General features: G+C 51.6%; 55 protein-coding genes and 1 tRNA gene (1 of these 56 running past the window's edge). 34 read left to right on the top strand and 22 right to left on the bottom strand.

What is annotated here, in order from left to right; all coding sequences use genetic code 11:
- The 8 genes from uvrC to secG all read left to right on the top strand — a co-directional run.
- Positions 1 to 583 carry the final stretch of an excinuclease ABC subunit UvrC gene (uvrC, locus tag ACFR81_RS01680; protein WP_190616585.1) on the top strand. 1,478 nt of this gene lie to the left of the window's left edge, so the window shows 583 of its 2,061 coding nt (coding positions 1,479–2,061); the start codon falls outside the window, past its left edge; it ends in the stop codon at positions 581 to 583.
- A gap of 102 nt (positions 584 to 685) precedes the next feature.
- Complete coding sequence (rapZ, locus tag ACFR81_RS01675) at positions 686 to 1,585, top strand: RNase adapter RapZ (RefSeq protein ID WP_145174542.1); 900 nt, start codon at positions 686 to 688, stop codon at positions 1,583 to 1,585.
- A 9-nt stretch (positions 1,586 to 1,594) separates the two neighbouring features.
- On the top strand, positions 1,595 to 2,623 hold the full coding sequence (locus tag ACFR81_RS01670; RefSeq protein ID WP_083147362.1) for a gluconeogenesis factor YvcK family protein: 1,029 nt from the start codon (positions 1,595 to 1,597) through the stop codon (positions 2,621 to 2,623).
- Between the two features lie 92 nt (positions 2,624 to 2,715).
- Positions 2,716 to 3,687 (top strand): DNA-binding protein WhiA, encoded by a 972-nt coding sequence (gene whiA / locus ACFR81_RS01665; RefSeq protein WP_068172939.1) that lies wholly within the window; start codon positions 2,716 to 2,718, stop codon positions 3,685 to 3,687.
- Positions 3,688 to 3,985: 298 nt separating this feature from the next.
- Positions 3,986 to 4,990 carry a type I glyceraldehyde-3-phosphate dehydrogenase gene (gene gap / locus ACFR81_RS01660; protein WP_068172937.1) on the top strand — a complete coding sequence of 335 codons (1,005 nt, stop codon included), beginning with the start codon at positions 3,986 to 3,988 and terminating at the stop codon, positions 4,988 to 4,990.
- Positions 4,991 to 5,046: 56 nt separating this feature from the next.
- The gene (locus ACFR81_RS01655) at positions 5,047 to 6,270 is read left to right on the top strand and encodes a phosphoglycerate kinase (protein WP_151144992.1); all 1,224 of its coding nucleotides are present in this window, start codon (positions 5,047 to 5,049) and stop codon (positions 6,268 to 6,270) included.
- A 120-nt stretch (positions 6,271 to 6,390) separates the two neighbouring features.
- Positions 6,391 to 7,167, top strand: coding sequence for a triose-phosphate isomerase (tpiA, locus tag ACFR81_RS01650; protein WP_343873761.1), 777 nt, complete (start codon positions 6,391 to 6,393; stop codon positions 7,165 to 7,167).
- A gap of 189 nt (positions 7,168 to 7,356) precedes the next feature.
- On the top strand, positions 7,357 to 7,611 hold the full coding sequence (secG, locus tag ACFR81_RS01645; RefSeq protein WP_068168394.1) for a preprotein translocase subunit SecG: 255 nt from the start codon (positions 7,357 to 7,359) through the stop codon (positions 7,609 to 7,611).
- A 72-nt stretch (positions 7,612 to 7,683) separates the two neighbouring features.
- Here the strand turns inward: secG and pgl are convergent, their stop codons facing one another.
- The 5 genes from pgl to tkt all read right to left on the bottom strand — a co-directional run bounded on the left by pgl (position 7,684) and on the right by tkt (position 14,404).
- Positions 7,684 to 8,475 carry a 6-phosphogluconolactonase gene (gene pgl, locus ACFR81_RS01640; protein ID WP_190616580.1) on the bottom strand — a complete coding sequence of 264 codons (792 nt, stop codon included), beginning with the start codon at positions 8,473 to 8,475 and terminating at the stop codon, positions 7,684 to 7,686.
- Entirely contained in the window at positions 8,468 to 9,451 is a 984-nt protein-coding gene (locus ACFR81_RS01635; RefSeq protein WP_068168398.1) for a glucose-6-phosphate dehydrogenase assembly protein OpcA, read from the bottom strand. Before ACFR81_RS01635 ends, pgl begins: the two co-directional genes overlap by 8 nt.
- Positions 9,448 to 10,974, bottom strand: a complete 1,527-nt coding sequence (gene zwf, locus ACFR81_RS01630) for a glucose-6-phosphate dehydrogenase (protein WP_145174554.1) — start codon at positions 10,972 to 10,974, stop codon at positions 9,448 to 9,450. The genes ACFR81_RS01635 and zwf overlap by 4 nt, the downstream gene beginning before the upstream one ends.
- A 137-nt stretch (positions 10,975 to 11,111) precedes the next feature.
- Positions 11,112 to 12,215 carry a transaldolase gene (gene tal, locus ACFR81_RS01625; protein ID WP_068168403.1) on the bottom strand — a complete coding sequence of 368 codons (1,104 nt, stop codon included), beginning with the start codon at positions 12,213 to 12,215 and terminating at the stop codon, positions 11,112 to 11,114.
- Positions 12,216 to 12,289: 74 nt separating this feature from the next.
- Positions 12,290 to 14,404, bottom strand: coding sequence for a transketolase (gene tkt / locus ACFR81_RS01620; protein WP_343873751.1), 2,115 nt, complete (start codon positions 14,402 to 14,404; stop codon positions 12,290 to 12,292).
- Between the two features lie 332 nt (positions 14,405 to 14,736).
- Here tkt and ACFR81_RS01615 point away from each other — a divergent pair, with 332 nt between their 5' ends.
- Positions 14,737 to 15,684: a heme o synthase gene (locus tag ACFR81_RS01615; protein ID WP_068168454.1), complete on the top strand. Its 948-nt coding sequence runs from the start codon at positions 14,737 to 14,739 to the stop codon at positions 15,682 to 15,684.
- Between the two features lie 106 nt (positions 15,685 to 15,790).
- Here ACFR81_RS01615 and ACFR81_RS01610 read toward each other — a convergent pair whose 3' ends face one another.
- Genes ACFR81_RS01610 through ACFR81_RS01600 form a run of 3 tightly spaced genes read right to left on the bottom strand, consistent with a single transcriptional unit; the run spans position 15,791 to position 18,704 of the window.
- On the bottom strand, positions 15,791 to 16,888 hold the full coding sequence (locus ACFR81_RS01610; protein WP_068168410.1) for a COX15/CtaA family protein: 1,098 nt from the start codon (positions 16,886 to 16,888) through the stop codon (positions 15,791 to 15,793).
- A 20-nt stretch (positions 16,889 to 16,908) separates the two neighbouring features.
- The gene (locus tag ACFR81_RS01605) at positions 16,909 to 17,682 is read right to left on the bottom strand and encodes an ABC transporter permease (protein WP_343873746.1); all 774 of its coding nucleotides are present in this window, start codon (positions 17,680 to 17,682) and stop codon (positions 16,909 to 16,911) included.
- Positions 17,679 to 18,704 (bottom strand): ABC transporter ATP-binding protein, encoded by a 1,026-nt coding sequence (locus tag ACFR81_RS01600; protein ID WP_343873743.1) that lies wholly within the window; start codon positions 18,702 to 18,704, stop codon positions 17,679 to 17,681. Before ACFR81_RS01600 ends, ACFR81_RS01605 begins: the two co-directional genes overlap by 4 nt.
- Before the next feature lie 187 nt (positions 18,705 to 18,891).
- On the opposite strand from ACFR81_RS01600, the gene ACFR81_RS01595 reads away from it, so the two are divergent.
- Genes ACFR81_RS01595 through ACFR81_RS01575 form a run of 5 tightly spaced genes read left to right on the top strand, consistent with a single transcriptional unit; the run spans position 18,892 to position 23,531 of the window.
- Positions 18,892 to 19,638, top strand: a complete 747-nt coding sequence (locus tag ACFR81_RS01595) for a helix-turn-helix transcriptional regulator (RefSeq protein WP_343873740.1) — start codon at positions 18,892 to 18,894, stop codon at positions 19,636 to 19,638.
- Between the two features lie 51 nt (positions 19,639 to 19,689).
- Positions 19,690 to 21,147 (top strand): Fe-S cluster assembly protein SufB, encoded by a 1,458-nt coding sequence (sufB, locus tag ACFR81_RS01590; RefSeq protein WP_151144972.1) that lies wholly within the window; start codon positions 19,690 to 19,692, stop codon positions 21,145 to 21,147.
- Between the two features lie 2 nt (positions 21,148 to 21,149).
- Positions 21,150 to 22,382, top strand: coding sequence for a Fe-S cluster assembly protein SufD (gene sufD, locus ACFR81_RS01585; protein ID WP_068168420.1), 1,233 nt, complete (start codon positions 21,150 to 21,152; stop codon positions 22,380 to 22,382).
- Positions 22,383 to 22,415: 33 nt separating this feature from the next.
- Positions 22,416 to 23,171: a Fe-S cluster assembly ATPase SufC gene (gene sufC, locus ACFR81_RS01580; protein ID WP_068168423.1), complete on the top strand. Its 756-nt coding sequence runs from the start codon at positions 22,416 to 22,418 to the stop codon at positions 23,169 to 23,171.
- Positions 23,172 to 23,198: 27 nt separating this feature from the next.
- Positions 23,199 to 23,531 carry a metal-sulfur cluster assembly factor gene (locus tag ACFR81_RS01575; protein WP_343873732.1) on the top strand — a complete coding sequence of 111 codons (333 nt, stop codon included), beginning with the start codon at positions 23,199 to 23,201 and terminating at the stop codon, positions 23,529 to 23,531.
- 74 nt (positions 23,532 to 23,605) lie between these two features.
- Here the strand turns inward: ACFR81_RS01575 and ypfJ are convergent, their stop codons facing one another.
- The 4 genes from ypfJ to ACFR81_RS01555 are packed head-to-tail and all read right to left on the bottom strand — an operon-like array spanning position 23,606 to position 26,568.
- Positions 23,606 to 24,526 (bottom strand): KPN_02809 family neutral zinc metallopeptidase, encoded by a 921-nt coding sequence (gene ypfJ, locus ACFR81_RS01570; protein ID WP_343873729.1) that lies wholly within the window; start codon positions 24,524 to 24,526, stop codon positions 23,606 to 23,608.
- Between the two features lie 15 nt (positions 24,527 to 24,541).
- On the bottom strand, positions 24,542 to 25,165 hold the full coding sequence (locus ACFR81_RS01565; protein WP_151144969.1) for a CbiQ family ECF transporter T component: 624 nt from the start codon (positions 25,163 to 25,165) through the stop codon (positions 24,542 to 24,544).
- Complete coding sequence (locus ACFR81_RS01560; protein WP_343873723.1) at positions 25,158 to 25,958, bottom strand: energy-coupling factor ABC transporter ATP-binding protein; 801 nt, start codon at positions 25,956 to 25,958, stop codon at positions 25,158 to 25,160. Before ACFR81_RS01560 ends, ACFR81_RS01565 begins: the two co-directional genes overlap by 8 nt.
- 10 nt (positions 25,959 to 25,968) lie before the next feature.
- Complete coding sequence (locus tag ACFR81_RS01555; RefSeq protein WP_343873720.1) at positions 25,969 to 26,568, bottom strand: biotin transporter BioY; 600 nt, start codon at positions 26,566 to 26,568, stop codon at positions 25,969 to 25,971.
- 172 nt (positions 26,569 to 26,740) lie between these two features.
- On the opposite strand from ACFR81_RS01555, the gene ACFR81_RS01550 reads away from it, so the two are divergent.
- On the top strand, positions 26,741 to 28,339 hold the full coding sequence (locus ACFR81_RS01550; RefSeq protein ID WP_343873717.1) for an ABC-F family ATP-binding cassette domain-containing protein: 1,599 nt from the start codon (positions 26,741 to 26,743) through the stop codon (positions 28,337 to 28,339).
- On the opposite strand, the gene ACFR81_RS01545 is transcribed toward ACFR81_RS01550, so the two are convergent.
- The 4 genes from ACFR81_RS01545 to ACFR81_RS01530 form a co-directional block, all read right to left on the bottom strand.
- Positions 28,323 to 29,054, bottom strand: coding sequence for a metal-dependent hydrolase (locus ACFR81_RS01545; RefSeq protein WP_343873714.1), 732 nt, complete (start codon positions 29,052 to 29,054; stop codon positions 28,323 to 28,325). The genes ACFR81_RS01550 and ACFR81_RS01545 overlap by 17 nt on opposite strands.
- Positions 29,055 to 29,130: 76 nt before the next feature.
- Positions 29,131 to 30,087: an SURF1 family cytochrome oxidase biogenesis protein gene (locus tag ACFR81_RS01540; RefSeq protein WP_343873711.1), complete on the bottom strand. Its 957-nt coding sequence runs from the start codon at positions 30,085 to 30,087 to the stop codon at positions 29,131 to 29,133.
- Between the two features lie 105 nt (positions 30,088 to 30,192).
- Positions 30,193 to 30,453 (bottom strand): hypothetical protein, encoded by a 261-nt coding sequence (locus ACFR81_RS01535; protein ID WP_343873708.1) that lies wholly within the window; start codon positions 30,451 to 30,453, stop codon positions 30,193 to 30,195.
- Positions 30,454 to 30,478: 25 nt separating this feature from the next.
- Positions 30,479 to 30,943 (bottom strand): DUF3099 domain-containing protein, encoded by a 465-nt coding sequence (locus ACFR81_RS01530; protein WP_343873705.1) that lies wholly within the window; start codon positions 30,941 to 30,943, stop codon positions 30,479 to 30,481.
- Positions 30,944 to 31,124: 181 nt separating this feature from the next.
- Between ACFR81_RS01530 and ACFR81_RS01525 the strand changes: the two genes are divergently transcribed.
- Both ACFR81_RS01525 and ACFR81_RS01520 read left to right on the top strand, forming a co-directional pair.
- Positions 31,125 to 31,841 (top strand): beta-ketoacyl-ACP reductase, encoded by a 717-nt coding sequence (locus tag ACFR81_RS01525; protein ID WP_343873702.1) that lies wholly within the window; start codon positions 31,125 to 31,127, stop codon positions 31,839 to 31,841.
- A gap of 48 nt (positions 31,842 to 31,889) precedes the next feature.
- Positions 31,890 to 32,633, top strand: coding sequence for an SDR family oxidoreductase (locus ACFR81_RS01520; RefSeq protein WP_068170971.1), 744 nt, complete (start codon positions 31,890 to 31,892; stop codon positions 32,631 to 32,633).
- A 98-nt stretch (positions 32,634 to 32,731) separates the two neighbouring features.
- Here the strand turns inward: ACFR81_RS01520 and serB are convergent, their stop codons facing one another.
- Positions 32,732 to 33,664, bottom strand: a complete 933-nt coding sequence (serB, locus tag ACFR81_RS01515; RefSeq protein WP_343873697.1) for a phosphoserine phosphatase SerB — start codon at positions 33,662 to 33,664, stop codon at positions 32,732 to 32,734.
- 81 nt (positions 33,665 to 33,745) lie between these two features.
- Between serB and ACFR81_RS01510 the strand changes: the two genes are divergently transcribed.
- The 4 genes from ACFR81_RS01510 to ACFR81_RS01495 all read left to right on the top strand — a co-directional run bounded on the left by ACFR81_RS01510 (position 33,746) and on the right by ACFR81_RS01495 (position 37,162).
- The gene (locus tag ACFR81_RS01510) at positions 33,746 to 34,540 is read left to right on the top strand and encodes an ABC transporter ATP-binding protein (RefSeq protein WP_068170974.1); all 795 of its coding nucleotides are present in this window, start codon (positions 33,746 to 33,748) and stop codon (positions 34,538 to 34,540) included.
- 92 nt (positions 34,541 to 34,632) lie between these two features.
- Positions 34,633 to 35,436, top strand: a complete 804-nt coding sequence (locus ACFR81_RS01505) for a TrmH family RNA methyltransferase (RefSeq protein ID WP_377148616.1) — start codon at positions 34,633 to 34,635, stop codon at positions 35,434 to 35,436.
- A gap of 153 nt (positions 35,437 to 35,589) precedes the next feature.
- The gene (locus tag ACFR81_RS01500; protein ID WP_068170978.1) at positions 35,590 to 35,847 is read left to right on the top strand and encodes a type B 50S ribosomal protein L31; all 258 of its coding nucleotides are present in this window, start codon (positions 35,590 to 35,592) and stop codon (positions 35,845 to 35,847) included.
- Positions 35,848 to 35,998: 151 nt separating this feature from the next.
- The gene (locus ACFR81_RS01495; RefSeq protein ID WP_145174611.1) at positions 35,999 to 37,162 is read left to right on the top strand and encodes an LCP family glycopolymer transferase; all 1,164 of its coding nucleotides are present in this window, start codon (positions 35,999 to 36,001) and stop codon (positions 37,160 to 37,162) included.
- Positions 37,163 to 37,255: 93 nt separating this feature from the next.
- Here ACFR81_RS01495 and ACFR81_RS01490 read toward each other — a convergent pair whose 3' ends face one another.
- Positions 37,256 to 38,401, bottom strand: a complete 1,146-nt coding sequence (locus ACFR81_RS01490; protein ID WP_190616551.1) for a hypothetical protein — start codon at positions 38,399 to 38,401, stop codon at positions 37,256 to 37,258.
- 152 nt (positions 38,402 to 38,553) lie between these two features.
- Complete coding sequence (gene pepN / locus ACFR81_RS01485) at positions 38,554 to 41,199, bottom strand: aminopeptidase N (RefSeq protein WP_343873681.1); 2,646 nt, start codon at positions 41,197 to 41,199, stop codon at positions 38,554 to 38,556.
- A 191-nt stretch (positions 41,200 to 41,390) separates the two neighbouring features.
- Between pepN and ACFR81_RS01480 the strand changes: the two genes are divergently transcribed.
- Positions 41,391 to 41,477: transfer RNA gene (locus ACFR81_RS01480), tRNA-Leu, on the top strand.
- 126 nt (positions 41,478 to 41,603) lie between these two features.
- Here the strand turns inward: ACFR81_RS01480 and ACFR81_RS01475 are convergent.
- Entirely contained in the window at positions 41,604 to 43,229 is a 1,626-nt protein-coding gene (locus ACFR81_RS01475; RefSeq protein ID WP_343873678.1) for an L-lactate permease, read from the bottom strand.
- Between the two features lie 453 nt (positions 43,230 to 43,682).
- Here ACFR81_RS01475 and ACFR81_RS01470 point away from each other — a divergent pair, with 453 nt between their 5' ends.
- Positions 43,683 to 44,645, top strand: coding sequence for an L-lactate dehydrogenase (locus ACFR81_RS01470; RefSeq protein WP_068170992.1), 963 nt, complete (start codon positions 43,683 to 43,685; stop codon positions 44,643 to 44,645).
- Positions 44,646 to 44,765: 120 nt separating this feature from the next.
- Here ACFR81_RS01470 and ACFR81_RS01465 read toward each other — a convergent pair whose 3' ends face one another.
- Positions 44,766 to 45,008, bottom strand: coding sequence for a DUF5703 family protein (locus tag ACFR81_RS01465; protein WP_068170994.1), 243 nt, complete (start codon positions 45,006 to 45,008; stop codon positions 44,766 to 44,768).
- Positions 45,009 to 45,061: 53 nt separating this feature from the next.
- Here ACFR81_RS01465 and ACFR81_RS01460 point away from each other — a divergent pair, with 53 nt between their 5' ends.
- The 3 genes from ACFR81_RS01460 (at position 45,062) to mshC (ending at position 47,650) form a co-directional block, all read left to right on the top strand.
- Positions 45,062 to 45,343 carry a hypothetical protein gene (locus tag ACFR81_RS01460; RefSeq protein ID WP_068170997.1) on the top strand — a complete coding sequence of 94 codons (282 nt, stop codon included), beginning with the start codon at positions 45,062 to 45,064 and terminating at the stop codon, positions 45,341 to 45,343.
- Between the two features lie 99 nt (positions 45,344 to 45,442).
- Entirely contained in the window at positions 45,443 to 46,279 is an 837-nt protein-coding gene (locus ACFR81_RS01455; RefSeq protein WP_343873671.1) for an undecaprenyl-diphosphate phosphatase, read from the top strand.
- Between the two features lie 78 nt (positions 46,280 to 46,357).
- A complete protein-coding gene (gene mshC, locus ACFR81_RS01450) occupies positions 46,358 to 47,650 on the top strand; it encodes a cysteine--1-D-myo-inosityl 2-amino-2-deoxy-alpha-D-glucopyranoside ligase (protein ID WP_343873668.1) in 1,293 nt (430 codons plus the stop codon).
- A 69-nt stretch (positions 47,651 to 47,719) separates the two neighbouring features.
- Here mshC and ACFR81_RS01445 read toward each other — a convergent pair whose 3' ends face one another.
- Positions 47,720 to 48,595, bottom strand: coding sequence for a PAC2 family protein (locus tag ACFR81_RS01445; protein WP_083147244.1), 876 nt, complete (start codon positions 48,593 to 48,595; stop codon positions 47,720 to 47,722).
- 97 nt (positions 48,596 to 48,692) lie between these two features.
- Here ACFR81_RS01445 and ACFR81_RS01440 point away from each other — a divergent pair, with 97 nt between their 5' ends.
- The 8 genes from ACFR81_RS01440 to ACFR81_RS01405 all read left to right on the top strand — a co-directional run bounded on the left by ACFR81_RS01440 (position 48,693) and on the right by ACFR81_RS01405 (position 57,567).
- Positions 48,693 to 49,844: a site-2 protease family protein gene (locus ACFR81_RS01440; protein WP_343873664.1), complete on the top strand. Its 1,152-nt coding sequence runs from the start codon at positions 48,693 to 48,695 to the stop codon at positions 49,842 to 49,844.
- A 110-nt stretch (positions 49,845 to 49,954) separates the two neighbouring features.
- Complete coding sequence (locus ACFR81_RS01435; RefSeq protein WP_343873662.1) at positions 49,955 to 50,974, top strand: tRNA (adenine-N1)-methyltransferase; 1,020 nt, start codon at positions 49,955 to 49,957, stop codon at positions 50,972 to 50,974.
- Positions 50,975 to 51,013: 39 nt separating this feature from the next.
- Positions 51,014 to 52,711 carry a proteasome ATPase gene (arc, locus tag ACFR81_RS01430; protein ID WP_343873660.1) on the top strand — a complete coding sequence of 566 codons (1,698 nt, stop codon included), beginning with the start codon at positions 51,014 to 51,016 and terminating at the stop codon, positions 52,709 to 52,711.
- Complete coding sequence (dop, locus tag ACFR81_RS01425; RefSeq protein WP_343873658.1) at positions 52,711 to 54,300, top strand: depupylase/deamidase Dop; 1,590 nt, start codon at positions 52,711 to 52,713, stop codon at positions 54,298 to 54,300. The genes arc and dop overlap by 1 nt, the downstream gene beginning before the upstream one ends.
- 2 nt (positions 54,301 to 54,302) lie before the next feature.
- Positions 54,303 to 54,503, top strand: coding sequence for a ubiquitin-like protein Pup (locus ACFR81_RS01420; RefSeq protein WP_145174666.1), 201 nt, complete (start codon positions 54,303 to 54,305; stop codon positions 54,501 to 54,503).
- A gap of 42 nt (positions 54,504 to 54,545) precedes the next feature.
- A complete protein-coding gene (pafA, locus tag ACFR81_RS01415) occupies positions 54,546 to 55,985 on the top strand; it encodes a Pup--protein ligase (protein ID WP_343873654.1) in 1,440 nt (479 codons plus the stop codon).
- Between the two features lie 79 nt (positions 55,986 to 56,064).
- Positions 56,065 to 57,135, top strand: a complete 1,071-nt coding sequence (locus ACFR81_RS01410; RefSeq protein WP_238397911.1) for an FKBP-type peptidyl-prolyl cis-trans isomerase — start codon at positions 56,065 to 56,067, stop codon at positions 57,133 to 57,135.
- A gap of 33 nt (positions 57,136 to 57,168) precedes the next feature.
- Positions 57,169 to 57,567 (top strand): FKBP-type peptidyl-prolyl cis-trans isomerase, encoded by a 399-nt coding sequence (locus ACFR81_RS01405; protein ID WP_068171027.1) that lies wholly within the window; start codon positions 57,169 to 57,171, stop codon positions 57,565 to 57,567.
- Positions 57,568 to 57,671: the final 104 nt, after the last annotated feature.

The raw sequence follows: 57,671 nt of genomic DNA, 5'->3' as shown, positions 1-57,671 counted from the left end.
GATTTCTGGTGAACAAGCAGTAGAAAAAGAACCGCAAAAGTTCGCATATCCACCGAATTTGGTGGTGGTTGATGGCGGTAAGCCCCAGGTGAATGCAGCGCAACAAGCCCTTGACGATTTAGGAATTCATGATGTTCATGTGGCCGGTATTGCTAAGCGGCTGGAAGAATTATGGCTAGCAGATGATGACTTCCCGGTGATTATGCCGCGTTCATCAGATGCCCTCTTCTTAATTCAGCGAATCCGCGATGAGGCGCACCGCTTTGCAATTACCTTCCATCGCACTAAGCGTGGTAAGGCGATGGTTAAGTCTGCGCTAGACGGCGTCGATGGACTTGGGCCTGCCAAGCGGGAAGCGCTCATTAAACACTTTGGTTCGCTCAAACAGCTTGCGCAAGCAACTTCCGAGCAGCTTCAAGAAGTGAAGGGAGTTGGGCCTTCCATGGCAGATAAGATTTTGGAGCACTTTGACGCGCAAACGGATCCTACTGCTGGAACGCTTGAGCTGGATGGGACGGGTGAGACAAGTGAAATACCCGAAGGTGGTTTCAACCCTGTCACCGGTGAATTACTGGAATCGTAGGTAACAGCGTTTTTCGCTTCCTGGGTATTTTAATGGCGCAAAAAATTATTGCAGACTACCCTAGAATTAGTTGAGTTTTTAAAGGGGAGGGAGTATTTCACGATGCCTGAGGAGCAAAGCCTGCAGACCGATTTTCGCAAGCGACCTGAAATATTGGTGATTACCGGTATTTCGGGGGCGGGGCGTAGTACCGCCGCGAACACCTTAGAAGATGAGGGGTGGTACGTCGTCGATAACATTCCACCTCAGATGCTTGAGGCTTTAGCGGATCTGGTTACTCGTGCACCGGATTCTATGCCCAAGCTGGCTGTTGGTATTGATATTCGGTCCCGCGCCCTGTTCAATGACTTGCCCGCGGCAATTGATACTTTGCGTAAATCTGATGTTGAGTTCTCCATGCTTTTCATGGATGCAAAAGATAAAGATATTATCGCCCGTTATGAAGCACAGCGCCGTCCGCATCCTCTGCAGGGCGAGGGTCGCGTTTTGGATGGTATTGTGCGTGAGCGCAAACTGTTTTCAGAGCTTAAAGAAGCAGCTGACTCGGTGATTGATACTTCGGATATGAACGTGCATCAATTGGCCAAAACTATCCGGGAAATGTACTCGCAAAAGGGCCCCAAGCTCCTCAACCTCACTCTCATGAGTTTTGGATTCAAATATGGCGCACCTTCGGATGCCAACATGATGGTAGATATGCGTTTTATCCCTAATCCTCACTGGGTTCCCGAACTCCGTGCTCTGACTGGCAAGGATGCCGGTGTACGGGATTTCGTCTTCCAGAATCCGGGTACTTTGGAGTTTGTGGAGAACTATTTGCAGGCTCTCAGGCCCGTTATCACTGGGTACCGGCATGAGGGTAAGCACTATGCAACTATTGCTATTGGGTGCACCGGTGGTAAACATCGTTCGGTGGCTGTGACCGAAGAGCTCGCTCGGCGTCTGAGCGAAAATCCCGAGGTCCACGTGAACATTCAGCACCGTGATATCGGTAGGGAATAAGGAAAGAGTATGAATATTTCTCCTTCAAGTCCTGAACCCGGTGACATCGTGCGCACCCCTGAATTTGAAGTTCCAGCGCATCTCACACCGCGCGTCTGTGCTTTGGGCGGTGGGCATGGGCTGTATGGTTCTTTGTCCGCTCTGAAACACGTCACTACAGATTTGACGGCAGTGGTTACGGTTGCGGACGACGGCGGCTCATCTGGTCGGCTCCGCCAAGAATTCGGGGTGGTTCCTCCGGGAGATTTGCGCATGGCGCTCTCTGCTTTGTGCGACGATTCTAATTGGGGCAGAACATGGCGAGATGTCATGCAGCACCGGTTTACTTCAGATGCCCCAGATGCCGAAGGCGCTCTGAATCAACATGCCCTGGGGAATCTCTTGATTGTGACTCTGTGGCAATTGCTGGGAAACACCGTGGCTGGTCTTGATTGGGCGGGGGCTCTTTTGCATGCGCGCGGTCGAGTGCTCCCCATGTCTTGCACCCCGTTGGTCATTGAGGCGCAGAGTCGTACGCTCAATGCTCAAGGCGTTGAGACACGTGAACATATTGTCGGGCAGGTGAATGTTGCTCAAGCAACGGAAGTTTCTCATGTGACCCTTACTCCTGCGGACGCGGAAGCATGCCCGGAAGCAGTTCAGTCCATTCTGGATGCCGATTGGGTGATTTTGGGACCAGGCTCGTGGTATACCTCGGTTTTACCTCATTTGTTGTTGCCCGGTATCCGGGAGGCTCTGCTAAAGACTTCTGCCCAAATCTGTTTGGTCATGAATCTGGAGTTGGAAGACAAAGAAACAATGGGTCTTTCTGCTGCTGAGCATCTACAAATTTTGCGAAACTACGCTCCTGAATTTAGGCTTAACGCGGTCATTGCCGACAGCGATGGCATGGGCGAGCCCACCGAGCTTGAAGAAATCGCAGCTCAAATGGGCGCAGAAGTTTCGTGGGTTTCCGTGAGAAGCTCTCAGGATCGGAATGTTCATGATGCGCTGAGATTGGGAGCGGCGTACCAAGATCTATTTAGACGGCATATTTAAATAACGCACCTAGTCAACTCCCTGTACACTCGCTATAGCAACAAAAATGCTGTGTACTTTCGGCACGGCTTGGTAATTGGAGGCACTTCCGTATGGCCCTGACGGCTTCGGTTAAAGAAGAATTGGCTCGCTTTGAGACGACGAAATCGTCGGTTCGCAAAGCGGAGGTTTCCACGATTCTGCGTTTTACCAGTGGTCTGCACTTGGTATCGGGTCGTATTGTAATCGAATCTGAGGTGGATATAGAAGCCACCGCTCTACGCCTGCAATACAACATCGCTGAATTGTATGGACATGAATCCGAGATAACTTCTGTCTCTGGCGGCGGTCTGCGCCGCGGTGGTCGCTATATTTTGCGGGTTAATAATGGGGGAGAGGCATTAGCTCGGCAGACAGGACTGTTGGACGGACGGGGTCGCCCGGTTCGGGGACTACCTCCTGCAGTGGTCAATGGTTCGGTAGCTGATTCGGAGGCGGTCATGCGCGGTGCATTCTTAGCGCACGGTTCGCTCACCGAACCGGGGCGTTCTTCTGCGCTTGAATTTACGTGCCCCGGTTCAGAAGCTGCTCTTGCCTTGGTGGGTGCGGCTCGACGTCTGGATGTCATCGCAAAGGCGCGCGAAGTGCGCGGCGTAGACCGAGTGGTTGTACGAGATGGCGAAACCATTAGCGCACTTCTGGAACGAATGGGCGCTACCGAAACTCTGAATAATTGGCAGGAGAAGCGTGCTCGTAAAGAAGTGAGAGCGACTGCGAACCGCCTCGCAAATTTTGATGATGCCAACCTGCGCCGGTCTGCGCAGGCGGCAGTGGCTGCGGGCGCGCGAGTCGAAAGAGCACTTGAAATTTTGGGAGATCGGGTACCTGAGCATCTTCGGTATGCTGGACAACTGAGGGTTGCACATAAACAGGCCTCGCTGGATGAGTTGGGTCGTTTGGCTGATCCGCCGATGACGAAGGACGCTATTGCTGGGCGGATTCGCAGACTTTTGGCTATGGCGGACAAACGAGCGCAAGAAAACGGTTTACCCGGTACATCTAACGGGTCGGATTTTTACCTATAAGATTGCCTTCAAATAAGGGATGAGCAAAAAAGCTCATCCCTTATTGCTTTTAAGGGGCAAACGCAGATTGTGCACATGCAACCCCGCAAAACAACTCAAAACAACGTGATTTATCAACAATTAAGGACTTTTTAGGCATTTTGAATATGTATTTACCAATAAAAAACACAAATTCACACCCAAACTCACATAAACAGTGTAAAATTATGGATGAAAGAGAAGAGGAGAACATTCTCCTGAAGGAGCATTTCTTCGTTTCTCTTATAACAGTTCACTGATACTAAGGAGATTGATAACAGTGACTACTCGCGTAGCTATTAATGGTTTTGGACGCATCGGTCGTAACTTCCTTCGCGCAGCAAAGGAACACGGCGAAGGTTTTGAGATTGTTGCTATCAACGACCTCACCGATGTTAAGACTCTTGCTCACCTGCTGAAGTATGACTCCATCATGGGTCGCTTTAACGGTGAAGTAGAGGTTACTGAAAACGGTATCTCCGTAGACGGCAAGGAAATCAAGGTTCTGGCTGAGCGTAACCCCGCTGACCTACCCTGGAAGGACCTTGGGGTTGACATCGTTCTCGAATCCACCGGTTTCTTCACCGATGGTGAGAAGGCAAAGGCTCACATCGAAGCTGGCGCTAAGAAGGTTATCCTTTCTGCACCCGGCAAGAACATTGACGGCACCTTCGTCATGGGCGTCAACGATTCTGACTACGATTCAGAGTCAATGCACATCGTTTCTAACGCTTCTTGCACTACCAACTGCCTGGCTCCCATGGCAAAGGTTCTGAACGACAAGTTCGGTATCAAGAAGGGGCTCATGACCACCATCCACGCTTACACCGCTGATCAGCGTTTGCAGGATGCTCCTCACTCAGATCTTCGCCGCGCACGCGCAGCAGCTCTTAACATGGTTCCCACCTCAACCGGCGCAGCAGCTGCTGTCGGCTTGGTTCTTCCTGAACTCAAGGGTAAGCTAGACGGCTTCGCTGTTCGCGTTCCCACCCCCACCGGATCCATCACCGACCTCACTTTCGAGACCGAGAAGGATGTCACCGCTGAGGAAATCAACGCTGCAATGAAGGAAGCCGCTGAAGGTGACTTCAAGGGAATCATCAAGTACAACGAAGACCCCATCGTGTCTAAGGACATCGAAGGTGAAGCTATCTCCACCGTATTCGACGCTCCTCTGACCAAGGTTATTGGTAACCAGGTCAAGGTTATCGCTTGGTACGACAACGAATATGGCTACACTTCACGTCTTGTAATGTTCACCAACAAGGTTGTTTCAGCACTCTAATCTCTTAGAGTTGTTCTGTAAGCACTCATAGCTCATCAATATTGGAGTTGAACACCATGGCAAAATCTGTTGAAGATCTTCTTGCTGAGGGTGTATCTGGTCGTCACGTTCTGGTCCGCTCGGACTTGAACGTGCCTCTGGATGGCACCACCGTTACCGATGATGGCCGCGTCAAGGCATCACTTCCGGTTCTTACTAAGCTCGCTCAGGCTGGCGCTAAGGTGATCGTTATGGCTCACCTCGGTCGCCCCAAGGGCAAGGTTGATCCTCAGTTCAGCATTGCTCCTGCGGCTACCCGCCTGTCAGAACTTGCTGATTTCAGCGTCATCATTGCTGAAGATGTAGTAGGTCAGGACGCTCAGTCCAAGGCTGAATCATTGCAGGACGGCGAAGTTCTCGTGCTAGAGAACGTTCGTTTCGATGCGCGCGAAACTTCTAAGGACGACGCTGAGCGCGGAGAATTCGCAGATGAGTTAGTAAAGCTCACCGGTGAAAACGGTGCTTATGTTGATGATGCTTTTGGTGCTGTGCACCGCAAACACGCATCGGTGTACGATGTCGCCAAGCGTTTGCCGTCTTACCTGGGCGACCTGGTCAAGACCGAAGTTGATGTCTTGGCGAAGACACTGAACAATCCTGAGCGTCCGTTCGTGGTAATCATGGGTGGCGCTAAGGTGTCGGATAAGCTTGCGGTCATCGACAACTTGATTGGTAAAGCTGACACCATCCTGATTGGCGGCGGTATGGGTTACACCTTCGCTGCTGCGCAGGGTTACAAGGTAGGTAAGTCGATTCTTGAATCGGATCAGATTTCTACTGTGAAGCGTTACATTGAAGAAGCGCAATCAAAGGGCACCGAACTGGTGACTGCAGTTGATGTTGTTTGCGGCGATGACTTCTCCAATGATGCCAAGTTCGAAACCCGTCCCATTGACGATATGGAAGGTGGAGAGCTGGGCGCAGACGCTGACGGCCTGGATATTGGTCCTGAGACTCGTAAGCTCTTTGCAGAGAAAATTAAGTCTGCAAAGACTATCTTCTGGAATGGTCCTGTAGGCGTAGCGGAGTTTGAAAACACTGCTCAAGGTACCAAGGCAGTCGCTGAAGCTATCGTGCATTCAGATGCTTTCTCCATCATTGGTGGAGGCGATTCAGCAGCCGCTGTTCGCAAGCTTGGTTACACCGACGATCAGTTTGGTCATATCTCAACCGGCGGCGGTGCTTCCCTCGAATACATTGAGGGTAAGACCCTTCCTGGTTTGGACGCATTAGGAGCCTAAAGCTCTTGAATATGGCGGGTTGCCCTGGAGGGCGACCCGCCATATCACTATGAAGGCTTAGCAGTTTTTATACAATGGAGTAAAGAACACTACGGCGAGAGCCGAGATAAGGAAAACAACATGTCACGTACTCCCTTTATTGCTGGCAACTGGAAGATGAACCTTGATCACGCTCAGGCAGTGACCTTGGTACAGAAACTGGCTTGGACTTTGGACGACACCAACTTTGACTTTGACAAGGCAGAAGTTGTGGTCTTCCCTCCTTTTACTGACATTCGCTCGGTACAGACTCTCGTCGAGGGCGATAAGCTCAAACTTGCTTACGGCGGACAGGATCTCTCCGATCAGGACTCCGGTGCTTACACCGGCGATATCTCCGGTGAATTCCTGAAAAAATTGGGTGCCAAGTACGTTTTGGTAGGTCACTCTGAGCGCCGGACCATTCATGGTGAGTCCGATGCTGTATGTGCAGCGAAGGTACAGGCAGCTTACCGCAATGACCTCGTTCCTGTTTTGTGCGTGGGCGAAGGTCTGGAAACCCGTGAAGAGAACAAGCACGTAGAGTTCACTCTTGAGCAGCTTCGCGGTTCTTTGGACGGTCTTTCAGCCGAGCAGGCTGAGACTCTCGTGGTAGCTTACGAGCCTGTTTGGGCGATTGGTACCGGCAAAGTAGCAACTTCAGCAGATGCTCAGGAAATGTCTGCAGCTATCCGTGCTGAAATTGAAAAGCTTTACTCAGCTGATGTAGCCGAAAAGGTTCGCATTCTCTACGGTGGTTCGGTTAAGGCTGCATCCGCTCCTGAAATTATGGGCGAGAACGACGTCGACGGCGTACTCGTTGGCGGAGCTTCTTTGGACGCTTCTGAATTCGCTAACATTGCGCGTTTCGACGCATAAGTAAAGTCGCTTAATATAAGGGTCGGTGAATAACGCTCTGGCTTGTTCACCGACCTCTTCTGCAGGTATTGTTTGAGTTTCAATAGTGCCCATCGACTGCATTTGCTTTCAATCTGGCGTATAGTTTTATCTGCCCTGACTACTTAAGAGTAGGAGCGGGCAATCGTTTACTACTTGTGAAAGGCTCTCGTGGAGATTCTCAAAGTCACTCTGATGGTGATTATCGCTATTTCGAGCGTTATTACCGTTCTTTTGGTTCTACTCAACCGCGGTAAGGGTGGCGGTCTTTCAGATATGTTCGGTGGCGGCATGACCACTTCCTTGAACTCTTCAGGATCCGCCTCAAAGAACCTGGTTCGGTTGACGGTAACGGTAATCCTGATTTGGGTTATTTCGATTATTGCTTACGGTCTTATGCTTCGGTTTGAGACGGCATTGGTTTAATATCTCTTAGTTTTAATAAAAAGTGGCTCCCACCAAACGGTGGGAGCCACTTTTGACTGCAACCTCAGGTCTTTATCTAGCTTCTGCTGAGAACTTTAGATTGCCCTGTGCTGCAGCATCCGCCCAAATAATTGTTTTCTCAAGTCCTCTAGCTCCGGCGGCGGGAGTTTCGGTGAGGATATCTGCTGAGAGCTCTTCGTCCTTGACTGATGAAGCTTGCATGACACGCGTCAATGGGGCGTTCTTGTCTTCTCCCGATACCATGAACCAAATCTGCTGGGAATTGCAGATAACGGGTCGAGTCAGCGTTACTCGATGGGGTGGGGGTTTGGGTGAATCATGAACCGCTAGGGTGATTGCCTTTTCTTCATGAATCTCTGGGCGATGGGGAAAGAGCGATGCGATGTGTCCGTCAGGGCCCATACCCAACAAAGAAAGACCAAACGTAGGGTATTCTGCGCCCGTAGGAGCAAATTTCTTCAGTTCCTGCCGGTAAGCTTCTGCAGCTTTTTCTGCAGTGTCGAACTGGTCAGATGCGCCTATCACATGCAGATTTTCCGCGGGAATATCCAGTGATGCGAGGAGCGCATCAGCAGCCTGCTGGGAATTTCGGTCTTCGTGACCGGTGGGTACAAACCGCTCGTCGGACCACCAGAAGTGTACGCGGGACCAATCGATATCTTTGAGTGCACGCAATTCACCCGCTGTTTCCAGGATCTTGGAACCCATAGTTCCCCCGGTGAGAGAAACATGTACTAGCTCATTATCTGAGAGGTCCTGCTGTAGGGCGCTGAGAAAATGAGCGGCAAGTTCATCTGCCAAAGTTTTTTGGTCAGGAAAAGAAATAAAGCGTGGTTTAGGCATCGAAAACCTCCGTACAGTTGACGCCTTCAGTGACGTCCTCGTTATTGTTCAAATCAACGACGATGTTCCCAGAGTGAAGCGCCTTGGTTAGCACTTCACCGTAGACTTCATCGGGATCCAGACGCCGCAGTTCCTCTGCCAAACATTCGGCAAGAGTACGAACCGGTAGCGCTATCTGCTGGTCGGGAGCACCGGGATAGGAAAGCTTTGCGATATTCCAATCGGGGCGGTCGATGACAATCTTGCCGTCTTCACGTTCGAGCTCCACCCTGTACAAACCGCGTTCAAGATTGGTCGTGGAAAGGTGAACCTCTGCTTCAAGCTTGTAACCAAGCCACGCGCCGAGCAAGACCACCGATGGAGATTTAGAAGACCCAGAAACGGTAACTTTCTGAGTGGGAGAGTAGGGGATTTGGTCGAGTATAGCCGCTAATTGTATACGCCACAGTGTCAACCTAATCCACGCAAGGTCAGTATCGCCGTCTTGATAGGTTTTGGAGAGCTGGCTCAAAACGGTCATTGGATCATAAGCACGAGCAGAATCAGTAATACGACGCTGGGCAATTCGACCAATGGAAGTTTCAGCAGGAGCTTCAGGAACCGAGTGGGGCCACCACGCCACAATGGGCGAATCGGGCAACAACAGACCAGAAATCAAAGATTCGGTAGGTTCCGCTGCCCGACCCCAACCGCGCAGAACAATGAGCTCAGAAGCACCCGCTTCACCACCTACTTCAATCTGCGCATCCAACCGGTTTTCGGCATCGCGATCTTTTGCAATATGGATAATAATCCGGCAGGGATGTTCGTGCGATGCCGCCTGCGCAGCTTCCATCGCCAGCCGAGAATGCCCCGATTCGGCAAGCATAACCAGCGTCAGAACACGACCGGAAATCGTATTTCCCGTTTCATCCCGCAACCGAGAAATTTCTTTTTCAATTTTGATGGTATCTGTGTTTTCAAGGATGCTGATCACGGGCGTCTCCAAACGCGATTATCGCGAGCTAATAGGGTATTTGCGGATTCAGGTCCCCACGAGCCCGGGGCATACTCATCGGGCTTGATATTGTGCTGAGCCCAATATTTCTCAAAAGGATCAAGAATTTTCCAGGAAAGTTCCACTTCCTCCTGGCGGGGGAAAAGCGGCGGTTCGCCCAGGAGAACGTCCAAAATCAACCGTTCGTATGCTTCAGGGAGCTCTTCGGTGAAGCTATGACCATAGACGAAGTCCATGTTCACATCACGAATCGCCATCTGGGTTCCGGGAACCTTGGATGAGAAACGAATATTTAGACCCTCATCTGGCTGAACTCGAATCACGATAGCGTTCTGACCGGCGTCATTAGAATTGTTGAATAGCAGATTGGGCGATTTTTTCAAGACCAGTGCGATTTCAGTAACGCGACGCCCTAACCGCTTTCCGGTGCGCAGGTAAAAGGGAACGCCGTTCCAACGGCGCGTATTGATATTGACCTTGATCGCGGCAAACGTTTCAGTGCGGGAGGTAGAAGGAATATCTTTTTCATCAAAGAAACCATTGACCACTTCACCACCCTGGTAACCAGAGGTGTACTGCCCAATCGCAAAGGAGTTCGACAGATTCTCAGGGAGCGTGACCGCTTCAAGTACTTTTTCTTTCTCGGTTCTCAAATGATGAGCCTTGAAAGAAATAGGTTCTTCCATAGCAGTCAGTGCTAAGAGTTGCAGAAGGTGGTTCTGGATGACATCGCGGGCTGCACCTACTCCATCGTAATAACCAGCACGGGAGCCAATACCGAAAGGCTCAGCCATCGTAATCTGCACATGATCGATATGGTTTGAATTCCATAGAGGCTCAAAGATTTGATTGGCAAAACGCATGGCCAAAATATTTTGAACAGTCTCTTTACCCAGATAATGGTCGATGCGGAAAATAGCATCCGAAGGGAAAACATCCTCAACAATTTTGTTGAGGTCGCGTGCAGACTCTAGATCGTGGCCAAAGGGCTTCTCGATAATGACACGACGCCAGCCCTTGCCGTCTTTCTGCTGCGCTAATTCATGTTTAGCCAGCATCTGCAGAACGCTCTCAAAATCCTTGGGCGGAATTGAGAGATAAAACGCGTGATTACCTTGAGTGCCCCGGGATTCCTTGAGTTCTTCAAGAGTTTCATTCAGCCGGATAAATGAATCATCATCGTCAAAGGCACCTTGAACAAAACGTATTCCGGTGGCGAACTGATTCCATACGTCTTCACGGAACGTGGTGCGCGAATGAGCTTCCACTGATTCACGCACAAAATCCTTGAATTGGTCGTGGGACCATTCACGTCGTCCGAATCCAACCAGTCCAAAGCTAGGAGGCAAAAGTCCACGGTTCACCATGTCATATACTGCCGGAAGCAGTTTCTTCCGCGCGAGATCACCGGTTACTCCAAAAAATACCAGGCTACTGGGCCCAGCAACACGGGTGAGCCTGCGATCCCTGGGATCTCTCAGAGGGTTTGATACATGAGTCATAGACACAGAGTTCTGTCCTTAACTTTTACCTAATATTGTGGCGGTGCCCGCACATTGCGGGCACCGCCCTCATTATTTCACTCAATCGCTAAGACCGTAAATTTTTCTCAGCTTAACTCTTGAATAGGTGACCCATATTATGCAGAGACCAAAGCTTTCTTGACGGTTTCAAGAAGTTCAGCCCAGGAAGCGTCAAACTTTTCGATACCTTCGTCTTCAAGCTTTTTGACAACATCGTTGTAGGAAACACCCTGAGCTTCGATGTCGTTGAGTACCTTATTGGACTCGTCGTACGTACCTGAGATGGTATCTCCTACGACTTCACCGTGTTCAGCGAAGTAGTCAAGGGTCTTCGCAGGAACGGTGTTGACGGTGTTGGGTGCAACCAACTGGCTGACGTAGAGATCTGCAGGATATGCAGGGTCCTTGGTGCCGGTAGATGCCCACAGCGGACGCTGCACGTTGGCGCCTGCGGCTGCCAGACGTTCCCAGCGCTCGGAAGAGAAGGTCTCTTCAAATGCTTGGTATGCCAGGCGAGCGTTCGCCAAACCTGCTTTACCCTTGAGAGCTTTCGCTTCTTCGGTACCAATGGCATCGAGCTGAGCATCGATCTCAGAATCAACGCGGGAGATAAAGAAGGAAGCTACCGAATGAATCTTTGAAAGGTTCTTACCGTTCTCCAATGCCTTTTCCAGACCGATCATGTATGCATTCATGACGGCGCGGTAGCGCTCGAGAGAGAAGATAAGGGTGACGTTCACCGAGATACCCTCAGCCAACGTTTTAGCGATAGGCTCCAGACCCTGCTCTGTGGCGGGAATCTTAATCATCAGGTTCTCACGGTTGACCTTTTCCGCCAGAGACTTTGCCATCTCAGCAGTGCCATCGCTATCGCGAGCCAAACCGGGATCAACTTCTAGGGACACCCGACCATCACGACCCTGGGTGGAGTTGTAGATGGGTGCGAAGACATCGCATGCCTTCTGTACGTCGTCCGCCATGATGGTGAAAACTGCGTCTTCCAGGGAAGTATCAGCAGCCGCCAGTTCTTTAACCTGCTCAGCGTAGGACTCACCGTTAGAGAGCGCGCCGGCAAAGATGGTGGGGTTAGTGGTAATTCCCACAACGTTCTTGGTATCAATCAGCTCCTGCAAGTTACCAGTGGTAATGCGTTCGCGGGAGAGGTCATCGAACCAGAGGGAAACTCCGGCGTCGGAAATTTTTTGAGTTGAAGTAGTCATTGTTAAAACCTTTCGTCCAGAATCTTGAAGAAAATGGAGGGTGCTCTCTCGGTGAGAAAAGCACCCTCTGTGAACTATTTCTGAGTAGCCGCGATGGATTCTTCGGCAGCCTTTACAACTGCTTCAGAGGTAATACCGAATTCTTCGTACAGCTTCTCACCTGCGGCGGAAGCACCAAAGTGTTCCAGAGAAACTGCGCGGCCGGCATCGCCGAGCAAGTCATACCAGCTCATGGCAAGACCGGCTTCAACGGTGACTCGCGCCTTCACCTCGGTAGGAATAACCGATGCACGGTATTCTTCGGATTCAGCAGCGAACCATTCACGTGATGGCATGGAAACTACCCGGGCAGCCACGTTCTTCTCAGCCAGCTTCTGGCGCGCATCCAAAGCAATTTCAACTTCGGAACCGCTAGCAATCAGAATGACATCGGGGGTGCCTTCGGTATCTGCTAGTACGTAGCCACCGCGAGCTGCTCCTTCAGCTGAGGCAAACTTTTCCCCCTCTGCATCGGGGTGCAAATCTTCGCGAGCAACGTTGGTGAGGTTCTGGCGGGAAAGAACCAACCCGGCCGGATGATCCTTGATTTCCAGAATCTTGCGCCAGGCAACGGCCGTTTCGTTACCATCTGCAGGACGAACGACGTCGAGACCGGGGATTGCACGCATTGCAGTGAGGTGCTCTACCGGCTGGTGGGTGGGGCCATCTTCACCCAAACCAATCGAGTCGTGCGTCCATACAAAGATGTTGGGAATGCCCATCACTGCAGCCAGGCGAACTGCTGCGCGCTGGTAGTCGGTAAAGACGAAGAAGGTACCGTTGAAGGGGCGGGTGGGAGACGCTAGAACAATACCGTTGGTAATAGCTGCCGCAGCGTGCTCGCGAATACCGAAGTGCAGTACTCGCCCGTAGGGGCTTGCGCTCCAGCTGGCGGTGCTACGGTGTTCGGGGTTGAACGATTTATCAGTGTCGATGGTGGTGTTATTGGAGCTTGCCAAGTCAGCAGAGCCACCCCAAAGCTCGGGCATGACTGGAGCCAGAGCATTGATAACCTTGCCTGATGCTGCACGGGTAGCGATGGAAGAACCAGCTTCAAATACTGGCAGGGATTCGTTCAGGTTTTCCGGAAGCTTTCCTGCTTCTAGGCGAGCATACAGCTTTGCTTCCTCGGGGTGCTCAGATTTCCAAGCCTCAAAAGACTTCTCCCACTCAGCACGTTCTGCTGCATTGCGCTCCTTAACTTCGCGCGTGTAGTTGAGGATTTCATCATCAATGAAGAAATGCTCATCGGGGTTGAAGCCCAGGTATTCCTTGGTAGCAATAACTTCTTCTGTGCCCAACTTTGCACCGTGAACGCCGCCGGTGTTCTTTTTATTGGGGGAGGGCCAACCGATGACGGTGCGCAACTCAATGATTGAAGGCTTATCGGTAACCTTCTTGGCAGCCACGATGGCGTCGTAGAGAGCCTGAACGTCTTCTTTGTATTCGCCGGTTTCAGTCCAGTCAATACGGGTGGTATCCCAGCCATATGCTTCATAGCGTTTCAAAACGTCTTCGGTGAAAGCGACGTCAGTGTCGTCTTCAATGGAAATGTGGTTGCGGTCGAAGATGACGACGAGGTTGCCCAGTTCCTGGTGACCAGCGAGTGAGCTTGCCTCAGAAGTGACGCCTTCTTGAATATCGCCTTCAGAGGCAATAGTGAAGATGGTGTGGTCGAAAGGTGATTCACCAGCAGGTGCCTCGGGATCAAAGAGACCGCGCATGCGGCGCTGAGCGTATGCAAAACCTACGGCAGAAGCTAGACCCTGGCCGAGGGGGCCGGTGGTGATTTCCACACCCTTGGTGTGCTTGTATTCGGGGTGACCAGGAGTCAACGAACCCCAGGTGCGGAGCGCCTTCAAATCATCCATCTCAAGACCGTAGCCATTGAGGAACAGCTGAAGGTAGAGGGTGAGCGATGTGTGACCGGGGGAGAGGATGAAACGATCTCGTCCCATCCACTTGTCGTCGCTAGGATCGTGACGCATCACCTTCTGGAATAGCAGGTGTGCAACGGGAGCCAAGCTCATTGCGGTACCGGGGTGACCGGAGCCAACTTTTTCGACGGCATCTGCAGCAAGGACACGTACGGTGTCCACTGCTCGCTGGTCTTTTTCATTCCACACAAGTTTATTGTTGAGATCAGGCACAGGAAGTCCTTTCTGTGGTGGAGGATTCCCACCGTATTTTCCCTACTATGTAAATCTTTATCTAGTCATCTAGCCCGCCACAAGGGGAGCTAGGGCGATTACTTCCAGAATAGTAGAAAGCACTCCATAAATTCAGGCTCGCTCAAAAAGCTGAACACCCGTGCGTTTTAGGGGAACCTTTTGAGAGCATTCGGAGTGAGGTATAGTTTATATTTGACTATCTGTTACTTTGCCGTGCTCAAAATACTTGCAGACGCCGCAAAGGGGCAGATTATTGCACGCATTCTTGGGTAGGGAGCCAAATTTTGGTGAAGGTCGATAGCACTCCGAGCATTTCTACTGCTCCACGAGAGAGCAGTGCACCTGGAGAGCAAAAAATCGGTTTTGTTCGTAAAGCAAAGGCGTACCTGCACTTGACCAAGCCTCAGGTGATTGAACTATTGTTGGTCACCACCGCTCCAACCATGATGTTTGCCGCCGGCGGTATGCCCAATCTTTGGCTCATTTTGAACACCATGATTGGTGGGGCTATGGCTGCCGGTGCTTCGGGCGCATTTAACTGCTATATCGACCGTGAAGCTGACCGTAAGATGAAACGTACCGAAAAGCGACCTCTGGTCACCGGTGAGTTGACAGATAAAGAAGCACTTGTCTTCGCGTGGATTCTCGCGGTTATCTCCATCGTATATCTCTTCTTCCTGGTCAATCCTTTGGCAAGTGCCTTAGGCGTGGTGGCGATTTTGCTCTACGTGGTCTTCTACTCGCTAATACTCAAGCGTAGAACTACTCAAAATATCGTCTGGGGTGGACTCGCCGGTTGTATGCCCGTCTTTATTGCTTGGGCTGCAGTTGAAAACCGCATTACCTGGGCAGCTGTTGTGCTGTTCCTGGTAATTTTCTTATGGACGCCACCGCATTACTGGCCCCTCTCTATGAAGTATGCCGAAGACTATCAGCGCGCTGGAATCCCTATGCTCGGTGCGATTGCTAGCGCTAAGAGCGTATCCGTTCAGGTAGTGCTCTACGCATGGGCAATGATTGTTTGCTCTTTGCTTCTTATCCCCTTGGGCGGTGCTGGTTGGGTTTACACCATTACCGCTATCGCCGCAGGCGTTTGGTTCCTTTTTCACTGCCATAAGTTGCATCATTTGGCGTTAGAAGAACGCGCTACCAGCCGCACTGCAATGACCGTTTTCCACGGATCTATCACCTACCTCACCGTGCTGTTCATCGCCCTGGCAATCGATCCTTTCGTAGGGGATGCAGTGCTGAGTCTCTAATACTGACTTGCTTGCGAGACATTTCCAAAAGGATTGACTCACGCACTAGAAAGAATAAAAAAGGGCCCGAGAACACTTATGTTCTCGGGCCCTTCTTCCATTGTGTTTAGCGGGAAATGACGGGTGCTTGATAAATCCGGCGAGCTGTTTTTTGCCGCTCTGATGCAGAGCCGATGACCAACTGCTTTTCAATGAGCGATACTGCAGCCCAGATGAAAAGTCCTGAACCGAGCAGGTGCAGTTCTACTAACCAGATAGGAAGTCCGTTGAAGTATTGGGTATAACCTACTACCGCCTGGTAAACCAAGACCAGCAAGACCAGCGTGATTCCCTTCTTGAGGGAGACAGGCCAGTTGTTCTTCCGTTGAAGAAGCAGTACAAAAATGACGGTGGCGCAGTAAGCCCATACCCCCAGTGAGTGCATGCGTGTCACGATGACAGGATTAAAAGCGTGACGGTGCGCCTGGGGATCACCTGCGTGAGGACCGGTGCCCGTTACAACGGTGCCCATGAAGACAAGGTAAGCAACCAATGCCAACCCGATCCAACCCAAAATCCGCATTTCCTTGGACTGAGCAGGGAGGGTTTCCTCCAACACTCGTTCAGAGGCAGAAGAAGTTTTCTCAAAATAGCGCAGAACACGGTTGAGGTAGATAGCGGCAATGCCAATCATGATGCCGGTGAGGTAGAAATGCGCTGTAATCATCCAGGGGTTCAGTTTGAGCCACACCGAGATGCCGCCCACAATTGCCTGCAAGGGAATGCCCCAGAGCAGTAGCAAAGAAAGATTGAAAATATCTGAGTAGCGGTTCTGTGCAGAGCGAAGTCCAGTAAACAGAAGAGGGAAGACGTCTTTGAACCCCCGCGCATGAGGTAGGACGATGCGCACGATAGAGAGAAAAGCAAGAACGGTGACCGCCATCAACACGAAAGTGAGCATGCGGTTACCAAACTCAACAATGCCGTGGATGCCCATCTCAGGCGTCGTCGTCCAGGAGCCTTCGGTAGTACAGCGGGGCCACGTATCACAGCCCAAACCTGACCCGGTGAGTCGGACGATTCCGCCAGAAACAATCAGGAAGATATTGGCGAGGACTACCGCGTACGCCATTGTTTTGACCCAGGGGGTGTATTCGGTAGGGAGTAGTTTCTCGCGAAGGGAAACGAGCCTATCGCGCTTTTGAGGCGCGGTGTTGACAGACATAAGAACCTAACTAACGCTATTTACGCTGACCATTTGAAAAATTTGGCGGCAAGGGAGCCACAAAGTATTGCCCATACCAGCATGACGAGGTGGGGTAGGAAAAGAAACTCCTGGTGCAAATATTCTCCACGAAGAGCTGATCCGAGCGCTCCCGACGGAAGAATATTGACAATCCACCCGAGAATTCCGGGGAAATGATGCGTGGGAATGAGCGTTCCACCACCAATGGCTAGGATTGCCCACGCCATGTTCACAATTGCCAAGGTAGCTTCTGCACGGACGGTACCCGCAATGAGCATCCCCAGCGCGGTGAAAGCTGCTGCCCCACAGAGCAGGGTAGGAATAGAGAGCAAAATGGGGATGAGATGCGGGCGGAACCCTAGGAGAACCGCCACCAGCAGCACAATGAGATACTGCACGACAATGACGGTGAGAACCGCCAAAATTTTACCCATCATCAAACCGGTTTTGCCCAAAGGGGTAGTGGAGAGAAAACGGAGAACACCGTAGCGGCGGTCAAACCCAGTTGCAATACCTTGACCTGAGAGCGCCGTGGAAATGACACACAGAGCTAACACTCCTGGCACCGCAATATCTAGACGGGTTACGCCTAACTGCTGGGCATAAGAATCGAGGAAGCCGGTATACCGTAGACCCACCAAAGCGAATAGAGGGAATGCTATGTTGAGCAGAAGTTGCTCGCCATTTTTAAGCATGGCGAGCGTTTCATATTTTCCCTGCGCCAGGATACGTTGTGGAAAGCTTGCAGCAGAGGAAGCAACTTGCTGGCTCATTGAATATCACGTCCTGAGATTTCTAAAAATACGTCTTCCAACGTGCGCTGAGAAAGTTCGAGCGAAACCGGCATAAGATTTTGCTGCTCTAGTTCAGCACCGAGTTGAGCAATGACGCCGGGGGAGAGTTGCCCCTCCAACGCATAGTGGTGGTCGGAGAGGTGAATCAACGTGACATCAGAGCGCAAACGGTCTGTGAGGCGTTGAGTATTGAGCTTGTCCGCCAGAGTGAAAGTGAGTCTTTTATGGTTGCTGTCTTCCCCCGCCAGAAGCTCCTGGACGCTTCCATGCCGAACTACAGTACCGGCATCAACGATATACACATCATCAGCAAGCCGCTGGGCATCGTCAAGAAGGTGGGTAGTGAGAATAATGCCCACACCTTTTTCTTTTTGTTCGCGGATAATTTCAAAGACGACATTGCGGGATTGGGGATCAAGTCCGGCGGAGGGCTCGTCAAGGAAAAGTACTTCGGGCCTGCCCATCAGAGCTGCGGCGAGCGCAACACGTTGTTTTTGGCCGCCGGAGAGCCTGCGGATAGTGGTCCCGTTAAAGGAATGGATACCCAACCGCTCTGCAATTTCATCCACTTTCAGGGGATTCTGGTACATGGAAGAAATGTGCTTCAGCAAGGGGATGGGTCGCATTGCCTGAGGTAAGCCGCCGTCTTGCAACATAATTCCCACGCGAGCGCGTAATTCTGGAGAAGCTCCCCACGGGTTTTCACCGAGCAATTGAACCGTGCCTGAGGTGGGTTTTTGAAGCCCCTGGGCGCATGCAAGCGTGGTTGTTTTCCCCGCACCATTTGCCCCCAATAGCACACAGACTTCCCCGCGGTGGGCGGTGAGTGAGAGTCCATTGATAGCGCTGACGGTGCCGCGTTCGTTGATTTTCTCTGGATGTTTCTGCGCAAAATCACGCGATGGCTTAAATTCTTTAACCAGAGAAACTATCTGAACTGCAGCGAGGGCAGAGGTGTTGCCCAGCTGAAAATGCGGGTGTGAGGAGTTCAGGTTTTGCACTACTCTAGCTTACGCTGTGGCGAATAAAGTCTCATCTCCGGCAGGTGTATTTGGTCAAACTATCAGAGCAATCCCAGGGTGTACCTTAGCGAGGGGATGAAGTAGTAGGTGAATCGAGTGTGCGCTGAGAGCAAAGAAAGGTTTGCCTTACTAGATTTGAACCCACGAATTAGGTCATACTTTATTTGTGTATTCCGTGAATCAAGACTCCGCAAAGAAGCCTACTGGTGCGCGCAATACAGAAACAGAGGAAAGAACACGCGACCGTGTTCTGACCGGAGTACTCACTCAGGGCCCTGTTTCTGCGGCCAGTCTCGGTGAAGAACTCAATCTCACCCCCGCCGCGGTGCGCCGACATCTCGATGTCCTCGAACACGACGGGCTCATTATTGTCGCACCTCTTAAACAGCACGGAGCAGGCGCCGGACGACCCGCGCGTCGTTACGTCATAGCCCCTCAGGGGCATTCTCAGATTGGAAATGATTATCTGGGAATAGCAAAAGACGCTCTGCACCTGCTTGAGGAGAAGGTCGGCAAACAGGCTTTGCAGGCTTTCGTTGCAGCGCGTTCGGCAGAGATGGAAGACCGCTACCGACCTTTAGTTGAAGCGGCCGGCAACGACATTATGGCGCGGGCAAATGCACTCGCTTTGGCGATGTCGCAAGATGGTTTTGTTGCATCGGCTCAAGTAATGGACCCGCCAGCCGGGCGAAAACTACCCCAACATCTTCTAGCGAGTATTCAGCTATGCCAGGGGCACTGCCCAGTGCGTGATTTGGCTGAAGATTTTCATATTTTCTGTGACGAAGAAACCAAAATAATTGCGGATCTTCTCGGTGTCGACGTTCGACGGCTCTCCACTATGGCAGATGGTGCGCACGTGTGCACCACCCATATTCCACTGGAGCGGTTGAATGTGACCGAGCCACAGTAGAAAAGACTTTGCGGCGCATGCCGCTAAAGAACCCCACAAAGAAAGGCCAAAATGACTGAGCAAGTTGAGCGCAATGCCAACAACACCGTCATTTCAGAGATTCTGGAGGCTAACCCCGAGCTCGAGGGCATTGGTACCTACGAGTACGGTTGGGCCGACTCTGATATTGCAGGTCAGACCGCAAAACGCGGTTTGAATGAGGATGTTGTTCGTGATATCTCCTCGAAGAAGAACGAGCCCGAGTGGATGCTGAATATGCGTCTGAAGGCTCTGAAGTTCTTCGATCGCAAGCCCATGCCCACCTGGGGTGCGGATCTTTCGGAAATTGATTTCGATAACATCAAGTACTTTGTGCGCTCCACCGAGGGCCAGGCAAAGACTTGGGAAGATCTTCCCGAAGATATTCGCAATACCTACGAAAAACTGGGTATACCCGAGGCTGAGCGCGAGCGCTTGGTTGCTGGCGTTGCAGCGCAGTATGAATCTGAGGTCGTGTACCACCAGATTCGTGAAGACCTTGAGCAGCAGGGTGTAATCTTCGTTGATACCGATACTGCGCTCAAAGAGCATGAAGAGATTTTCCGCGAATACTTTGGCACCGTTATTCCTACCGGTGATAACAAGTTTGCAGCGTTGAACACCGCCGTATGGTCTGGTGGCTCATTTATCTATGTGCCCAAGGGTGTCCACGTTGATATTCCGTTGCAGGCTTACTTCCGTATCAATACGGAGAACATGGGTCAGTTCGAGCGCACTTTGATTATTGCTGATGAAGGTTCCTACGTTCATTACATCGAAGGTTGCACCGCACCTATTTACAAGTCCGATTCTCTGCACTCGGCAGTGGTTGAAATCGTGGTGAAGAAGAACGCCCGCGTTCGCTACACCACTATTCAGAACTGGTCGAACAACGTGTACAACCTGGTGACCAAGCGTACTCTCTGCGAAGAGGGCGGCACCATGGAATGGGTCGACGGCAATATCGGTTCTAAGGTGACCCAGAAGTACCCTGCTGTGTACATGGTAGGCGAGCACGCTAAGGGCGAGACTCTCTCCATTGCCTTCGCCGGTGAAGGCCAGCATCAGGATACCGGTTCGAAGATGGTTCATATTGCACCTCATACGTCTTCTTCGATTGTCTCCAAGTCAATTGCTCGTAACGGCGGACGCGCGGCATACCGCGGGCTCGTGCAGGTTCGAGAAGGCGCTCACCACTCGAAGTCTTCGGTGGTCTGTGACGCTCTCTTGGTAGATACCGTTTCCCGCTCGGATACCTACCCCTATGTGGATGTTCGCGAGGACGACGTCACCATGGGGCACGAGGCAACCGTCTCTCGCGTATCTGAAGAGCAGCTCTTCTACCTCATGCAGCGCGGTCTGACTGAAGAAGAAGCGATGGCAATGATAGTTCGCGGCTTCGTTGAACCTATTGCGCGTGAACTTCCGATGGAATACGCACTTGAATTGAATCGTCTGATTGAACTTCAGATGGAAGGATCTGTGGGCTAAATATGTCAAACATTGAAAATAAAAGCCATAACTCTCCTGCGATTCCAGGTATGACCGACGAAGGCGAGAAGCTAGCTACTGAGCAGGTTCAGGACGACACGATTCGTGTTGAAAAGAAGACTGTAGATACTTCCCGTGCTGGTCGCCCTACCTCTTATAAGGTGGAGGACTTTGCTGAACTGACCGGGCGTGAAGAGGACTGGCGTTTCACTCCTCTGAAGCGTTTGGGTGGTTTGCACACCGATGCGCTGACAGGTCAGGGCGTTGATATTTCAGTTTCAGCGCCCGATTCGGTCTCCGTAGAAACGGTCAATCGTGATGATTCGCGTATTGGTTCTGCGGGTATTCCCGAAGACCGTGTTGCTGCAAATGCTTGGTCAAGTTTCAGCGAAGCTACCGTGATTACGGTGGGTCAGGAAGATGAGCTGGATCAGCACATTGCGTTGCAGATTCAAGGTACTTCGATGGAACCTACCGCTCAGCATATTGTGGTGGAAACCAAGCCCTTCTCTAAGGCAGTGGTGGTTTTGCGTCATGCCGGTTCCGCCGTGGTTTCCCAGAACGTTGAATTCAAGGTGGGGGATTCATCATCTTTGACCGTGGTTTCGGTTCAGGAGTGGAACGATGACGCCATCCACGCTTCTGCCCAGTACGCCAAGTTGGGTCGCGACGCTCGTTTCAAGCACATCAACATCTCGTTGGGCGGCAATCTGGTACGAGTTACTCCTTCCACCAAGTTCAGCGCTCCCGGTGCAGAAACCGAAATGTACGGTCTTTACTTCGTGGATGCCGGTCAGCATATTGAGTCTCGTTTGTTCGTGGATCATTCTGTGCCTAACTGCAAGTCCCGCGTTACCTACAAGGGTGCTCTGCAGGGGCGCAACGCACACTCGGTATGGGTGGGTGACGTTCTGATTGGTAAGGATGCCGAAGGCACTGACACCTACGAGCTCAACCGTAACTTGATACTTGAGGATGGCCCTCGGGCTGACTCTGTACCTAACCTTGAGATTGAAACCGGTCTCATTGACGGTGCAGGTCACGCTTCGACCACCGGCCAGCTAGATGATGAACACCTCTGGTACCTGCAGGCACGCGGTATCCCCGAGGCAGAAGCACGCCGCCTGGTAGTGCGCGGATTCCTCAATGAAATCATCCAGCAGATTCACATTCCTGAGCTCGAAGAAAAGCTCATGGATGCACTTGAAGAAGAACTGGCTCTCAGCAATAACTAGCGCAGGCGCGCTCCACAAATTTTTAGGAGAAACATGTCAACTCTAGAAATCAAGGATCTTCACGTCTCCGTCATTTTGGACGACGAGAACTCCAAGCCCATCCTCAAGGGCGTAAACCTCACCATTAACTCCGGTGAAATCCACGCAATTATGGGCCCTAACGGTTCCGGTAAGTCCACTTTGGCTTCTACCATTGCCGGTCACCCCAAGTACCGCGTTGATTCCGGTGAAATCCTGCTGGATGGCGAAGACGTCACCGAGATGTCTGTGGACGAGCGTGCTCGTGCCGGCTTGTTCCTGGCAATGCAGTACCCCGTAGAAATCCCCGGCGTCACCATGTCCAACTTCCTGCGCTCCGCAAAGACCGCCATCGACGGCGAAGCACCTTCGTTGCGTACCTGGACCAAGGACGTCAAAGAAGCTATGGGTGAGCTGAAGATCGACCCCGACTTCATTGCTCGTAACGTCAACGAAGGTTTCTCCGGTGGCGAGAAGAAGCGCCACGAAATCCTTCAGCTAGAACTGCTCAAGCCTAAGTTTGGTATCCTCGATGAGACCGACTCCGGTCTTGACGTCGACGCTTTGAAGATTGTTTCCGAAGGCGTCAACCGCGCTCACCAGAACAATGACATGGGTGTTCTGCTCATTACTCACTACACCCGTATCTTGCGTTACATCAAGCCTGAATTCGTGCACGTTTTCGTAGATGGGCACATGGTCGATCAAGGCGGCCCCGAGCTGGCTGACCGCCTTGAAGAAGAGGGCTACGTTTCCTACATCGGAAAGTAAGCTTTCATCGCTACCAAAGGAGTACAGATGAGTGAAGCAACCACTGCTGCACGCCCATCGAAAGAAGAGCTCGAAGACGTTTTGAGAAACGTCATCGACCCTGAACTCGGTGTGAACATAGTAGACCTGGGTTTGCTGTACGGCATGCGTTGGAGCGACGAGGGTGCTCTTATCCTCGATATGACTCTCACCACCGCTGCCTGCCCGTTGCAGGACGTCATCGAGGAGCAGGTCAAGCAAAATCTTGAGCTACTGGTCGATGATTGGCATGTGAACTGGGTGTGGATGCCCCCGTGGGGTCCTGAGCGTATTACCGACGATGGACGGGACATGATGCGCGCCCTCGGATTCAACATCTAGGGTCATCAGAAGATACTGGAAGTCCCTCTCCCACTGCGGTGGGAGAGGGACTTTTCTATAAGATATCTGTTATTTTATGCTGCTGGATTATTGAGGTCGCGAGACTCAAAAGTATTGCACTTATTGATATCACCGCTATTGTAGCCAGACATAAACCACGCAGTACGCTGGGCACTCGTGCCGTGCGTATAGGTTGAAGAATCCGTAGTGCCGCGGGAAGTCATCTGAATATGATCATCGCCAATGACTTCGGTGGCATTGACAATGCGATCGACTTCGTCCTGAGTAAAGGGTTTAACCTGTACGTCACTGGTGGTGTCATCGGAGGCATGACGAGCCCACAGGCCTGCGTAGCAATCTGCCTGCAATTCCACCCGCACCGCACCGGAGTTCTTACCTTGAGGGTCTCGCTGTGAATATTCCAAATCGCCTAGCTGATTCTGGATGTGGTGACCGAATTCGTGAGCCAGAACGTACTGCTCAGCCGACTGGCCGCCTTCAGCGCCCAGTTGCGTCTTCATGTCATTGAAGAAAGTGGTGTCCACGTAAGCAACCTGATCTACAGGGCAGTAGAAAGGCCCAACAGCACTGGTTGCGTGTCCACAACCAGTATTTTGCTGCTGGGAAAATAGGTTCAAGCCGGGCTGAACATATTCCACTCCCTTGGTCTCAGGAAGGTAGGAGGACCAAAAGTTATCTAGCGAGTTGGCGGTGCCTACCATGTTGCATTCTGAATTTGAGTTGGCATCTGCGCCATCTTGGCAGTCCTGCTCGAGTTGTTTATTGCCGTCTTCACTCTGAACATTGTCATAAGAATAACCTGTTCCACCAGTGACCTGATTCAGCGTATCTATTCCATCTTGTCCGAAGAAGACGCCAACAATCAGCATGAGTACAGCGCCGCCAATGCCGCCGCCTACTGCGACTCCGCGTCCCCCACCGGAAGATTTTGTAACGCGACTGGTATCCAGCCGTGAATTTTCTTTGAAAGCCATGGCAAAAGCATACAACTAATCATGCTTATTTTTGGGTGAATCAAGCCCTCTGGCTACTATTGCATCACCTGTTTCGTGGGCGTAAGCAACAGTCGTCATGACTAGAGGGGTGAAAAGATGCGCCGCAGACAGTTTAATTCCCCGCGCTTTCACAGCGGTTTGTAGAATTACCCAGCGATCCATAATCACAGGGATAGATCTCAGCATCAACGCTATGGCTAAACCCACGAGTTCAGGCGATACCCCCAGCCCGCGCAAGGGCTTGCACCCGCGCACAAAACCATCGATCAGCGAAGTCATCGGGGTAGTGAACAACAGTACCTTGGTGGCAAAAATCAGGGTGAGCAAGGTGAGTAGTACATCTGCACCCAGCGCCAGCTTGTCAAAAAAAAGGTAGTAGAGACTCATCGCCAGTAACAACCACTTCACGCTCCATAGCGCAGCCCCGAGCTCATGCAAACTCAACCGAGCCATCAGCGCCAATACCAGCACCAACATCAATGCGAGCGCAGGTACCCACCACGTGTGCGTCATGGCGCAGGCCAAGGTAATTCCAAAAATAACTAGCCACTTACTCCACAGGGGTGCCCGGTGAATCGGTGAGGATTTTGGAGAGTATGCCCCCATAAGATTATTCATGCCCACCTCGCCGCTCGTCCTCTGCGGGAAAACCTTGAGCACAATAATTCCGATAAATATCTATGATGTCGAGTGCCGGCCCCTGGTCAATCAGCTTTCCCTCATGAATAATAATCGCCTCATCACACCGAGCAGCTAACTCTAAATCATGGGTAGAAATCACCATCTGCTGGGGAAGCTGTTCAAGGAGCTCCATCAGGCGCAAGGCATTGCGTAAATCAAGTAAGGTCGTAGGTTCATCCAATAACAACACCGTCGGTTCCACCGCAAGAACAGCAGTCAGAGCAACGAGTTGGCGCTCTCCGCCAGAGAGCTGATAGATACTGTGGTGCGCTCGATGCTCTAATCCCCTCTGGGTGAGCAATTCAAGAGCGCGTTGTCTGCGGCGGGCCGAATTTAGGTTGAGGCGCTGGAGGGAAAGCTCAACATCCTCGGTGGGGGTGGGCATAATCAGTTGTGCCTGGGGGTCAGAGAACAGCAGTCCGGCGGTTCGACGCACATCAGGGGTGTGCTCTTGGACGTTGACCCCGTGAACATTCACCGTGCCAGCTGAGCAATGAGTAAGTCCGTTGAAGAGTTTCAGGAAGGTTGATTTTCCGCTGCCATTGAGACCCAGTACAGCGGTTTTGGGTTGCCGAAGACTCACTGTGATTTCGTGCAGAATCGTAGATGTGCCTTCGGGGGTTTCTCCAGTAACGCTGACGTTCTGAAGTTCTAGGCCCGCAGCCGGCGAAAAGACTACGGGCCTAGAGGTGGTGTTGGTGCTTAAGGTGCGGCGATTAAAAAAAGGCATACCGATGAGTTTAGCGGCGGGCAAGTGTGGGGAATGCTCGGTGTACGGGCAAGGCGACGGCAATGGCTACGGCGCTTTTGATGAGATCCCCGGGAACGTAAAGAAGTGCTGCGGTGAACGCAGCGGGCCAGGAAATACCTGCGTTGATGACCATGCCAGCGATACCTGCCGCCGTCATCAGCACGAAGCCTGCTAGTACGGCTCCGGTTAAACGGAGTATAGGGGATTTGCCGGGTCTTGTGCTCAGCGTGCTGTATGCGAGAGCTCCTGTAAGTGCGGCGGCGGGAGCAAAGGCGAGGAGATACCCTGCTGAAGGTCCTGCCAAGGCTGCAATGCCGCCGGATCCACCGGCGAATACCGGTAGCCCAAGTAGGCCAACGATCACATAAAGTAGGACTGCTAGAAACCCTCGTTTGCCGCCTAGTACCAGCGCAGTGAGGTAGATACCTAAGGTCTGAAAGGTGATGGGAACGCCGGCGGGGCCAACGGGGAAGGCTGGAAGGAGCGCGCAGACGGCAATGAAAGCTGCGAAGACGGCAATCAGCGCGACGTCGCGACCGGTGTTATGCGGTGCGGTGGCTGTAGGTGAGGTATGAGTTGAATGCGACATAAGTTTGAATATAACCGATTTTTGAACACTGTTCAAAAAAGTTAGACAGGGGTGAGGTGTGGAATCCTCTATGAGTTTAGACATGAATTGTTCTGTTGGGATACCGGGGCGTACTTTGGGGCATTAGACTGGGATTTTGCGCCCCTAGCATTTTGAAACCGAAAGGCATTCCTTGATTACTGTAACCAATCTTGAACTTCGCGCCGGAGCACGTTTGCTCATGGATGAGGTCAATTTCCGCATTGACAAGGGAGACAAGATTGGGTTGGTCGGTCGCAATGGTGCGGGTAAGACCACTATGACCAAGGTACTTGCAGGGCAAACTCTTCCTGCTGATGGACAAGTCACCAGAAACGGTAAGGTGGGCTACCTTCCCCAGGATCCTAAGGTGGACGATATGTCTCAGTTGGCGAAGGACCGCATTTTTTCGGCGCGTGGTCTTGATGGTGTGGCGCGGAAGATGCGTGAGACGCAGGAGCAGATGGCCAGTGAAGATAGCGCGGTTCAGGCTAAAGCTATGCGCCGCTATGATCGCTTGGAAGCTGAATTTATTGCCGGCGGTGGTTATGCTGCGGAGTCAGAAGCGGCAACAATTACCCACAACCTTGCTCTGCCTGAGCGTCTGTTAGAGCAGCCGCTTTCTACGCTCTCTGGTGGTCAGCGCCGTCGTGTGGAGTTGGCTCGTATTCTGTTTTCCGATGCCGATACCATGCTCTTGGATGAGCCCACCAACCACTTGGATCATGATTCGGTGGTGTGGTTGCGCGAATTCTTGAAGAACTTCCAGGGTGGTCTGCTGGTCATCAGCCACGACGTTGAGCTGATGGAGCTGGTAGTCAATAAAGTGCTCTATCTAGATGCCAACCGGTGCGTCATCGATGTCTACAACATGAGCTGGAAGAACTATCTGATGCAGCGTGAGCAGGACGACGCCCGCCGTAAACGCGAGCGCGCTAATGCTGAGAAGAAGGCTGGCGCTTTGATGGCGCAGGCGGAGAAGATGCGTGCGAAGGCTACGAAGGCGGTAGCGGCACAGCAGATGATTAAGCGTGCTGAGCGGTTAATGCGCGGGCTTGAAGCTGAACAGGTCAAGGATAAGGTGGCGGCTATTCGTTTCCCCGAGCCTGCTCCGTGCGGTAAGACTCCGCTTTCTGCTGAGGGTCTGTCTAAGTCGTATGGCTCACTGGAGATTTTCACCAATGTTGACCTGGCGATTGACCGTGGTTCGCGCGTGGTGATTTTGGGTCTGAATGGTGCGGGTAAGACGACTCTTTTGCGGATGCTTGCCGGGGTGACTCAGCCCGATACTGGCGAAGTAATTTTTGGTCATGGTGCTAAAGTGGGTTATTTCGCTCAGGAACACGAGATTCTCGACGGTGAGCGGTCGGTGCTTGAAAATATGCGCACCGCAGCACCAGATTTGGATGCCACTCGGGTGCGAACTATTTTGGGTTCGTTCCTGTTCTCCGGAGATGATGTGGAGAAGCCTGCGGCTGTACTCTCTGGCGGTGAGAAGACCCGGTTGTCGTTGGCTACGCTGGTGGCCTCGCAGGCGAACGTCTTGCTTCTGGATGAGCCGACCAACAACTTGGATCCTGCCTCCCGTGAAGAAATTCTCAATGCGCTGCAGCAGTATGAGGGTGCCATTGTGATGGTGTCCCACGATGAAGGCGCGGTGGAGGCGCTTGATCCTGAGCGCGTCCTCATGCTTCCTGATGCCATTGAAGATTTGTGGACCAAGGAATATCAGGATCTTATTTCGCTGGCGTAAGCAGGTGTTCCCAGCTGGCGGCGGGGTAGTCGACTATCCCGCCCAAGGCTAGGGCGAACCAGAAAATGTAGAGCGAGAGCGCGCTGGTGAGAACCATTTCGCGCTTGGATCCGGCATCACCTAGGAGCGGTAGGGCGAAGTAGCCTGATTTTTTCCAGAACCTACTCGAAGTGGGTGCCTTCAATGTCAGTGGCCAGACAGGGTTGACGCCGCGCGTCGTGAGAAAATCGCCGACGACGTGTACGGTAGCGCCGACGCCGATGGCTAGGGGAGTCATAGCCAACGAATCAGTGTGCCAGGCTAGAAAGCCTAGCCCAATAGCTCCGAGCCAGCCGCCAGGTGCGCCAAAGGTGCGCAGAGCTAACCCGCCCATGTAAGCGGTAATGAGCAAAGAAGCCCAGGGGATGCCCTGGTAAGTGAGGCGCTCAGCCAAAATAGCAACTGCCCAGAAAAAGATGAGCCCCACTAGGGAATGGGTTCCTTTGCGATGCCCACCGCTGAGGGAACTTACCACCGCTGAGACAATTGAGGACACTGGCGGTATGGAATGTGCAATAGTGCCGTTTTTGTGGTCGATATCTGGAAGCATGCCCGCCCCAGCGCACGTCAACGCAGTGACCAGCAAAATCTGGGGTGATTGAACGGGGATGATATCGGTTTCAACAAGTGCCAACCAGGCTGCGGCAGCGCTCACCGAATGGGAATAACCCATCATGTAAATCTAGGCTCCTTGGGGAACTGGGGTAAAGCCCAAATTTAACATATATCGAATATATATTCGAATCAGGTTCCTAGGGCATGCGATCTACAATCGCGTCTTCCTCTTCCTCATCGGAAGGACGAGCGCGCTTCTTTGAATAACGAGGACGCACAATCGATTTCATATGCGAGGGCATATCGTCGACCATCTCCATCTTGCGCTGCACAACCGCCTCGTCCTCCTCACCAATATAGTTACCCTCTTCATCGTAGAAACGAGCGTAATACGCCTCTAACTCAGCAACGACCTGCGCATCCAACTCATCGTTGCGCACCTTCTGCCGCGCTAGCCAGAAATAGGCAAAGTAGCACATCAACGCAAAAACAGCCCACTGCACCGAGTACGAAAGATTGGGGCCGGTATCCAGTTCAGGCTCAACTGCCTTTGCCGGCGCTACCGCAGGAGCAGGATCTTCCTCAGCCAAAAGACCGTAAGCACCGGTGCCTATATCAACTCCGGTTTCATCCTTGATTTCAGGAAGATTCAATGAGGCAACCTGCCCCTCGGGAGCACCCTTACCATTGGATCCCTCACCCGGGTGAATACGCGCTTCAACCTTCACCTCACCGGCAGGTGGCGCAGGAATATCAACACCCGGCTGAGAAGCATCAAGTTCATCGGCGGGAATCCAACCACGATCAATCAAAACCACTGCCCCATTATTGGATTCAAAAGGGACAACGACGTCGTAACCGTTGAGACCCTCATAGGGGCGATTACGCACCAACAACTGATGATCCCTTAGATAATGCCCTTCCATCGCCACCGGCGTCCATTGAGTATCCGGATCAAAATCAGAGAACAAATCAGGACGCTGATCCAGCGAAAGAGGCGCAGCATGATAATTCGTAGTAATCAACGAATTCTTATGATCGAGCGCCTCTTTACGGTCCCACTGCCACGTACCTAAATAAAGGCACAGCAAGGACGCCAAAACGCAAATGATAAAACCAGCAATCCACTTGCCGGTCAAAAGAAATCGGTACACTCACACGCCTCGAAACTGAATCAAAATCAACTAGCTCACACTCTAGCCATTGTACAAATTAGTTATCCTACACAGGCAGCCTGAACACTTCCTGCCCGCACCAACCTACTCAGCAGAAGAAATCTCCTCCGTCGCCTTCCAAAACCCACGCGAGGAAAGAAAAGACTCCAAAAACTCCCGATGCTCATCACACGCCAGCCACACCTTGCGCCGCAGAGGCGTATGAATATTCGGGTTATTCCACAACAACTTCCACAGCGCTACCTCAGTACATCCCTTACGAGAGCACACCAACACCTCTTCGACATCGCCAGACTCTCGCCCCATACCAGAGGCACCCAAAGAACCTAAAAGATCCACTTCCACACACCCTCTCTGCACACACAACTCATCAACGCCCAGAATCCTCTACCACTTCACCATCAATCACCTCAACAACATCACTCCTATCCCCAGCCCCGTCCTCACCGGAGACAGACGGCTCAGGCGCCCCCGAGAAACCCCGCTCACCCTCAGCAGACCCAGCCCCCTTCACCCGACCCAAAGCAAGCTGCTGATCCACCGACAAAAACGCCGAAAAATCCTCAGAACGCGCCCGATCCTCACCATTAGCAAAAACAACAGCCACCCACGGCAACACACCAGCGGCAACAATACACGCCCACATCACCCAACCATCAGTAAACAACGCAGCAACAATACACACCACACGCAAAAACATCTTCAACGCATACGAACGAAAACGCGCATCCACACTCTCAGAATGACGCCCCTGCGCACTAGTAATCGAATGCACCTCAGGATCCGACGCCAAACCATACTGGCGCAAATCCTCCTCAGTCCAAATCTTCGACACCACGCAACCTCCACCCCATCGAAAACGAGCCGCTCCTCAGACTCACCGGTGTAACTCAACACCCCCACCAGTCTAAAACTAAACTGCAAATCCACAACTAAACACCTCACAGAAAACAAACCACCACCCCACCACCACCAGTAAGATAACTGAAGAACCCAAAAACACCGGAAGGAACCCCATGCCAGAAAACACACCCCAAACCGTCCTCGTCACCGGCGGAAACCGCGGCATCGGACACGCCATCGCCACCGCCTTCAAAGAAGCCGGACACAACGTCTGCATCACCTACCGCTCAGGCGAAGCCCCCACCGACTTCTTCGCCGTCAAAGCAGACGTCCGCGATTCCGCATCCATCGACGCCGCCTACAAAGAAATCGAAGCAAAATTCGGCCCCGTCGAAATACTCGTAGCCAACGCAGGCATCACCAAAGACATGCTCCTCATGCGCATGAAAGAAACAGACTTCACCGACGTCATCGACACCAACCTCACAGGAGCCTTCCGCGTCATCCAACGCGCCACCAAAGGAATGCTCAAACTCAAACGAGGCCGCATCATCCTCATCTCCTCCGTCGTCGGACTCTACGGCAGCCCCGGCCAAGTCAACTACTCCTCCTCCAAAGCAGCACTCGTCGGCATGGCACGCTCCATCACCCGCGAACTCGGCGCTCGCAACATCACCGCCAACGTGGTAGCCCCCGGTTTCATCAACACCGAAATGACCGCAGTACTGCCCGAAGAAACCCAGGCAAAGTACAAAGAATCCATCCCTGCCGGTAGATTCGCAGAACCCGAAGAAATCGCCAACGTCGTCACATGGCTCGCCAGCGACCAAGCGGTGTATATCTCCGGCGCTGTCATCCCCGTCGACGGCGGCCTCGGCATGGGCCACTAACTCAGAGCCCTCCTACAATAATCCCCATCTCAACGCAAAGGAAAAAACATGTCAGAACTACACGGCAAAACAATCATCATCACCGGCTCATCTCGTGGCGTTGGCGCAGACACAGCACAAATTCTCGCTGAACAGGGTGCAAACATCGTCATTAACTACCGTTCCAAAGCACCCCGCGCAGAAAAGATTGTTGCAGCAATCGAAGAAAAGGGCGGCAAAGCAATTGCCGTCGGTGCAGATATCACCAATGAAGACGACGCCCGCAACCTCGTAGACACCGCCGTCCAAGAATTCGGGGGAGTCGACTACCTCATCCTCAACGCCTCAGGCGGCATGGAAAAAGGAATGGTCGAAGATTACGCGATGATTCTCAACCGCGACTCCCAGCTACGCTTAGCACGCCTGACTGCAGAACACATGCCAGAGGGGTCCCGCATCGTTTTCGTCACGAGCCATCAAGCACACTTCATTCGCGAAGTGGAAACCATGGAGGAATACACCCCCGTCGCGCTTTCTAAGCGCGCTGGTGAAGATGCGCTCCTCGAAGAAATCCCGGCTCTGCAAGAAAAAGGCATCTCCCTGGTCGTTATCTCAGCAGACATGATTGAAGGCACCGTTACCGCCTCGCTCCTCAACCGCCTCCACCCCGGCGCTCTTGAAGCACGCCGCGAAGAAGCGGGCAAACTCTACACCGTCAACGAATTCGCTCACGAAGTCGCAAAGATGGTAACCGCCGATGTCGAAACCGGCCACACCGAACTCGTCGGCGGCGGAACCGGCTTCATCAAATAAACAAATCACCGCAGACTAAAGGGGCTGTCCACGCCACCGTGTGTACAGCCCCTTTGCGTTTAATGCAGGAGTGAAAACCCAACGAGCCTCTACTGACGCTACAGCCCCAAAAAATGACGAACCGCGTCCAGCCGATACACATTCACCTGCGCATCAGCGACCTCCCGCAGAGCCGGCTTAGCATTAAACGCAATACCAAATGCAGCCTCGCCCAGCATCAGTTCATCATTGGCACCGTCACCAACCGCCACCACATGCTGCTTCGAAACACCGGACTCCTTCGCCCACTCCTTCAACGCAGCACGTTTAGCACCAGCATCGATAACCTCACCAGCCAACTTTCCAGTCAGCACACCATCAGAAATCTCCAACCGATTCGCCCGCGCAAAATCCAAATCAATCCGCTCAGCCAACGGACGCAAAATCTCAATAAACCCACCAGAAACAGCACCCACTACATGCCCCCGATTATGCAAAGCACGCACCAGCGCAAAAGCACCAGCAGTAAACGTCAACGAATCGGCCACTTCAGAAAGTAACGACTCAGGCTGACCCTCCAAAACTGCCACACGATCTCGCAATGATCTCTCAAAATCAATCTCACCACGCATCGCAGCATCAGTAATAGCCGCCACCGCATCACCCCGACCGGCCCCAGTAGCTAACTGATCAATAACTTCCTGAGACACCAACGTTGAATCAACATCTAACAACACCAATAACTTCTCACCCGAAGTAATCGCTTCAGGAACAACAGCAAAATCAAGCCCAGCAGTCTCCGTCACCGGCAAAGAACGCAAATGATCCCGCAAGCTCTCCACCGAACCGCTGTAAGACGCAGAAGCCACATACGCCGAATACCCGGCGCTCTCAACTTCGCCCTCCACAGCAGATTCAGGAACAACCAACTCCATTCCCGCCTCAACCTCAAGACCATCAATACCACTCAATGCAGCATACAAAAGCTCCTCATCAACAACTGCATGAATCGAACCATTGGAAACGCCAACCAAGCTAAATTTCTTTGTCATAGCCACAGTCTACTGACAACCACCTCACAACACACCCACCGCATTTTCCACCCGCACCTTCACACCGCTAAAGTTAGATGCATGACCTCAGTACTAGAATTTAGCCAAGTCACCGTCACCCGCGGCACACAAAACCTCATCCATAACATCAATTGGACCGTCAACGACGGCGAACGGTGGGTCATCCTCGGCCCCAACGGTGCCGGAAAATCAACCCTCCTCTCCATTGCGGGCGCGCGTTTGCACCCCACGCGCGGCACCGTAGATATTCTGGACGAAATTCTGGGGGCAGTAGACGTCTTTGAACTCCGCCCCCGTATCGGTCTAACTTCCGCTGCTATTGCCCACACCATCCCTGAGCACGAGAAGGTCCAGGATGTCATTGTTACTGCAGCTTACGGAATTTCCGGCCGTTGGAATGAAGAATATGACGGCTTTGATACTGAGCGCGCTAACGAACTGCTAGCTGCCTGGGGCATCCAAGATCTTGCCCAGCGTACTTTCGGTAGCCTCTCCGACGGCGAGAAAAAGCGCACTCTCATCGCTCGCGCTCTGATGACCGACCCTGAACTCCTCTTGTTGGACGAGCCCGCCGCAGGCATGGACATCGCTGGTCGCGAAGATCTGGTTACCCGTCTCACCGACCTTGCACAAGATACCACGGCACCTGCGATCGTCCTTATTTCCCACCACCTCGAAGAAATTCCTCCGGGATTCACCCACGCGCTGCTATTGCGCAACGGCGAAGCGGTGGCTTCCGGCCCTATCCCAGAAACCATCACTGCAGAGAACCTTGAAAAAACGTACGGTATGGCTTTCGACCTCTCCTCAACTCCTCATGGTCGCTTCACGGCCTTCGCCCGCAACGCTCAATAAGATTCTGAAAATCAGCACTCGTGTCTAAAAAACAACTCTCTGCAGAAGATCTTGTGGAGCGCTCACAGCGTATTCAGAACATTCCTTCTGTCATGCCCCTTGATGAGATGCCTGAAGAAACCGCCCGGTATTTTCAGCAGCTTACCGACGTCAAACTCCGGTCCTTGCGCGAACCCCAATGGGGTATTTACATCGCCGAATCTTCCAAAGTTATTCGACGGGCGCTAGATACCGGTCACACACCCCATGCCTTTCTCATGAGCGAGAAATGGGCAGATGATCTTTCGGATGTTTTGTACGCTCACCCGAACACTCCCGCTTATGTGGGTTCCGAAGATAAATTGGAGCGTGTTACCGGTTTCCACCTTCATCGAGGGGCGCTGGCGGCGATGATTCGCCCGGAACCGGTCTCGGTCAAGGGTTTGGTGCAGGACGCGCAGCGTGTAGCTATCTTGGAAGATATTGTGGACCACACCAATGTGGGGGCTATTTTTCGTTCGGCAGCAGCATTGAACGTTGATGCAGTTTTGGTGACCCCGCGCTGCGCTGATCCTTTGTATCGTCGTTCTATTCGAGTTTCGATGGGCACTGTCTTTCAAGTGCCTTGGGCACGGATGGAGCAGTGGCCGGACGCATTGGATATTCTCCACGAGCAAGGGTTTACGACCGCCGCATTAGCTCTGGAAGAAGATTCGCTTACTCTGACGGACTTAGCCCGACGGCACCCCGAGCGTCTTGCATTGGTCTTGGGTACTGAGGGGCACGGTCTGCACCCACGTACTTTGCAGAAAACTTCCCACACCGTCATGATTCCTATGTCCAACGGTGTTGATTCGCTGAATGTTGCCGCTGCTTCGGCGGTAGCTTTCTGGGAGACTCGTCCTGAGTCAGCATGATTTTGGTGATATTCACGGTCAAATCGTGCTGGGGGAGTACGAGCGGTGTTATTGTAGAGAGCTGGTTAGTTTAACCGGCACATTCAATGAGATAACATCTCAACCCGTTTCAAAAGTTCCTGGCAAAATCCAGGGATAGAAGAAGGTATTACTATGAAGTCAGAAATCCATCCTGATTACCACGCGGTACTATTCCGCGACCTTGCATCAGGCAAGACCATCCTCACCAAGTCCACCATGACCTCAAATAAGACTGAGACTTGGGAAGACGGCAACGAGTACCCCCTCGTCGAGGTTGAAATTTCCTCCGAGTCACACCCGTTCTACACCGGTAAGCAGCGCATCATGGACTCTGCTGGTCGCGTGGAGCGCTTCAACGCTCGTTTCAAGAACTTCGGTAAGTCCGCTTAAGTTTCTTTCTAACCTTGAGTTAGAGCTACACCCCACACCCGTGAAACATCACAGGTTGTGGGGTGTTTTATATCTAAGCCACTACAATAGGGGACAAAGGGCGTCGTGCCCGAATCCGCTTCATTGGTTTAACGTACAAGGGAATTTCACTATGTCTCATACCGGTTCAGAGGCAACCGCACCCCGCAAAAAACGGGGGAAACTTATAGCTGGCATCATCCTGGCGATTGTGTTGCTTCTAGGTATTGGTGGATGCGCCTATATCGCATCCATCGGAGCTGCTTGGAACAATGGCACAGAGAAATTCTCTGGTAGCGAGTTCCCGTCTGATGACGGGAATGCCGCGAAAGTGGATGAATTCACCAAAAAGGTTCAGGCTGATAAAGATGCTCTTTCTAAAGACGCCACCGTTACAAACGACGCCGGAAAAAACAACGCTACCGAGAACGACAAAAACGGTAATGGCATTGCGGACAGCGTTGAAAACGGCAAAGTGACCGCGCGTCCTGCAGAAACGGGTGCTACCGATATTCTGTTGCTAGGCAGCGACTCGCGTGCCGGTTCTGCCGAGGCAGCTACTGTGAGCGGACAGCGCGCCGATACCATCATGCTATTGCACGTACCCAAAGACGGCTCAGATGCATATCTCATTTCGATTATGCGCGATACCTGGGTGAATATTCCTGGGTACGGTTCTGCAAAGATTAATGCCGGACTCAACTACGGCGGTCTTGACCTTCAGGTAGCCACCATTGAACAGCTCTTGGGTACTCGAATCGATCATATCGCCGAAATTGATTTCGCCGGATTTAAGGGTCTCACAGATGAGCTGGGTGGCGTGACCGTGCAGGTTCCGTTGAACTTCCAAACCGATGACTACACCTTTACCCAGGGTCCTATGCACTTGAACGGCGATCAGGCTCTTCAATTCGTTCGTCAGCGCTATCAGTTTAGCGACGGCGATTACCAGCGCGTCCGTAACCAGCGAATCTATATGAATGGGTTGCTTGATACCATCAAGAGCAAGGGCGCCTTCGAAAATGCAACTCAGTTCAAGTCAATGGTTGAAACTATTTCTCCCTATGTCACGGTCGATTCCGGTTTATCGGCCGGTGAAATCGCTAAGATTGCGGCTCCCTATATTGGCAGCGGAGGAGTAAATCTTCATATGATGACTCTTCCCAACGCTGGCACAGGCTGGTCAGCAGATGGTCAGTCCATCGTGGTGCTAGACCAAGCAGCTACCTCTGATCTCAGCCAATCTCTTACCAACGGTACGATGAGCGATTACATTTCTCGTTACGGGGAAGACTAACGATGAAGTAGCTCAGAATTTCTGAGTGCTCACACAGGAAAGGGGCTGTTCACTGAGGTGAACAGCCCCTTTCCTGTATGGGATATCTGACAGTTACTGGTCAGAGGTAGCCTCCATAGGGGGTCGTCCCATGAAAAGACCGAGGAAAACAATGGAAGCTCCTAGCACTATTGCCAAGATGCCCAACATCGGTTCTGCGAAGACCACGAACACACCGCCGATCAGGATGAGCGCCCCTACAATGCCCAGGAGCAAGGCAATACGACGATTGGGGTTTTCTACACCAGCACCGCTCTTCACCTCCACTGAACCGGGGCTATCAGAGGCTGTGCCTCCTCCTACTGAGAACGATCCCACCAAACCGCGTTTTTTCTTTGATAGATTCTGGCGATTTAGTTCACCCTCTGTTGGTTCGTATGACTCCGGAACCTTAAAATTTTCGGTTTCAGGCAGAAGCTCAGGAACATTGTTGGGCAATTCTTCGAACCATTCGGCAGGAAGTTCTGAGGCTCTAACCGCTTGAACGGTCAGCGAAAGTTCAAAGGCATTGCCTCGGATAGTTCCCCACGCACTGGTGAGCTTGTTGCGCTCAAACGCATAACGAATGACAGGGGCAAGTTGCTCAGACATCTGGGTGCTTAGCCTGCCCACTTTCTTGCGATCGTGGAAGACTTCGACAGAGTCAATAAAACTGCCATCAGGCTGACGAAGTGCGTTGACTTCTAGAGAGAGGATAACCCGGCCTTCGCCGCTGGGCGGCAAAATGCTGTGAAGGTACTCCGCGTAATCCTTCTCATCCAGGACCTTCATAGATGGACCTTGCGGGAGCAAAGTAGCCTGCGTGGGTGCCTGATTCAAGGGAAAGAGGGAATGGGCAGGGCTGAGAGATAGTAGCCCCTCGCTCTCAATGAAGCTTTCTCCGTCGCGTCGTCGCAGGACGGCAGAAAGCTGCAGGTGCGCGATAGCGTCGTAACCTGATGCCACGACTCGAGTAATGGGTTTCCAGTACTCGGCAGAATCGGCAGGGGAGAGACGTCCAATTTTGATGTCGTCTATATAGACGGCAATGCTATTGGGTTCATAGGGATTGTTAGGTTCAGGAATAAGTCGTGCTTCACCGTTCCACACCTTTTCTCGATCAATTTGGAGCTCCTCAAAGACCTGAAGAATCTCGGCATCGTAGTAATCATCGGTAATAACCCTGAGGGTTCCGCGATCTCCGAGTGAGTAATCGGTCAAGGCATGCTCCTTCTTTTCATCGCATTTTCTCAAGTTATAGCTTCTCACGAAAAAGCCGGTTTGACAGTGCTTATCATGTCAAACCGGCTCTTATCTTTACTTTTTCTCAGAGAGCTCTCAGAGTAAGTAAGGAATATGAATCAAATAATGCTCTACCCCTGGTTGAAATGCTGACCGCGCAGGGCTCGCTGTGCGTCATCGAGGAGTTCGAGCAGCAGACGGCGGAGGGCAGAAGGTGCTTGAGGATGTTTATCGAGCCATTCTTTGGTCTGCCTTACGACAGGATTATTGTCCCCCTTTCCGTCGGCAATGTTTACCTGGGGGTAAAGGCCTAGGATCACACGCGATGCCATTCCAATGGATTTTTCCTGCCAGGTATTCAGTAGGGCATCGAAATATTGCAGGTCTAGTCCTTCCCTCAAAGTGGAAGAGCCGTGTTGGAAACCACGTGCTGTAGCCGTGAGAATATCGTTAGACAGCTCTGAGTCCGTAAGGACGCGATGAAACGCCTTCACTTTGTTCTCCCGCTGGGGAAGGGAAGCACTAGCTTCCGCGTATCCTCGGTCTCCGAGAGCGCTGGCTGTGTGGGCTTGAGCTTGCTGCAGGATATCTTCGGTGGTTTCGTTAAGGCATGCAAGTGCCTTGAGTGCAGACCATCCAAGGGTGGGATTCAGATGCATGCCTGGGAATCCATCGGTTTCTGCTGTGGAGCCAACAACTGCACCCGGGGCGAATAGTTCGGCAACCTCTTTCCCCTCAGGAGTATGGGCTGCTACCGAAAGAATGGCGCGGATTAGAATGAGCTGCTGGTCGCTTCCTGGTTCCGCAGAGGCACTTGCCTTCTTGAGAGCTGCTAGGAGCGAATCCCACAGGGGTAAACGTTGTTCAGCGGGAACGTAGTGTGCAATTGCTGTTTGCGCCTGGGAGGTAATGCTGGTCAGCAGGGTGGCTGATTTTTCTTGAGCCAAGCTATTCTCGACGGCGACGAGGAACTCGTGAACTTCTAGTTCGGCATCGCGCACCTGGTTCCAGAGGCTACCCCAGATGAGCCCACGGGACAGAGAATCTGAGACAGTCGAGACATATTGGAGGGCGGTTGCCCGCCCATTCTCTGGGCTGACAACTACTTTTGCGTAGGTGAGATCTTCTGTGTTGAGCAAAATGGCATCGGCTTCAGTAACAGAAAGTTTCTGGCTCTCCGAGAGCGGTACAGTCACGAGCGAATGGTCGCCAGCAGGGATTTCTAGCGGTATGGTGTCAGTGAGTTCTAGCTGGGAGTCCTGGAGCTTGAAGGTGCCAATATTGAGCTGGTGGGGGCGTCCTATGCTAGGGGACACGGCTGCAGGTAGTTGCTGCTCCACCTCAAGTTTGAGGAGGTTTCCTGCTTTGTCGTATCGTCGATGCGCGTAGAGCTTCGATAGACCTTTGGTCTGCAACCAGGCTGATGCCCAGGTAATGACGTCTCGTTCAGAAACTTCATCGAGCACGGTGAGGAAATCATTCAGAGTGGTGTTGCCACCGGCAAAGCGTTTGAAATAAAGACGGGCGGCTTGGATGAAAGTTTCAAAACCTACGTAGGCAACAAGCTGTTTGAGAGCTGATGAACCCTTGGCGTAGGTAATACCGTCAAAATTCTGTTTTGCAGCTTCAAGATGGGGAATTTCAGCCACGATGGGGTGGGTGGTCGGCATCTGGTCTTGAGTATAAGCCCATGCCTTACGACTGTTGGCGAAGGTTACCCATGCCTCATCGAACTGCCCTGCTTGTTTTGATCCCAGAGTTCCCATGAACTCGGCAAACGACTCTTTCAGCCAAAGATCATTCCACCATTTCATCGTGACGAGGTCACCAAACCACATATGGCTCATTTCGTGGCAAATGACGTTCGCACGCGCCTCTAGCTGGGCTTCAGTCGCCCCGGATTCAAACAGATAGCTCTCGGTAAATGTAACCATGCCGGGGTTTTCCATTGCGCCCAAGTTATATTCCGGCACAAATGCCTGCTCGTATTTGGGGTAAGGGTAGGGATAATCAAAGAGGTCCTGGAAGAAGTCGAGACCTGCTTTGGTAACGCTGAAAATGTCGTCAGAGTCAAAGTGCTCTTTAAGGGAGTGGCGGCAGTACGCCACTAGTGGCATCGCCCCCGAATTGATTGCGGATTGAGGCTCGTATCGGTCCGTTGCTACAAAGTATTCACCCGCCAAAATAGTGGTGATATACGTCGAGATTCGCTCTGTTGACTTGAAGACTCGTTTTGTAATCGAGCTATCAGAAGGATCCTCAACGGTGCGTTCTAACTCGGCGTTGGAGCTGACCACCCAATTTTTAGGGGCGGTAATGCGGAAATTGAAAACTGCTTTGAGGTCTGGCTGTTCAAAGTTCGGAAAGACGCGGCGAGCATCGGCTGGTTCGTACTGGGTATAGAGATAGGTGCGCTGGTCGCTGGGGTCGATAAACCGGTGCATTCCCTCGCCAGAACGGGAAAAATAAGATCTGCCGTGAATGGTTAATATATTTTCTTTAGCCAAATTCTTGAGGATGATGCGTGAGCCTTCAACGGCGTCGTTGACGTTGAGATGCCGACCATTGAGTTTTACTGAATCGACAGAGTGGTGGATGTAGTCGATGAACGTTGACCCACCTTCCTGGGCCGCGAATTTCACGGTGGTAACCGTGGGGTAGGAGTCGAACGTCGTATCGGACGCGTAGGTAAGGTCGACGTGCACATCGTAGGTATCGACGGTGAGGAGGTTTGCTCGCTCACTGGCTTCTTGCTGAGTAAGATTTTCATTGTTCACAGAAATAATGTAGCAACAGATACATCTGGACTATAAATAGGTGGGGCTTCTTTGTGAAGGCGACCTTACATCAAGTTGTGGTGCGAAACACTCCAAAAGAGATCGCCTCGATTTGCGTCCCTTCAGATACCCGTGTAAATTATTACCTGTTGCCAAGAGAGGTTTGAAAAAACAACTCTTACACATCACCTGCGCGGGTGGCGGAATAGGCAGACGCGCTAGCTTGAGGTGCTAGTCCTCATATATCGAGGGTGGGGGTTCAAGTCCCCCTCCGCGCACAAAGTATATATAAAAAAGAGCTCCACAGAATGTGGGGCTCTTTTCTTGTTGATATCTTCTGGTGATAAGAGGAGCCCCGTACTTTCAAGTACGGGGCTCACACTTTATTTTGAATTTAATATCTCTTAGAAGATGAAGGAGAGAGCAAAAACCCAGATGCACATGATGGCCAACAGTGCCAAGCTGTATTTGATGGCCGCATTTGTAATCTTTGCCTCCTCTCCCGACATGTTAACCGATGCCGCAGCGATTGCAATCGACTGGGGCGAAACCATCTTCGCCACGACACCACCAGCGGTATTGGCAGCAACAAGGAGGTTCGGGCTTGCACCAATCTGCTGTGCCGTCGTTGCCTGTAGAGCAGCGAAGAGGGTGTTGTTATTGACTACCGAACCGGTTACAAACACGCCAATCCAGCCGATGACGGGGGAGAGGAAGGGGAATATGACTCCAGTCTTTGCCACCGCCAACGCAATGGATGAGCTCATGCCGCCAAAGTTCATAACGTTAGCAACTGCCATCACTAAGCAAATCATGACTACTGGCTTCCACAGCTGCAAGATAGCGCCCTTGAATTCTTCACCAGCTTCTTTCCATGAAATGTTAGAAACAACGATAGTGAGTAAAACAGCAAGCAAAATAGCTGTACCTGAAGCGCCGATAATGGACCAGGTGTAAACGGCTGTCATTGGTTTAGGAGTCTGAACAATGGGGGCAACCTGCTCAATTTTCTGGTGCAATGCTGGCATCTGAATCTTGATATTGCTCCATGCCAATAGACCTTTTTCGCCCCATAGAGCTTTCACTGCAGGAACGGACCACAAAAGAATGAATCCAGAGAGAATTAAGAAGGGGCTCCATGCCTTGAGGATTTCACTAGCCTTGAACGAAGTGTTTGATTCGTGTTCCAAAGCAGGTGCATTTTCCTCGCGGTAGATATAGGAAGGTTGCCATTTCATGCAGATAAGAGCAAGAATTACTAACCCAACCAGCGGAGGAACAATATCGACGAGTTCAGGACCGACTGTAGTGAGAATAAGAGCTTGCAGACCAGAAACGACGATACCTATGACGAGCGCTACCCAGCCAACCTGGCGAACTCCTCGTAAGCCGTCTTGTACAAGAACAATGAGCAGCGGAATAAAGACGCTGATAATTTGCAAGACCGGCACCATTTCCGCGTTAAGAGCTGAAGGGTCTACGCCACCTTGTTTAGCGCCAACTATTACAGGGATACCGATTGCACCGTAAGCACCGGACGCTACGTTGGCAATCAAAGAGTAGAGGGACGCTTTAATCGGGTTGAAACCCAAGGTGACGAGTAGTGCGGCACAGATAGCAATCGGAATACCGAATCCAGCAGCGCCTTCAAGGAAGCCGCCGAAGCAAAAAGCAATGAGCAAAACCTGAAGTCGTTGATCTGCGGAGATAGCGGAGATCGATCCCTTAATTACGGTAAAATTCCCGGCTCGAACAGTGATTCTGTAAAGCCACACAGCCATCAAAACAATCCAGCCGATGGGCCACAGGCCGTTTAGAACGCCGTACCCCGAGGCGGAAAGAGACGCCGCAAGAGGCATGTGGAACACAAAGACGGCTAGAACAACAGTTGTTATGAGAGAAACTATTGCTGCGTTGAGGCCGGACCATTTGAGGACGGTCAGCCCCAAGAGGAAAATAATAATCGGAATAGCCGCGACCAGTGCGGAAAGATAGGGAGAGCCCAGAGGATCATAGACCTGCTGCCACATGTGTGAGATTCCTTTTCAAGAGGTTTTGGTCTGAGAGGAAAAATATCGTCAAACCTGAGTGTACAGATAGAAATTTCCCCCTTGCTCTCTAGAAAAATAATGAACTCAGCTACGGAAGTAATTAGAGTCAATCTACACTAAAGCTACATTTCAACGGATTTATGTAGCTAACCTATTTCATGCTAAAGACATGAAGCTGCCGTCCGTTTAAAAAGTGTGATGAGCTTTATATGGCGGAATAATTAACATTTAGAAACATTTATAATGTGATGTAAAACAAAGTGTCAATTTGGCTTTATGTGGTTTTCCGGGATTTTCCAACGGAATGACCTGCGTGAATAGTTGTTCAACCGCACCGAAGCGCACAGATAACAACATGAAATCCCAAATCCCTTCTCTAGAAGGTGTTTAATGGGTTTAACCCGTTAGTTACCCCTCGAGGAAGGCGTTGAAATGACAACCGCTCCGAAAAACGGCAGGAAGCTCGGCATTCTAGGTGCAGGCGGCGTTGGTTCTGCAACTGCGTATGCAGCAATGCTTCGTGGAACTGCAGATGAAATCGTCATCTACGATATCGCTACTGAGCGAGCTATCGCTGAAGCTCTGGATATTTCACACGGTTCGATGTTCGCCCATGAAGCCACCGTCATTGGTGGATCGGACGTAGAGCTTTTGCGCGATTGCGATTTGATTATCGTTACCGCAGGTGCTCGCCAGCAACCTGGTCAGCCCCGTCTTGAGCTGGCCGCAGCGAACGTCCGAATCTTTGAATCAATGCTCCCTCCCATCATGGAAGTGGCTCCCAATGCCACTTTGATGATTGTTACTAACCCCTGTGATGTTCTGGCGGTAGTAGCCCAAAAAATTACAGGACTTCCCACTGAGCGTTGCTTTGCATCAGGTACTGTTCTTGACTCTTCCCGCCTACGCTGGCTCATCGCCGATCGCGCAGATGTTTCCATGCGTTCAGTTCACGCAAACATTATCGGTGAACATGGCGATTCTGAGTTCCCCGTATGGACAGCCGCCAACATTGGTATGGTCCCCATCGATGAGTGGACCAAGGGCGGTGAAATCATTTTCACCCCTGAGGTCAAGGAAGAACTTGCACTCGAAGCTATGCAGGCAGCCTACCGCATCATTGAGGGCAAGGGATCTACAAATTACGCAATTGGTATTTCTGCAGCTCGAATTGCAGAAGCAATTCTTAAAGGTCAGCGCGCAGTGCTACCTGTCTCAACTCAAATCAATGGTCGCTATGGCATTGAGGGCGATGCAGCTCTTTCCTTGCCCTCCATCGTTTCTTATGGGGGAGTCGAACAGGTTCTTGAGATCCCACTGGGCGACGAGGAAATCGAAAAACTGCAGAAATCAGCTGCAGCTATCAATAACTCGTTGAAGCAAATTGGTTTCTAACCAATACTCACGATTGAGTAACTACACTCAAGCTCAATAAGCAAGAGGCAAAGAAAATATAAACGGTGGTGAAGATATTTCTTCGCCACCGTTTTGCATATGAGATTAGATATCTATCACCTAAATAAATGAGACTGTCTTGTGCACGCGGATGACCCGACGGCGCAACCAGAAGCGACGTCGTCCACCATAAAGAATGACTGAACGCGCAAGTTCCCAGCGCCCATACTCTGAATGTTCCATCACACGAGCACGTGCTTCTTTCACGCTCTCATGCGGTTCTACAGTGATAGTAAGGTATTCAAACCTCTGATCTTTACCTGCAATACGAACATTTGCGAAGCCCACCTCTTGTTCTCGCAAATTTTCCTCCCAAATACTTTTGCTGATGCGAAATCCGCGATAACGTCTAAGGTATGAGTAACGAATCTCGAGCTGCGCTAGCAGCATTAACCAATGCTCTTGAAGAGCATCTTACCGCTATCGTCAACCGTCGGGGTGAACACGATCCCGCTATTGATAATGCTTATGTAGCAGTCGCTAACGCCTTCGAGAGATATGAAGAGACCCTCTTCGACGATTATGAAGAAGTAACCCCGCTTGAAGTTTTCTTGGATGAAGAAGACGAGGACTTTGAGGATGACTTCGATGAAGAGGACGACATCGAGTTTGAGGAAGACGACAACTTAGAACAGTAAGCTGCTGAGAGGTATTCTATCCTCTAAAATTCCTAGAGATGCAACACAGTGGTGTAAATCAATCACTGTGTTGTTGCTTTAACCGGTAAAGTTTCGTGGGTGGAATGGATACAAGCAATTATTTTGGGCCTGGTGCAAGGCCTCACCGAGTTCTTACCGATTTCGTCCTCAGGACATATTCGAATCGTAAGTCAGTTCTTACCCGATACCGCCGACCCTGGCGCAGCATTTACTGCGATTACTCAGCTGGGTACGGAAACTGCAGTTTTGGTATTTTTCTGGCGCGATATCGTTCGGATTCTTAAGAACTGGTTTGGTTCGCTCACCGGGCGGGTTGATAAAAAAGACCCCGACGCACGGATGGGCTGGTTCATTATTATCGGTTCCTTGCCCATCGGTATTTTGGGTCTATTATTGGAAAATGCAATCGATACTACTTTCCGCTCTATGTGGATTGTGGCAACTATGCTGATTGTTTTCGGTATTTTCCTGGCTATTGCAGACCGCATTGGTAAGGAACAGCGTGAACTTCACGATTTGACCGTAAAACACGGTATTATCTACGGATTTGCACAGGCTCTCGCGCTGATCCCCGGTGTATCTCGCTCCGGCGGTACCATTACCGCGGGCTTGCTGATGGGCTATACCCGTGAAGCAGCTGCTCGTTATTCTTTCTTGCTGGCATTGCCCGCTGTGTTCGCTTCTGGTCTTTACAAGTTTGCAGATAGCCTGTCTGAAGGATTCACTGGATATTATGGTCTTGGTTCAACTCTGGTTGCTACCTTGGTCGCGTTCGTGGTCGGTTACTTCATTATTGGATGGTTCCTGAAGTTCGTATCAAACAATAGCTACTCAATCTTTGTTTGGTACCGCATTGCATTGGGCATCTTGCTCTATGTGCTGTTGGGCTTCGGCATCCTTGCACCTAATAGCTAAAACTTCCCATACTCGCTCTTCTCATTAGAGGGGAGCGAGTATTGTTTTACCTGTAAATAGTTTTTCGAAAGGATTTTAATGCGCGCGTGGAAGTCTGCTGAAGTACCTCAGCTCCCTGGCAAAGCTCCCCAGCCTAAGTTATATGATTCGGCAGCTCAGAAGATTGTTGAGCTTGAAGCGGAGGACACCGCCAGCCTCTATGTTTGCGGAATTACCCCTTATGACGCTACTCATATGGGGCATGCTTCCACTTACGTAGCATTCGATATGCTTAACCGCGCCTGGAAAGACGCAGGCAGCGACGTCATCTATGTGCAGAATGTGACTGACGTTGACGACCCTTTGCTGGAGCGCGCAGAGGCTACCGGTGTTGATTGGCGAGACTTGGCCGAGGAACAGACTGACCTTTTCCGTGCTGATATGGAGGCTCTCAACGTTATTGCCCCCGACCATTACATGGGCGCGGTGGAGACTATTCCCTTGGTCGTAGAAGCTGTCGAGACTCTGCTTGAACGAGGAATTGCCTACCGTGTAGAAGGGTTTGAAAAGGACGGTGTTCAGCAACCTGCCGGTGATGTCTACTTCGACGTCAACCGCGCGGCTGAAATCAATGTAGAGGATCCCGAGCACTGGGTCTTGGGTCAGATTTGTAATCTAGACCGGGACGCCATGTACCCCATCTTTGCAGAACGCGGTGGAGACCCCCAACGTCCAGGTAAGCGCGACCCCTTTGATCCGCTTCTATGGCGGGTTGAGCGCGATGGTGAGCCCTCATGGGACGGGCGTTCGCTCGGCAAGGGGCGCCCCGGCTGGCATATTGAGTGCACCACGATTGCGCAAAAGTATTTGCCGGCGCCCTTTTCAGTTCAAGCGGGTGGTTCGGATCTTCAGTTCCCTCACCACGACATGGGAGCGGGACACGCCTATGCTCTCACAGGTAAACCCATGGCGCGCCATTATGCACATGCCGGCATGGTAGGGCTCGACGGCGAAAAGATGAGTAAGTCTTTGGGCAACCTTGTGTTGGTGTCCAAGCTGCGTGCGCAGGGTGTTGACCCCAGTGCTATCCGGCTTGCAATTCTGGCGAATCACTACCGTGATGACTGGTTCTGGACCGACGATATTCTAGAAAAAGCCAAGACTCGTTTGGAAGTATATCGGCAGGCTATCGGTTTAGCGTCAGCCGAAACGGATGAAGCTGCGGAAGCTACGCTCAAAACCGTACGAAAGTTCCTGGCCGATGATTTGAATACCCTGGATGCTCTCTCAGCGCTTGATGATTGGGCTCTGTCCACCCTCAAGAATGGTCGCGGTGGCGGTGCGAAACTCATCACTGACCTGTTGAACGCGCGCTTGGGCGTTATCCTTTAGCATGAACTGTTTATCAAAGGAGGGGGACCGAAAAATCGGTTCCCCTCTTTTGCGATTACGGCTAAAGCATTAACCGTCTCGTCTTTTAAGAAAGCGCTCGAATTCGGCCGCTATATCTTCACCCGACATATTTTCCAGAGATGAATTTTCTTGATCGGATTCAAGCTGCTTGACGTAAGCGGCGAGTTCGGGTTCTTCTTCCATGAGTTCTGCTGCACCGCGTTCCCACGCATGTGTTTCTTCTTCAATGGTGCGCAGGGGAATTGCTAGTGAAAAGAGTGATTCTATGCCGCGAAGCAGTTCCAATGTGGCTTTGGGGTGCGGTGGGTGCCCAGCATAGTGAGGAATCGAAACCCAGAGCGAAAGATCTGAGATTCCATATTGACGAGCAGTATGAGCCAGTACACCAATGATGCCCGTGGGGCCGGTGTAGGACTGCTGATGAACCCTATCGTTCTCTCGCAGTGTCGGGGAATAGCTAGTGACGTTGACCGGAAATACTTGAGTGTGGGGCACTTCGGCTAGCAAAGCGCCCAGTAAGACGATGTGGTCGACGCCAAACTCGCGCGCTGCGCCCATTAAGGCAGCCACAAATGTATGCCATTTGAGCTGTGGTTCAGGACCTGTCACTGTGATGAAATGTATGCGGCGACTCTCGTCCGTCCAACGATGCATAGAAATTGACGGCCAGGTGATTTGACCGGTTCCGTCGTCCTGCGAAATGAGGAGGGGACGGTTAGTGGTGAAGTCATAGAAATCTTCGCTTTCAAAACCAGAAAGTTCCTGTGCAGAATATATTCTTTCCAGGTAGGTCAGGGTTTCTGTTGCTGCCGAGCCGGCGTCATTCCAACCTTCAAATGCGCACAGCATTACCGTGGTGTACCCCGAATCATCAGAGGAGGACTGGGAAAAAAGGTTTTCTGGAAAATGATTAGCAAAAGACACCAGACCATTCTAGTGGTGATTTTTGAATTCCACAGCCCCTCAGAGCATGTTGGGGAGAACAAAACCTGTAATCTGGGAGGAAATAGAAAAGGGAGATATGGAAAAAAGCCTGGGTCTAAAAATTATGAAGGTGCGTGGGGTACCTGTTTATCTAAAGCCTTCGTGGTTTGTGCTGATGCTGGTGGTGAGCCTTGGATACGGGCTCTTATTGCAGAGTCTTTCTTCCTCCAGCGGTCTCCGCCCCTTTATCATCTCCTCCGTGCTGGCTATCCTGGTGGCGCTAGGAGTATTGATTCACGAGGTAGCGCACGCTGTGGTGGGGCTTGCTCGGGGTCAAAAAGTTCTCTATATTTCGCTGACCCTGTGGGGCGGTGTCACCAAATTAACACCTGGAACAGCAGTTTCTTCATTCTTAGTTTCTATGGCAGGCCCGCTGGTAAACCTGCTTTTTGCAGGTTTGTTGTGGCTGATCGCGGGCTTGTTAGGGCCTTCCGCCTGGGGACTGGGTTTCCTGCTGGCAGCACAAGCAAACTTCTTTATCTCTCTTTTCAATCTTGTTCCTGCCTATCCGCTCGACGGCGGACATGCATTGGAAGCGTTGATTACCCACTTCACGAGACTGCGTTCTCAGGGCGTGAAGTACACGGCATGGGTCACGCTGATGATTATTCCTATCTTCATCGCAGCATTCATTTACTTCGGATTGACATCAAGCATGGTAAATCTAGCCATCTTAGTGATGGTGTGTAGCTACCTCTGGTCAGCCGGTTTTCCTGCCCTTACCTCGGTTGGAAACCAGAGTTCGTCGTCAGACCGGTTGCGGGTAGAAAATATTTGCCAATCGGCAGTGTTTGTTCAAGAAAATGAGCAAATTGTGGATGTCGCATCTGGGTGGGACGGGCACTCCTCCCTGCTGGTAGGTTCTCCAGAACATTCGTCATCGTGGGTTCCTGCCGAGGCACTACGGTCGGCTATTTCGTCGGGGCAGCTCAACGAACCTATTGCACAGCTAGCGGTACCTCTGGGGGTAGGAATTCCCCTCAGCGGGACAAGGCTAGATACTCTGGATTACTTCAATGGAGCTGTTTTCTCAGCTCAGCAAGACTATTACATCCGCGGGGAAGTTCCTCTGGCCTATCCCGTAGTAGATCGTCACAGAATTGTTGGTTTGCTGATTCACCGCACCATAGCGCAGGCTCTCTATGAAGAATCTTCATATTTGCGCCGTACATATCCCGCAGGAAACTAACAGTGTTAGGTCAAGCTCACTCCAGAAGATAGCCGGTGTGTCAGGCTTCTTTTCTGCAAGAATAGACAGTAACTCTTACTTATAGCTCTTTTCAGGAGAACTTTTCACCGATGCAGAATTACACACCCACCGGCAGCATCAATCGTCGGGGACCTTTCCGTATAGGGGAGCGAGTGCAGCTCACCGACGAACGTGGCAAAATTTCAACAATCACGCTGGCTGCTGGCGGGGAGTACCATTCCCATCGGGGATACTTCAAACATGATGAATTGATTGGTGCCCCTGAAGGCACGGTCATCGAGAATTCAGAAGGTCTGAAAATTCAGACAATGCGCCCTCTTTACCGGGACTTTGTTCTGTCGATGCCTCGTGGCGCAGCCGTTGTTTATCCCAAAGACGCCGGTCAGATTGTAACCATGGCGGATATTTTCCCAGGCGCGCGTGTCATCGAGGCCGGCGTCGGTTCGGGCGCGCTCTCAATTTCGCTATTGCGAGCTATCGGTGATTTCGGGCATCTGCGTTCCTTCGAACGACGTGAAGAGTTTGCAGAAATTGCGCGAGGAAATGTAGAAACCATGTTTGGCGGACCGCACCCCGCATGGGAAATCACTTTGGGCGATCTTGCAGAAACCTTGGGCGATGTCGAAGAACCTGCCTCTGTGGATCGCGCCGTCTTAGATATGCTCGCCCCCTGGGAGTGCATCGACGCCGTGGCAACAGCACTTGCCCCCGGCGGCGTGATCATTTGTTATGTAGCCACCGTGACCCAGCTTTCCCGTACCGCTGAAGCTTTACGCGCTGACGGACGTTTCACCGAGCCAGAATCCCACGAAACGATGGTTCGGGGATGGCATGTGGAAGGTCTTGCCGTACGCCCAGACCACCGCATGGTAGCCCACACTGGCTTCCTGATTACTGCTCGAAGACTGGCCGACGGTGCCGTCCGCCTGGCTCCCAAGCGCCGCGCGTCGAAAACCGAATTTTCTCAAGAAGACATGAATGCCTGGTCGCCCGCGGCTCTGGGCGAGCGTAATGTGTCTGATCGCAAACTACGCCGAGCAGCCAAAGATGCGCTAAACCTTGCGGAGAAATCAGCTATTTCAACAGAGGCAGCCCACGAGAGCGAATAGGCACTACCCGCGAAGATCGTGAAGAACGAGGAGGAGAACATGTCAGAGCAAGCTGAGAAGAATGTTTCTGCGCAGGATTTTGAACGTATTATGCGCCAGCTGAATGTCGCAAATGAGGGTCGGAGAAATCTTGACCGTCAATTGCGTGTAGCTAGCGAGCGCAATCAGAAACTGGTGACTGCGTTAGCAAAGACTAAAGCTGAAATTGAGAATCTCAGACTAGCTCTTTCCCAGGAAGTTACTCCTCCGCTCAACACTGCGACAGTCCTTGACGTACATACCGGGGGTATGACCTATGACGACTTGGCGGAGGGAAAGACTCCTGCCGAGTTGGAAGAATACCTCGATGTTATGCTCTCCGGTCGGCGCGTGCGCATTACTTGCTCACCGCTGTTGAAAATTGGGCAGGTGAAACCGGGTATGACCGTTCTGCTGAATGATCAGACTCAAGCCGTTTTGAGCTTAGGCTTTGAATCCTTGGGTGAGGTTGTGACTATCCGAGAAATTTTGGATGATTCCCGCGCTGTGGTTGATATGCCTAATCAGGCAAAAAGCGTGGTGCGTATTTCAGAGAATCTGAACGCTTCATCGCTTACCCTGGGTGACACCGTTACCTATGATTCAAGGATTGGGATGATTACCGGTCTTGTACCAACGAACGATGCCCAAGAGCTGGTACTGGAAAAAGTTCCCGACATCAGTTATGCCAATATCGGTGGACTGAGTACTCAAATTGGCCAGATTCAAGACGCCGTTGAGCTGCCATTTTTGCACCCTGAGATTTTTCGCGTCTACAATCTCACCCCGCCCAAAGGTATTTTGTTGTACGGCCCTCCCGGCAACGGTAAGACTCTCATTGCTAAAGCTGTGGCGAACTCACTGGCGGCTCGTATAGAGGCCTTGCATCCGGGGCAGAAGCGCACGGGATACTTTTTGAATATTAAGGGTCCCGAGCTATTGGACAAGTACGTGGGGGAGACGGAACGGCAGATCCGCGATATCTTTACCGCTGCGCGTCAAAAGGCTGAAGAAGGAAACCCCGTGGTGGTTTTCTTCGATGAGATGGAATCTCTTTTCCGCACGCGCGGTAGCGGACGAAGCTCCGACGTGGAGACCACCATCGTGCCGCAGTTGCTATCAGAAATCGATGGTGTGGAAGCACTTGATAATGTCATCGTCATTGGTGCAACGAACCGGGAAGATATGATTGATCCTGCTGTCTTAAGACCGGGACGTTTGGACATCAAGATTCGGGTCAATCGACCAGATCGGCTGGGGACCGAAGAGATATTTGGCTTGTATCTCAACGAGTCTTTGCCTTTACATTCGTCCGTGATTGACCGCTTTGGCTCGTCTCAGGCAGCTGTTGCAGCAATGAATCATGAAATCACTGAGGCACTCTTTGCTACCACTGACGAAAACCGCTATGTGCAGGTGGAATTCTCCCACGGCACTTTCCAGTGGCTTTATCGGGGAGATTTTCTCTCTGGTGCGGTGATTCGTAATATCGTGGATGCCGCCAAAAAATTTGCCATCAAAGATCAGCTGGATAGCGGGGAATCAGGTATCCGTTTTGAGCACTTGCAGGAAGCAGTCCGAGCCGAGTTTGAAGACCAAGTTGAGGTACCTCAGATGGCTGAAGTGGAGGACGTCCTGGCAAGCAAAAATATCCGTCAGCCCATAGCCAATATTTTGCCGGTTTCCAACAAATTCTCCGGTGAAAGGGGACGTGCATAATGAGCGTTCGTCGCATTATGGGAGCAGAGACTGAGTTTGGCGTACTAGCGCCCGGCAACCTTTCGGCGAATCCTACTGTACTTTCAGCTCAGGTAGTGAGCACCTATGATTCGCTGTTTCACGCAGAATTGCAGGCACATTCAACCGCTGAATGGGGATATTCCTCGGAGTCTCCGCTGAGCGATTCACGAGGCACTGAGATCCCTGAAAAAGATGCTCATGTGACTCAGCTCACCCACCAGGCTAATGTTCTCACCAGTGAGCAAATCGCTGCTGAGGCACTGCAGGATTCAGGGTTGTATGCGGAACGGTTGAATTGGGATGCGGTCACTATGAACTCCATCCTGCCCAACGGAGCTCGACTCTACGTAGACCACGCTCACCCCGAGTATTCTTCACCTGAGGTCGCCTCACCGATGGACGCCGTTAAATGGGACGCCGCCGGTGATTGGATTGCTGCTCAGGTAGTCCAACGTTCGGCAGACTCGCCGGTGCTAGAGACTATCAACCTTTACAAAAACAACACGGACTCCAAGGGGCAGTCGTACGGTAGCCACGAGAACTACCAAATGAGCAGGGACACTGATTTCGACGACGTCATCCAGGGACTTCTTCCCTTTTTTGCCACTCGCATCATTATGACCGGAGCAGGCCGCGTAGGTATCGGCACGAAGGGCGAAACTGCTGGGTTCCAAATTTCTCAGCGCGCCGACTTCTTTGAGCGCGAAGTGGGGCTGGAGACTACCATCCGTCGTCCTCTTATCAATACCCGAGATGAGCCCCATGCAGATTCTGAGCGATTCCGCCGTCTACACGTGATTACCGGGGATGCCAACCTTTCCCATGTTTCGAATCTTCTCAAATTCGGTACTACGTCTTTGGTTCTTGCCCTCATCGAGAAGGGGGTGGCACCTCATATTGTGTTGGCTGATCCTGTTCATGCCATGCATACGGTGAGCCACGATTTAACTCTGTCCGAAAAAATAGCTCTCAGCGGCGGGGGAGAGGCAACAGCTCTTCAGATTCAGAGAGAATACTTGGAGGCGGCAGAAGAATATTTCTCGGGTGTCGATGAAGAAACCGATCAGGTTATCTCGCTGTGGAATGAAGTCCTCGATGCCTTGGAAACCAACCTCTTCTCCCTCGCCAATCGTCTGGACTGGGTGGCTAAATATTCTTTGATGCGTCAGTACGTGGCCCAGGGCATCGGATGGGACAACCCTAAGCTTGCGGCTTTGGACATCCAATATTCAGACATCAGACCTCAAAAAGGCCTGTACTTTAAACTAGTTGAACTAGGCAGGATGCAGACTCTCTTCTCCCCTGAAGAAATAGCCGACGCCGCGCGTCATGCACCGGAGAATACTCGCGCCTATTTGCGTGGTGAGTTCATCAAGCGCTGGCCCGAGGAGCTAATCAGCGTGAATTGGGATACCGTTGTAGCGCGTAACCAATTGCAGACGGAAGTTCACCGTCTCACCATGGATAATCCGTCGGCGTTTACTGCGGAGCAGACGCGGCAAGTCCTCAACAGTCCCACGGCGGTTGAGGTCATTGAGTCCCTTAACAACGTACAGAAGGAGAAATAATTATGAAGCGCGAACAAATTCAGCAACAGCACCAGCAGCAAAACGCTACGGACCAGGACGAGATTTCGATTGCTCAACAAAATTCTGAGGTCAATCAAGAACTATTGGGTGAAACAGATGATTTACTCGCAGAAATCGATGGCTTGCTTGAAGAGAATGCAGAAGATTTCGTGAAGGGTTTTGTGCAAAAAGGCGGTCAATAAACTGCTCCCTAGTTCCCAGGCAACCGAAAGAGATTATGAGCTGTGAAAAAGAGAATTTTTGGTATTGAAACTGAATTTGGTATTACCTACGTACCCTCTTCATTAGGTCCGATTGGTCCTGAAGAAGCAGCTCGTATCTTATTCAAGCCCGTGGTGGAGTCATGGCGTTCAACAAACGTTTTTCTCCCCAACGGTTCCCGCCTGTACCTGGATGTCGGGTCTCACCCCGAATACGCCACCGCTGAATCGGCAACATTACGTGATCTCATTGCCCAAGATAAGGCGGGGGAGCTACTTTTTGCGGATTTACTGAACCAAGCCCAAGACAGCATCGAAGCGGAGGGCAAAGAGGGAACTTTCTACCTGTTTAAAAATAATGTTGATTCAGCGGGGAACTCATTCGGATCCCACGAGAATTACATGCTTGAACGGCGAGTGGAATTTTCAAAGCTCGTCCGTTCCCTCATCCCTTTTTTGATTACTCGCCAGATTATGGTGGGAGCAGGTAAAACGCATCCGCACGGCCCCGAAGCATGGAGACCTCTCACCGGGCAGGATAAAAAACACGGTACGCCAAGTTTTTCATTTTCCCAAAGGGCGGATTACATCTGGGAGGGCGCCTCTACTGCAACTACTCGCTCTCGTCCACTTATCAATACCCGCGATGAGCCACACGCCGACCCCAACCAATATCGCCGGATGCACGTCATCAACGGTGATTCCAATATGTCTGAGACAACCACCCTCCTAAAAATTGGCGCAACAGACATTATCCTTCGCATGCTGGAAGATCATTTTCCACTGGAAAACTTCGAAATAAAGGACACAGCGAATGCCCTGCGCACGGTGTCGCACGATCTCACAGGCACTACACGATTTGAGTTGGCAGATGGCTCCTACAAGAATGCTCTGGAGTTGCAACGCAGCTATTTGCGAGCAGCTCAGAAGTATATAGCTGATGCAGGTGCACACCATGCAGATGTTCCTTATATTTTGGATTTATGGAACAGAGCTTTGATTGCGGTTGAAACACAGGACATTTCGGGTATCGATACCGAAATTGACTGGGCTATCAAGAAAAAACTTTTAGATTCTTATATAGCGCGTGGTGCTAAAGATTATGCGGATTCTCGAATCCAGCAACTAGATTTGGCTTATCACAGCATCGACCCTGACCGCGGCGTCTTTAACGTGCTACAAAAAGCAGGGCGTGCCCGTCGTGTGATTGACCCCGGTGCTGTTGAAAAAGCTACGTTGCAACCACCTGAAACTAGAGCGAAAATTCGAGGTAGTTTTATTCAGGCCGCACATAGGGCAGGGGAACCCACCACCGTTGACTGGGTACATTTAAGGCTCAACAACAAACCTCAATTGAACGCAGTATGTAAGGATCCGTTCGCTACCGAGGACTCGACGGTCAAGCAGTTAATTGATCTGCTGGGAGCTCAAAAAACGCAGGAATGGATGCCGCCTTTCATCTAAAGTTGAGGGTTTTCCTCCGCATCTTGCGTTACCATTGCACATTAGATTCAGAACCGTAATCATGAGAAAGAAGTTCGATTTGCAGAAGAAAATTTTTGTAGTAGCAACCGGAGCTGTACTTACGCTAGCGCTAGCTGCATGCTCCGGATCCAGCTCGTCATTGGACGATGTCCAATATTCTCTCAATGATGCGACCGCTGAGCCCTCGGTTTCATTCCAGACCCCCTTCACTACAGATGAAACATCAACCCACGTGATTGAAGAGGGCGATGGCGAAGAGATTAAGGATGGCGACAACCTTCTCATCGAGGCAACTGTATTCAAGGGTGACGACGGCTCAAAGGTAGGTAGTACCTACGCTCAGTCACCCATCTTGATTCCTGTGGGTGAGGATCTGAAAAAAACTGCTCCCGAGCTGTACGATGTTTTGACTTCATCGAAGGTGGGTACCAGCTTCTCTTATACCTCCAACATGGTTCCCAGTGCGGATGCCAGCGGTAGCCCCAGCGCTTCTGAGGCAGCTGAAGACACCCCTGCAAACGTTGAGGTCTATACCATCAAGAGCAAGCTGCTAGAAAATGCAACCGGTGATGAAACTCCTCAAAAGGATCTCAATTCGGCTCTAGAATCTTTCAAGGTAGGCGACGACGGCAAAGCAGAGTTGAAGCTGAAGGCTGATCGCGGAGATGCTCCAAAGGAACTTGTTTCCCAGGACATGATTAAGGGTAAGGGTGAGAAAGTTAAAGCTTCCGATACCTTGTACGTCAAGTACCAGGGCGTGCGCTGGGAAGACGGCAAAGCGTTCGACGGTAACTTTGATGGAACCCCCGCCGAGCTCAATCTGCAGGGCGTCATCAAGGGTTGGACTCAGGGTCTAGAGGGCAAGACGGTTGGTTCACGCGTTCTACTCATCATTCCTGAAGATTTGGCCTACGGTAAGGACGCCGGCGAGAACGCTCCCAGCGGTCCACTTGTCTTCGTTGTTGATATTTTGGGGGCTAGCGATAATCCTCAGGCTGCCGCAAGCATGCAGTCTCCCTCTGCCAGTGCTTCCGGTTCGGCGTCTGCCAGCCCTAGCGCCTCACCAGCTGCTGAATCGGCAGAGCCCACCACTTCGGCTCAGCCTACTTCAACCGAGTCCGGTAAATAATACTTCCCACCTCTAAACAGAAAGAAGAAAACTATGTCCTTTGGTCAGCGTAAGTTAGATCGTACAAAGCCTGAAATTGATTTCCCTGAGGGTGGAGTACCTGAAGACCTTAAGATTATTGATGAAATCGAAGGATCTGGCGAAGCGGTAGCTGCTGGCGATCAGATTTCTTGCCACTACGTGGGCGTGGCATTTTCCACCGGTGAAGAATTTGATTCTTCCTGGAACCGCGGAGAGCCCTTGGCATTCCGCGTAGGTATCGGTCAGGTTATCCAGGGCTGGGATCAGGGTCTGTTGGGAATGAAAGTAGGCGGCCGCCGTCGTCTGGAAATCCCTTCTGAGATGGCCTATGGCGAGCGCGGCGCCGGTGCAGCAATTGCGCCTAATGAAGCTCTTATCTTCGTTGTCGACCTTCTAGATGTAAAAAAGTAATTCGTCTAGCGCGATGAATAGTAGCCCCCGAGGATTGAACTGGCCCCCGAAAGTTGGACTGGTTTTATTCTAGGCGGTTAGAGGCTTTAGGGTCTGGTTCCGGT

Origin of the sequence: Rothia amarae, assembly GCF_042677725.1 — a bacterium.
Taxonomy (GTDB): domain Bacteria; phylum Actinomycetota; class Actinomycetes; order Actinomycetales; family Micrococcaceae; genus Rothia; species Rothia amarae.
Note: the sequence above shows the minus strand (reverse complement) of the source record. Positions and strands in the feature narration are given on the sequence as shown.

Excerpts from the sequence above, each read along its gene's own strand:
- rapZ (WP_145174542.1), top strand. The coding sequence starts at position 686 with ATGCCTGAGGAGCAAAGCCTGCAGACCGATTTTCGCAAGCGACCTGAA.
- ACFR81_RS01670 (WP_083147362.1), top strand. The coding sequence starts at position 1,595 with ATGAATATTTCTCCTTCAAGTCCTGAACCCGGTGACATCGTGCGCACC.
- whiA (WP_068172939.1), top strand. The coding sequence starts at position 2,716 with ATGGCCCTGACGGCTTCGGTTAAAGAAGAATTGGCTCGCTTTGAGACG.
- ACFR81_RS01655 (WP_151144992.1), top strand. The coding sequence starts at position 5,047 with ATGGCAAAATCTGTTGAAGATCTTCTTGCTGAGGGTGTATCTGGTCGT.
- tpiA (WP_343873761.1), top strand. The coding sequence starts at position 6,391 with ATGTCACGTACTCCCTTTATTGCTGGCAACTGGAAGATGAACCTTGAT.
- pgl (WP_190616580.1), bottom strand. The coding sequence starts at position 8,475 with ATGCCTAAACCACGCTTTATTTCTTTTCCTGACCAAAAAACTTTGGCA.
- zwf (WP_145174554.1), bottom strand. The coding sequence starts at position 10,974 with ATGACTCATGTATCAAACCCTCTGAGAGATCCCAGGGATCGCAGGCTC.
- tal (WP_068168403.1), bottom strand. The coding sequence starts at position 12,215 with ATGACTACTTCAACTCAAAAAATTTCCGACGCCGGAGTTTCCCTCTGG.
- ACFR81_RS01610 (WP_068168410.1), bottom strand. The coding sequence starts at position 16,888 with ATGTCTGTCAACACCGCGCCTCAAAAGCGCGATAGGCTCGTTTCCCTT.
- ACFR81_RS01605 (WP_343873746.1), bottom strand. The coding sequence starts at position 17,682 with ATGAGCCAGCAAGTTGCTTCCTCTGCTGCAAGCTTTCCACAACGTATC.
- sufB (WP_151144972.1), top strand. The coding sequence starts at position 19,690 with ATGACTGAGCAAGTTGAGCGCAATGCCAACAACACCGTCATTTCAGAG.
- sufD (WP_068168420.1), top strand. The coding sequence starts at position 21,150 with ATGTCAAACATTGAAAATAAAAGCCATAACTCTCCTGCGATTCCAGGT.
- sufC (WP_068168423.1), top strand. The coding sequence starts at position 22,416 with ATGTCAACTCTAGAAATCAAGGATCTTCACGTCTCCGTCATTTTGGAC.
- ACFR81_RS01575 (WP_343873732.1), top strand. The coding sequence starts at position 23,199 with ATGAGTGAAGCAACCACTGCTGCACGCCCATCGAAAGAAGAGCTCGAA.
- ypfJ (WP_343873729.1), bottom strand. The coding sequence starts at position 24,526 with ATGGCTTTCAAAGAAAATTCACGGCTGGATACCAGTCGCGTTACAAAA.
- ACFR81_RS01565 (WP_151144969.1), bottom strand. The coding sequence starts at position 25,165 with ATGAATAATCTTATGGGGGCATACTCTCCAAAATCCTCACCGATTCAC.
- ACFR81_RS01560 (WP_343873723.1), bottom strand. The coding sequence starts at position 25,958 with ATGCCTTTTTTTAATCGCCGCACCTTAAGCACCAACACCACCTCTAGG.
- ACFR81_RS01555 (WP_343873720.1), bottom strand. The coding sequence starts at position 26,568 with ATGTCGCATTCAACTCATACCTCACCTACAGCCACCGCACCGCATAAC.
- ACFR81_RS01545 (WP_343873714.1), bottom strand. The coding sequence starts at position 29,054 with ATGATGGGTTATTCCCATTCGGTGAGCGCTGCCGCAGCCTGGTTGGCA.
- ACFR81_RS01525 (WP_343873702.1), top strand. The coding sequence starts at position 31,125 with ATGCCAGAAAACACACCCCAAACCGTCCTCGTCACCGGCGGAAACCGC.
- ACFR81_RS01520 (WP_068170971.1), top strand. The coding sequence starts at position 31,890 with ATGTCAGAACTACACGGCAAAACAATCATCATCACCGGCTCATCTCGT.
- serB (WP_343873697.1), bottom strand. The coding sequence starts at position 33,664 with ATGACAAAGAAATTTAGCTTGGTTGGCGTTTCCAATGGTTCGATTCAT.
- ACFR81_RS01510 (WP_068170974.1), top strand. The coding sequence starts at position 33,746 with ATGACCTCAGTACTAGAATTTAGCCAAGTCACCGTCACCCGCGGCACA.
- ACFR81_RS01505 (WP_377148616.1), top strand. The coding sequence starts at position 34,633 with ATGCCCCTTGATGAGATGCCTGAAGAAACCGCCCGGTATTTTCAGCAG.
- ACFR81_RS01500 (WP_068170978.1), top strand. The coding sequence starts at position 35,590 with ATGAAGTCAGAAATCCATCCTGATTACCACGCGGTACTATTCCGCGAC.
- ACFR81_RS01495 (WP_145174611.1), top strand. The coding sequence starts at position 35,999 with ATGTCTCATACCGGTTCAGAGGCAACCGCACCCCGCAAAAAACGGGGG.
- ACFR81_RS01475 (WP_343873678.1), bottom strand. The coding sequence starts at position 43,229 with ATGTGGCAGCAGGTCTATGATCCTCTGGGCTCTCCCTATCTTTCCGCA.
- ACFR81_RS01470 (WP_068170992.1), top strand. The coding sequence starts at position 43,683 with ATGACAACCGCTCCGAAAAACGGCAGGAAGCTCGGCATTCTAGGTGCA.
- ACFR81_RS01460 (WP_068170997.1), top strand. The coding sequence starts at position 45,062 with ATGAGTAACGAATCTCGAGCTGCGCTAGCAGCATTAACCAATGCTCTT.
- mshC (WP_343873668.1), top strand. The coding sequence starts at position 46,358 with ATGCGCGCGTGGAAGTCTGCTGAAGTACCTCAGCTCCCTGGCAAAGCT.
- ACFR81_RS01440 (WP_343873664.1), top strand. The coding sequence starts at position 48,693 with ATGGAAAAAAGCCTGGGTCTAAAAATTATGAAGGTGCGTGGGGTACCT.
- ACFR81_RS01435 (WP_343873662.1), top strand. The coding sequence starts at position 49,955 with ATGCAGAATTACACACCCACCGGCAGCATCAATCGTCGGGGACCTTTC.
- arc (WP_343873660.1), top strand. The coding sequence starts at position 51,014 with ATGTCAGAGCAAGCTGAGAAGAATGTTTCTGCGCAGGATTTTGAACGT.
- dop (WP_343873658.1), top strand. The coding sequence starts at position 52,711 with ATGAGCGTTCGTCGCATTATGGGAGCAGAGACTGAGTTTGGCGTACTA.
- ACFR81_RS01420 (WP_145174666.1), top strand. The coding sequence starts at position 54,303 with ATGAAGCGCGAACAAATTCAGCAACAGCACCAGCAGCAAAACGCTACG.
- ACFR81_RS01405 (WP_068171027.1), top strand. The coding sequence starts at position 57,169 with ATGTCCTTTGGTCAGCGTAAGTTAGATCGTACAAAGCCTGAAATTGAT.